Genomic DNA, 44,002 nt, shown 5'->3' with positions numbered 1-44,002 from the left:
CTGGTACAACCACCAGCGCCTGTTGAGCTCAATCGGCTATATCCCGCCTGCGGAGGCTGAGGCAAACTTCCACCAGCAACAAGCAGGTCAGGCCATGGCGGCCTGACTTAAACGAAACGGCCTCCACAAAAGCCGGGGCGATTCATTGCTTCAATGCGGGCGTCTTCGGGGTCGATCTTCGCTGCGCTGCGAGCTTTGGCAATCATTGATTGCCATTCCTGTAGGTAGGGGATTTTTAGCCGCTGGGCTTCGGTCTTGGAGCCTGTCTTGAGCGAAGCGGTGAACTCTCGTCGGTTGAGTGCAGGTCTGGCGTCCTGTGGAATCGCTAGGCGGGCGTGCCAAGTGCCCGAACGTAAGACGAGGTTGTCGCTAGCCATTTTGGTTCACCCATAAAGAACATGTTCTTTAGGGTGACAGGCTAGTCGTTTTTTCTATGGATTTGTAGCAAAAATTTGTAGCAAAACGGTCTGTAAGTGCCTGTAATGCTTGATTTTACTGGGCTGTAGCCTGTTTTTCGGAAAGTCCCTATCTTCCCGCCATATAAACAAAAAGCCCCGGTGAAAAAACACCGGGGCTTTTTGTTTATATGGCACTTGCGAAAGACTCTGCGTTAAGCGTGCCGTGCTACACACTTACTTTTTCAGCTCATAGGCACACAGGCTTACCGTTGTCGCCAGATTGAGTGATTCGATCGCGCCGCAACCAGCGATGGTGAAGGGGCGGGCGTGGAGGGATGTCAGCTGTTCGCGGGGAACGCCGCGCGCCTCGTTGCCGAACAGATAGCAGTCGAAGCGGGCAAAGGCTGGCGACTGCACCGGCTCGCCTTGCATGTCCAGGCAGGCAATGCGTGGGAATCGACTGGCCAGAGATTCCAAGTTTACCTCCAGCTCCAGGGGAACATGAAAAATAGCCCCCATGCTGGCGCGAACCACCTTGGGGTTGTAGGGGTCGACGCTGCCGGGGCTGAGCAGGCAGCGGAAACCGCCGAACCAGGCCAACGTGCGCAAGATGGTGCCAAGGTTGCCCGGATCCTGGATTTCGTGCAGATAGACGGCCCGTGTAGGCGTAGTCGCCGCCGTTGTTGTCAGTGCTGCCATGGGCACCACGGCGAGAATGCCTTGTGGTGTATGGGTGTCGGCGATCTGCGCCATCTGTCGTTCGCTGATCAGTTGGGTCTTGAACGGGCTTTCCCAGTGCTGATAGGCGGCGGTGACATAGAGCTGGCTGGCGAGCAACGCAGGGTTGCGCGCTGCGGCCTTGTCTAGCTCCAGCAGCAGGTGCTCGCCCTCTACCAGGAAGTGGCCGAATTCGGCGCGGTACTTCTTCTGCTGCAGCTTCTTGATGTCGTCGAGTTTCATTGCGGGCTGTGCTCGGCCAGCATCGAACGAGCTATCGCTTCGGCCACCTTGATGCCATCTACCCCCGCCGAGAGGATGCCGCCGGCGTAGCCGGCACCCTCGCCGGCCGGGTACAGGCCCTTGAGGTTGAGGCTTTGCAGGGTCTCGTTGTCACGGGTGATGCGCACCGGCGACGAGGTGCGGGTTTCGATGCCGGTGAGTACCGCGTCGTCCCGGTCGAAGCCACGGATCTGTTTGCCGAAGGCCGGCAGTGCCTCGCGAATGGCCTCGATGGCGTAGTCAGGCAGCGACGCTGCCAGGTCGCCCAGGCGTACGCCGGGTTTGTAGGAAGGTTCCACCTCGCCCAGTTCGCTCGATGGCACACCGCGAATGAAATCGCCGACCAGTTGCGCCGGTGCGCAGTAGTCACGCCCACCCAGTTCATAGGCGCGCGACTCCAGGCGCTCCTGGAACTCCACGCCGGCCAGCGGGCCGCCGGGGAAGTCCTGTTCCGGGTTGATGCCGACGACGATGCCGGCGTTGGCGTTGCGCTCGTTGCGTGAGTACTGGCTCATGCCGTTGGTTACCACGCGTTCCGGCTCGGAGGTGGCGGCCACCACGGTGCCGCCCGGGCACATGCAGAAGCTGTATACGGCACGACCGTTCTTGGCGTGGTAGACCAGCTTGTAGTCGGCGGCGCCGAGCTCCGGATGGCCGGCGTACTTGCCCAGGCGCGCCTGGTCGATCAGCGATTGCGGGTGCTCGATACGGAAGCCGATGGCGAAGGGCTTGGCCTCGATGAATACGCCCTGGCGGTGCAGCATGCGGAAGGTGTCGCGCGAGCTGTGCCCCAGCGCCAGCACCACATGGCGGCTGCGCAGGGTTTCGCCGTTGGCCAGCACTACGCCTTCGAGTTGACCGTCGTTGATCAGCAGATCAGTCACCTTGCTCTCGAAACGTACTTCGCCGCCGAGGGCAATGATCTCTTCGCGCATGGCCGCCACCACGCCGGTCAGGCGGAAGGTGCCGATATGTGGCTTGCTGACGTACATGATCTCTTCCGGCGCGCCGGCACGGACGAACTCGTGCATCACCTTGCGGCCGTAGAACTTCGGGTCCTTGATCTGGCTGTACAGCTTGCCGTCGGAGAACAGGCCAGCACCACCCTCGCCAAACTGCACGTTGGACTCGGCAGTCAGGGTTTTCTTGCGCCACAGTGCCCAGGTGTCCTTGGTGCGCCGGCGCACATCCTTGCCGCGCTCCAAGACGATCGGCTTGAAACCCATCTGCGCCAGCAGCAGCGCGGCGAACAACCCGCTGGGGCCGAAACCCACCACGATAGGGCGCTCGCTCAGGCCGGCCGGCGCCTGGCCGACCGGGTAGTAATTCGTGTCCGGTGCCGGGCGAACGTGCGGGTCGTCGGCGAAGCGCGCCAGCACACTCGCCTCGTCGCGCACTTCCAGGTCGATGATGTAGATGAACAGGATCACGCTGTTCTTCTTGCGCGCGTCGTAGCTGCGCTTGAATACACTGAAGTTCAGCAGCTCGGCGGCGGAGATGCCCAGGCGGCGGGCAATGGCCTGGGGCAATTCATCAGCAGCATGATCGAGGGGCAGGGACAGCTCGGTGAGGCGAATCATGGGGAAATCCTGGCCGGTGACTCCGGCAAAGGAGAATAGAAAGGGTGGGAGGTCGCGATTGTACCTGTGCTCCGGCAGGCTGTCAGGCGGGCTCAGCGCCGGGCATTTAGCCCATGGGCGATTATCCGCTTATAATTGCCGCCAATTTGCCTGCAACACGAACCTGTTCTGAATTTCTCAGGGCATGTGTTGCCCATTTCCGCATTGTCCGGTCGTCCCCATGAAACGCTCCAAAAGCAGTAGCCGCTGGCTGAATGAACACGTCAACGATCCTTATGTGAAACGCGCACAGAAGGACGGTTATCGCTCGCGCGCCAGTTACAAACTGATCGAGCTGAACGACAAGGACAAGCTGATCCGCCCGGGCATGCTGGTCATGGATCTGGGATCGGCGCCAGGAGGTTGGTCACAGGTGGCTGGCAAGATCGTCGGTGATCATGGTCGGGTCATCGCCAGCGATATCCTGCCAATGGACCCGCTGGACAACGTCGACTTCATCCAGGGCGACTTCACCGATGAAGCTGTGTTTCAGCAGATCCTCGCCAAGCTCAATGGTCGCCAGCCGGACCTGATCATTTCCGATATCGCGCCCAACATCAGTGGCGTGGCAGCGGCCGACCAGGCCGCTTCGATGTACCTGGTCGAACTGACCCTGGACATGGTACGTCAGGTACTCAAGCCGGGTGGCAACTACGCGGTCAAGGTCTTCCAGGGCGAGGGTTCTGACGAATTTCTGCGCGATGTGCGCAGCTCTTTCGAGAAGGTGATGATTCGCAAGCCAGAGGCTTCACGCCCACGTTCGCGTGAGGTGTATCTGGTCGCGAAAGGCTTCAAAGGCTGACGCGCGGTAGTCGCTGAAAACTGCTGCTGTTGCGCTGCGCCCGGCTCAGAGACGTTCCTGCAGGGCCAGCAGGAGTTCCTGGATTTTCGCTTCGTCGCGCTTGTAGTAGGTCCAAGGGCCGATGCGCTGTGAGCTGACCAGTTGCGCGCGTTGCAGGATGGTCAGGTAGTTGGAGGTGGTGGACTGCGAGAGTCCGATCTTCTCCTGAATGATGCTCACGCAAACACCTATCTGTTGCGGATCGACTTCCTGTTCAGGGAAGTTCTTGCGCGGCTCCTTGAGCAGGCTGAGGATGGCCAGGCGGGTAGGGTTGTCTAGCGCCTTCAGCGCTTCGCTAACATCGATAGTCATGGGGGCAGGGGCCGCTGCGGGTCTGTTCGGTGGATGAAATACTCCGGCAGGTTGCCTGATCGCAGGAGGCTTGCCGGCAATCCGCCGGACGCATTCTGCGCAGGGCGGGTTGCCGGCGATCTTACGATATTTTTCCGCTCGTTCGCTGGCTGTCCTGCTGAGCAGAACGCCATGTCCTTTGCTTAAGCGGGGTGGCGGGGGTAGTCGGTGTAGCCCTGCGCAGTGCCTCCGTACATGCTGGTGCTGTCCAGCGCATTGAGCGGCCAGCCATTGGCGATGCGCGTTGGCAGGTCGGGATTGGCGATGAAAGAACGACCGAAGCCGATCAGGTCGGCCCAGCCGGCTTCAATGGCCGCTGCTGCACGTGGTGCATCGTAGCGCCCGGCATACAGGATGCGCCCGCTGAACGCCCGCCGTACTGCCCAGCGGAAGCTCTCCGGCAGTTCCTCGGCGCCTTCCCAGTCCGCTTCGGCCAGCGACAGGTAGGCGATACCCAGCTCCTCCAGATGCCGAATGGCGGCCAGGTAAGTGGCCTGCGGATCATCCTCTACCAGCCCCAGATAGACGCGTTCCTCGTCGGTGCTGCTAAACAGCGGCGCGAAACGCACACCGAGGCGTTGTGGGCCGACGACCTCGGCGACTGCCTGGGTGATCTCGCGGAGAAAGCGCAGGCGATTGTCCAGTGATCCGCCGTACTCATCGCTGCGCTGGTTGCTGTGGGCGGAGATGAACTGGTTGACCAGATAGCCATTGGCACAGTGCAGCTCTACACCGTCGAAGCCAGCCTGCAGGGCATTGCGCGCCGCTTGTGCATAGTACTGGACCAGTTCGCGTACCTCGGCGGTAGTCAGTTCGCGGGGCATCGAGGGTTCACTGAGCATGCCGCTATCCGGCGCGGTCTCAATGAACACCTTGACCTGACTGGCGGGAATCGCCGAAGGCGCTACCGGTGCCTGACCCTCGGGTTGCAAGGCTGTGTGGGAAACCCGACCAACATGCCAGAGTTGGGCAAAGATCACGCCGCCGGCGTCATGCACGGCACGGGTAACCTTTTGCCAGCCGGCAATCTGTTCGGTGCTGTGGATGCCGGGTGTCCAGGCGTAGCCCTGGCCGCGTGGCTCGATCTGTGTACCTTCGCTGACCATGAAACCCGCACTGCTACGTTGCTGGTAATACTCGGCCATCAATTCGTTGGCGATATTGCCGGGCTGTGTGCTGCGCGAGCGGGTCAGCGGAGGCAGGACGATGCGATTACGCAGGGTGTAGGGGCCCAACTGCAGAGGCGTGAAGAGTGCAGGAAACTGGCTCATATTAATCTTGATATCTCGAAAAATAGATTTAATGGCGTGGAAAGCGGCTGGTCAGCCCAGCCGGCCTATCCAGGCTGATGCAACCGTCAAGGCGTCGGCATAATAATCGTCAAATCGAGAAATGCAAATATACAGAATTGTCAGCAACAATGCTGTCGGTAGGCACCCAGACGTCGCTTGGCATGACGGCGGCTGGCTATACCTGGCTGGTTGCTGGCGAATGATCTTGTGCGGTGGCCCGTGCTGTGGCCTCTGGGCAACCAGGAGGGTGAGCCGGCAGGTTACACAACGAAAACCCCGCCACACGGCTGTGGCGGGGGCGCGGCATGGACGCTGATCAGTCGTCCATCTGGTCCTTGAGAATGGCACCGGTGCTGGCGTCCAGCTCCATGTCCCACTGCACGCCTTTCTCGTCGCGCAGCTCTACCTGGTAGATATAGCGGCCGTACTCTTCTTCCAGTTCGGTCTCTTCGACGTTGGCGCCCGGGTGCTTGGCCAGTGCCGCCGCATTGAGTTTTTCAAAGGACTGGATGGTGCCGGCATCGCGCAGACGCAGCGCTTCGTCCGGACCGAGGTCGCGGGCCTGGGCCAGACCGGCGGTGGCGATCAGCAGGGTGGTGGTAAACAGGGTAGTCAGCTTGTTCATGACAGGTTCCTCATTGGCTGGATGTTGCGTTTCAGTGAGGACAGCTTAGCCATACTGGCTGAATTCAAGCTGAATATACGGCCCAGTGCTTGGCGTAATGCTGTGCTAGCGTTGCTGTAGCGGCCAGGGTGGCCGTCATCACGAAGCAGGAGGTGCAGGATGCACAAGATCATGCAGGGGCTGATGCTGTTATGGCTGGGCGGCCAGGCGCTGGCCGGAGAGGAGCCGGCGTTGCAGTGGCAGCGCGATGTGCAGGCGCAAGAGCAGGCCGTATCACGGCAAACCGATTTCAATACGTATAACTACCAGCCGCGACCGGCTGTTAATCGCATGCTGCCGCCAACGCGCCTGCCGGTCGCGGCCAAACCGGCACCGCCACGCTGGGTCAAGCAGCAGGCCAAGGTCTACTGGCAGCAGCATGATCGCAGTCGCCAGGTCTTTACCGCGCATTGGCGCAGTCAGGATGGCTGGATCGACTACGCCTCGGTGTGTGCCAACTACCGTGCCGGATCCTTGAATTATCGTGACTGCCGCAAGGCAGCCAAACGTTATTTCGTCGAGCGTTGCAAGGCGGGGAAGGGGGCCGGCTACTGTCATGCCGAGAATAACTTTTTCCTCTGACCCGACCTTGGTCGAGGGCGACGGGCAGCCTGCGCAACAGGCATGATGTCCAAGACTTTCTTTTTGGATGGCCGCATGACCGCCCACCTAGCCTGGCAAATATTTACCTCGCGCGAAGCCTGTCTGACACAGTTGGCCGACGATCTCGGGCGTCTGCTGCGTGCAGCGCAGCAGGAACAGGATATGGTCAGTCTGTTGCTGCCCGGGGGCAGTTCGCCAGCCGCATTGTTGCCATTGCTGGCCGAGCAGGAACTGGACTGGCGTGCGCTGCGTATCAGTCCGACCGACGAGCGCTGGGTGGCGGCGGATGCGCCGCAGAGCAACTGGCGGCTACTGTATAGCGGCTTGCCAAAGGCCTTTGTGCTGGATCCTCGACAGGCCGAGCATATCGAACAGGCAGCACAGAACTGGGGAGAGCAGGTGGCTAGTTGGGCGCCCTTCAGTGCGGTGTTGCTGGGCATGGGTGAAGACGGTCATGTGGCCTCGCTGTTTCCTCCGTTGGATGATCAGGCCGCCTGCGGCGAGGCGGCCTGCATGAGCCTCGCCGCGCAGCCGCCTGTGCAGCGCATAAGCCTGCAGTTGGGCTTGCTGTTACGCAGCCAGTGGCTGGGCCTGCTGGCGTTCGGCACGGCCAAGCAACGCTTGTTGCAGCAGATTCAGGCCCGGCCGCAGTGTTATGCCGAGTTGCCGATTACCCGGCTGTTGGCGGCCAGTGATCGTCCACTGACAGTCTACTGGGCACCCTGACGGGTTACACTGCGCCTCTCGCCAGCCTTGGGAAAGAGCATGTTGAATCCCCACGTCGAGCAGATCACTGCGGCCATTGAGCTGCGCTCCCAGGCGCGGCGCAGTGCTTACCTGCAGCGCATGCAGGGGGCCCGCGAGCGACCCAGGCCGCAGGCGCTGGGCTGCTCCAACCTGGCCCATGCCCTGGCTGCGCAGAATGAACCGGCCCGGTTGATCATGCGCCAGGGGCGCTCCGCGCATATCGGCATAGTGTCCAGCTACAACGACCTGCTGTCGGCGCATGCCCCGTTGCGCGAGTATCCCGAGCAACTCAAGGCGACCCTGCTCGGCCTGGGGGCCAGCGCCCAGTTTGCCGCCGGTGTGCCAGCGATGTGTGATGGCATTACCCAGGGTGAGGCGGGCATGCAGCTATCACTGTTCTCCCGCGACCTGATCGCCCAGGCAACCGCCATTGGCTTGAGCCACGGCATCTTTGATGGCGCGCTGTACCTCGGAGTCTGCGACAAGATTGTTCCTGGCCTGCTGATTGGCGCACTGCACTTCGGGCACCTGCCGGCACTGTTCGTGCCAGCGGGTCCTATGGCGTCCGGCTTGCCGAACAAGGCCAAGGCCGACGTGCGTCAGCGTTATGCGCGTGGCGAAGCCTCCCGCGAAGAACTGCTTGAAGCGGAGCTGGCGGCTTACCATGGCGCAGGCACCTGCACCTTTTACGGTACGGCCAACAGTAATCAGTTGCTGATGGAGGCTATGGGGCTGCATGTGCCGGGCAGTGCCTTTGTGCCGCCAGACTCGCCGTTGCGTGGGGCGCTGACCGACGAGGCGGCACGCCTGATCGTGCACAACAGCCGCCATGGCGCGCGCCCCTTGCCGTTGGCTGAAATGCTTGATGCGCGGGTGCTGGTCAATGGCGTGGTGGCCTGGCTGGCCAGTGGCGGATCGACCAACCACTGCCTGCACTTGCCGGCGATTGCCCGAGCTGCCGGTTATGAGCTGCGCTGGGAAGATATTGCCGCCCTGTCCAAGGTGGTGCCATTGCTGGCGCGCATTTACCCCAATGGCGCTGCTGATGTGAACCAGTTTCAGGCCGCCGGTGGCCCGGCCTGGCTGCTCGGCGAGCTGCTCGATGGGGGCCTGCTGCACGGCGACGTCGCCACCGTCGCCGGGCACGGCTTGCAGGACTATTGTCGTGAACCCTGGCTGGCGGCAGGGCGTCTGGCCTGGCGTGAATTACCCGACACGCCGCCGCCTGCGGATATCCTGCGTCCGTGCACGAGCCCTTTTGCTGACGAAGCAGGCATGCTGCTGCTGCAGGGTAACCTGGGGCGGGCCATGCTCAAGACCAGTGCAGTTGATCCGGCCTACTGGCAAATCTGTGCACCAGCCCGCGTCTTTGCCAGCGAGGCCGCGGTGCTGGAGGCTTATGCCAACGGTGCACTACAAGGTGACCTGGTGCTGGTGGTGCGCTTCCAGGGACCGCGTGCCAATGGCATGCCCGAACTGCACAAGCTGATGCCGCTGCTGGCCAACCTGCAGGCGGCCGGGCAGCGCGTTGCCCTGCTTACCGACGGGCGTCTGTCGGGGGCCTCCGGTCAGGTGCTGGCGGCTTTGCACCTGACTCCGGAAGCGGCAGCCGGTGGCGCATTGGCCCAGGTCGTCGACGGTGACCTGATCAGCCTGGATGCGCACAGCGCTTGCCTGCACCTGCATGTGCCGGATGAGCAACTGGCCGAGCGTTTGCCAGCGCGTGCTGCGGCTGCGTTGGCGAGTGGCTATGGTCTGGAACTGTTTGCCGCCCAGCGACGCCTGGTAGGCCCGGCCGACCAGGGCGCCTGTTGCCCGAACGAGGATGACTGAGATGAGCTTGACGATGGAGCAGGTATTGCAGCGCGCCCGCCCGGTGTTGCCGGTGCTGGTGATCGAGGAAGTTGACCTGGCGCTTGACCTGGCCGCCGCCTTGCAGGCCGGAGGTATAGAGGTGCTTGAAGTCACCCTGCGCACGCCGCGCGCCCTTGAGGCGCTGCAGGCCATTCGCCGGCAGTTTCCCGAGCTGCTGGTGGGCGCGGGGACGCTGATCCATACCGAACAATTTGCCGAGGCCCGTGATGCCGGTGCACAGTTCTGTGTCAGTCCTGGCTGTACCGAGCGCCTGGCCGCGGCGGCGGAAGACTGCGGGTTGCCCTATCTGCCTGGGGTGATGACGCCTTCCGAGGTGCTCCTGGCCCTGGAATACGGCTACCGCTCGCTGAAGCTGTTTCCGGCCAACGGCACCACCAGTGTGAAAATGCTCAAGAGCTTCAAGGGGCCGTTTACCGGCATTCGTTTCTGCCCTACCGGGGGCGTGACAGCCGATAACCTGCTGACCTTCCTGCGCTTGCCGAATGTTGCCTGTGTCGGCGGGACCTGGATTGCCCCGCACAGCCTGGTGCGCGCGCGCGCCTGGGATCAGATCAGCCAGTTGGCCGTGGAGGCCCGGCAACTGGCGGGCAGCCTGGAGGTGCCGGCATGAGTAACTGGGACTGGGTGGATGCGCCCTTTGTGATCGACCTGCAGGTGCAGGCCGAGGATATCGATGGCCTCGGGCATGCCAACAATGCGGTGTATGTCAGTTGGCTGGAGCGTTGTGCCTGGCGTCATTCGCAAAGCCTGGGGCTGGATCTGGCGGAATACCGACGCCTCGATCGCGCCATGGCGGTGTTGCGCCACGAAATCGATTACCTGGCGAGTGCCTACCAGGGGGACGAACTGCAGCTGGCGACCTGGATCATCGAGTCTGACCAGCGTTTGAAAATGACCCGGCACTTCCAGCTGCGGCGCAGTCGTGATGCCGCCACCCTGTTGCGCGCACGCACCACCTTCGTGTGTATCGAGCTGTCCAGCGGCAGGCCCAAACGCATGCCGCCGGAGTTTGTCGAGGGCTATGGGCGAGCCCTGCTGCCGGCCTAGCCAGGCAAGCCCTGGCTCCTTAGCTGAGCGCAAAAGAACCCGCGCATCGCGGCTAGCCGTTTTGTGCCCAGTTCTGCGGCAGGTTGATGAAGTCGACCAGTTCGCGCAGTCGGCCATGGTCACGGGCGTTGAAGCGAAACGCCAGGCGAATCAGCTCGCAAAACTCCGGCTCATCGCTCTCGCTTTCGCAATAGGCGCGCTGCTGGTAACCGCCCTCGACACACAGGTCGGCAAACTCCTTGTGCAGGGTGGCCAGTGCCGTCTCGCTTAGCGGGTGGTTCATGCGGATCACGAACAGCTCGCGCAGCCAGCGGCTGGAGTGGAAGTTGCGATAGAAACGGGCGATTTCCTGGGTGGCTTCCTCGGCACTGTGTGCCAGGCGCATCAGCTGCAGGTCGCTGGGCAGAATGTAGTGATTGGCCTCCAGTTGCTCGCGCATGAATTGCAGTGCGCCATGCCAGTACTGCCCGCCTGGTTGGTCGAGCAGCACGATGGGCACCAGCGGGCTTTTGCCGGTCTGCACCAGTGTCAGTACTTCCAGGGCCTCGTCGAGGGTGCCGAAGCCGCCCGGGCAGAGCACCATGGCATCGGCCTCCTTGACGAAGAACAGCTTGCGCAGGAAGAAGAAGTGGAATTCCAGCAGGTTGCCGGTGCCGTCCACCACCGCATTGGCGCCCTGTTCAAAGGGCAGGGTGATATTGAATCCCAGGCTGTTTTCGCGTCCGGCACCTTCGTGGGCCGCGGCCATGATGCCGCCGCCCGCGCCGGTAATCACCATCAGGTCCAGCTCGGCCAGATGCCGTCCCAGCTCGCGGGCCAGTTGGTAGAGGGGATGGCTGCCTGGCGTACGGGCTGAGCCGAACACCGTGACCTTACGGCGACGTTTGAACTGTTCCAGGCGGCTGAAGGCCGACTCCATCTCGCGCAGGGTCTGCAACATGATCTTGGCGTCCCAGCGGTTGCGGTCAGCCTGCGCCATGCGCGTCACGCTCAGCAGCATTTCCCGGTATAGCGCCTGGTTGGGGCTGCCCGGCGGGACGGCCAGACTGATCAGCTCATCCAGCTTGCGGTTGAGGTCGACGCCACTGGTCTGGAAGTGGCGCGACAGGTAGTCGTCAGCTTCAAAGGGCATGCCTTTCCTCCTGCGTTATTCCTGGCTTCAGATAGCGATTTGCTCGCCAGGTTCCGGGATGCTCGCGTCCCAGTTCAACTGCTCCTTGAGGGTCTTTTGCAGGGCCTGCATTTTCTCCAGCTCGCCATGTACCAGGTACAGTTCGGGGTGGTGGTCAAAATGGCTGACCCAGTCGATCAGTTGCGCGCGGCCTGCATGCGCGGAAAAACCGCCCAGCGTGTGCACCTTGGCACGCACGGCAAAGCGCTGGTGCAGCACCTTGATGAACTCGGCGCCGTCGACAATGCTGCGGCCCAGCGTGCCGCGGGCCTGGAAACCAGGAAATACCACATGACATTCCTGGCGCCAGATGTTGTGCTTGAAGTGGTGGACGATCCTTCCGCCGGTGCACATGCCGCTGCCGGCGATGATGATCGCGCCGCTCTTGATGCGGTTGATGGCCATCGACTCTTCCGGGGTTGGCGTGCAGCGCAGGATGGGCAGCCAGTCCTCCACGCGCTTGACGTTCTTGGCGCGCAGCATGGCCAGGTCGGCCTCGGCAAACTGGTCATAGTTGCGCGAGTAGATGGCGTTGGCACGAATCGCCATGGGGCTGTCGAGGAATACGGCCTGCTGCGGCAAACGGCCTTCCTGGTAGAAACGCCCAAGGTGGTAGATCAGGTCCTGGGTACGGCCAACCGCGAAGGACGGAATCAGCACATTGCCACCATCGCGATGGGCTTGCTGGAGGATTTCAGCCAGTTCGTCGAGGGTGGCCTCGCTGCAGCGATGGTCACGGTCGCCGTAGGTTGATTCCATCAGTACCAGGTCGGCACGCTTGAGTGTCTTGGGGTTACGCATCAGCGGCGAACAGGTGTTGCCCAGGTCGCCGGAGAACACCACGTGACGCGTCAGGTGGTGGTCGTGGATCTCTACTTCGACGATGGCCGAACCGAGGATGTGCCCGGCATCGTGGTAGGTGATGCTGACCCCGGGGGCGACTTCGGTGGTCTGTTCGTAGGGAAGGGGGCGGCGAGCCTTGAGGGCCTTCTCGGCATCCAGCGTGGTGTACAGCGGCACCACCGGGGGCTTGCCACTGCGTGCGCGCCACTTGTTTTCCCACTCGGCGTCATGCTCCTGGATATGCGCCGAGTCGAGCAGCATCAGTTCGAGCAGTTCGCAGGTGGCTTCGGTGGCATAGATGGGGCCGTTGTAGCCGCTGGCTACCAGGCGCGGCAGCAGCCCGCTGTGGTCGAGGTGAGCGTGCGAAATCACCACCGCCTGCAGGCTGGCAGGGTCGAAGGGGAAGGGCGCACGGTTGCCTTCCACGTCTTCGCGGCGCCCCTGGCGCATGCCGCATTCCAGCAGCACCTTGGCGCCGTCGCGGCTTTCGATCAGGTAGCAGGAGCCGGTTACCTGTTGGATGGCTCCGAGAAAGGTCAGCAAGGCCATGCGTGTTCTCCGTCATGTGTTTCTGCGGCAGCTTGCCAGAGTGTGGCAGGCCGGCCCTTGATGCAGGTCAGCGCCACCCTGGGCGTATCGGTCTAGACTGCTGCCAGTTCTGCAATGGAGACCCATCATGTCACAGTTGCTCCCCAGTCAAAGCGAACTGGATGCGCACGCCGCCACAGAAGCCACCTTTGCCCGCTGGCGCCAGGGGTACGGGGTGATCCAGCATAGCCTGCCGACCCAGGCAGCGGTTTATCGCCTGGCTCACCAACTGGTACAGGCTGGCCAGCAGCCTGACCTGGCTACGGTATACGAATTGCTGACTGCGCTGGACCGGGTCAGTGCTGCGGGGCTCTGGCTGGTCGTCCATATGACCTATGCGCGCCGCCTGCATTGGGATGGCGCACCGTTGGCCGCCGAAGATTTCAAGCCCCAGCCGGAAGGACACACCGGCGGCGCCTTGAACATGGTGCCGGCCTATGCAGGTTACCTGACCCTCAATGCCCTGACCGGCGAGACGCGCGCCTGGCTGATGGGGCAGGGGCACTGCGTGGCGGCCATCGAGGCCATCAACCTGTTGTTGCAGAACCAGCATGCCGAACAGCAAGCCCGCTACCAGGGCAGCGAGGACGCTGCCGAACGCTTGCTGACGGATTTCTATGGCTATGCGCAGGCCGCGGATGGCAGCCCTGCGGCGCCACTGGGTAGTCACGTCAATCCGCATACGGCGGGTGGTGTCATCGAAGGTGGCTACCTGGGCTTCGCCGAGTTGCAATACGCGCATATGCCCTTGCCTGGGGAAAAACTGGTGGCCTTCCTGTCCGATGGGGCGGCCGAGGAGCAGCGCGGCAGTGACTGGATTCCGCGCTGGTGGCGTGCCGAGGATTGCGGGCAGACCTTCCCGGTGATGATCGCCAATGGGCGGCGCATCGAACAGCGTACGGAAATGGGTACCCATGAAGGGTTGTTGGGCTTCAGCCAGCATCTGGCGCGCTGTGGCTTCGACCCCATCCACTTCGATGGTCGCGATCCGGCTGCTTTTGTGTGCGCCTTGTGGGAAATGGAGCAGCGTCTGACTCGGCGCGTCGAGGAGCTGCGCAGTGGCATTCTGCATTACCCGCTGCCGATCCCTTACGGGATTGCCGAAACCCTCAAGGGCTTTGGCTTTTATGGTGCCGGCAGCAACGCCGCGCATAACCTGCCGTTGCCGGGTAATCCGCATGTCGATGTACAGGCGCGCGCGTTGTTCAACGAACATGCCGCACCGCTCTGGGTGCCTCCACAGGAGTTGCAGCAGGCCTGCCAGCGACTGATCGGCGCGCGTCAGGGACGGGTCAGCGAGCGGGATACCGCGCTGGCCAATCGCCGTCCCGAGGCACCACAGCTGCCCTCTCTGCACTACCGGGAAGAAGCCTGCTCGCCGATGGCGGCGCTGGATCGTTTCTTTGTTGACCTGGTAGCCCTCAACCCGCAGTTGCGCCCGCGTGTTGGCAATCCCGACGAGCTGGCCAGCAATCGCCTGGGCGGCGTGCTGGCAGCCTTGCGTCATCGGGTATGCCAACCGGAGAGCGAGCTGGAAGCACTGGATGGCAAGGTCATCACCGCGCTCAATGAAGAAGCGGTGGTCTCGGCCTGCCTGGCCAATCAGGGCGGTCTGAACCTGGTTGCCAGTTATGAGGCGTTCTGTCCGAAGATGCTGGGTGCGGTGCGGCAAAGCATCATCTATGCCCGTCAGCAGAAGGAAGTGGGCCGTCCGGCCGGCTGGCTGGGCTGGCCGCTGGTGGCTACCTCGCACACCTGGGAGAACGGCAAGAACCAGCAATCCCACCAGGACACTACCTTTTGTGAAGCCCTGCTCGGCGAGATGAGCGACATGCTGCGGGTGCTCTTTCCGGCAGACCACAACAGCCTGTTGGCACTCTTGCCGGGGATCTACCAGGCGCGCGGGCAACTGGCCTGCGTGGTGGCGCCCAAGCGTGAGCAACCCTGTCATTTCACCCCGCTACAGGCCGAGCAACTGGCCCGCGATGGTGCCCTGCTGGTGGAGGAGGTGGCGGGCAACGAACCTCTGCTGCTGATTGCCAATGGCAGTTACCAGCTGGCGCAGATGCGTCGGGCTGCCACTCGTCTGGGTGAGGCAGGTTTTGCCTATCGTCTGGTATATCTGCAGGAGCCCGGACGTTTTCGTGCGCCGCGTGATACCTGGGAGCAGGCCGCGCTGGCGCCTGCAGAACTGGTTGAACAGTTGTTCCCGGCGGCTTGCGAGAAGCGCATTCTGCTGACGCATATGCGCCCCGAGGTGGCGCGTGGCCACCTCTGGCCGTTGTTGCCCAATGCAGCCAGCAGCGCCGTGTTGGGCTATCGCAATCGCGGCGGCACGCTGGATGAGGCGGGTATGCAGTTTGCCAATCGTGCCAGCTGGGCTAATGTTCTGGCAGCCAGTGCCCGTTTGCTGGACTTGCCGCGCACGGCGTTGCTGACCCAGGAGGAGGCTGCTGCCGTGGCTGGCAAGGGAGACCCTCGGGTAGTGCGTTAAGCGGGTACACCCTGTGGCATTTTAAGGACGAAAAACATGCCCAAGCTGACGTTGGAAGTGGATCTGGACCTGTACCGCCTGCTGTTGCAGGCGGCGCGGGAAAACCACAGTGAGCTGGAAGACGAGTGCATCCGACGCCTGGAGGGCGGCTTGCGACGCTCCCGTTTCCTGCACTCGCTGCTCAGTGAGTTGCAACAGGAACAGCAGGCGCAGCCCCTGGTGCAGAAGAAAGCGGACTGAGACAGTGCCTGATTACGGGCAGTCTGCTGCGTTGAATTGCTCGCGGATCACCGGGCGATTGCTGCGGTATTCGCTGAATTCATAGCGCAACTGCGCGCCCTGGCGCAGCAGGCGTACGAAGCCGGGATTGGCACAGACACTGGCCTGTAGCTGACGACGTACTGCATCGGGATTGGCCTGCATCTGTCGGGCATGCTCGGCACGCACGCTCAGGTAGTTGATCAGGGTGCGACCTTCGGCCTGGAAGCCTTGGTCGAGGATGTCTTCATTGATCGCGCGCGGGGTTCCCTGGCTGCTGGCTCGGGCTACCTGTGCCAGTAGTTGCTCGAGTTCGTGGGTCTTCAGCGACGCAGCCTGGCTGGTGAGTGGCAACAGGCTGCACAGCAGTACGAGCATCGGTCGAAGCATGGTGGTTTTCCGGGTTCGCTGACTGGTTGTAAGTACTCATTGTCACTAAACTGGCGCGCCTTGTCTGCCTGCCCGACCTGGGCGGCAGGTTTTTGCCGAGTATTTGCATGACCGAGCATGCTGTATCCCGACTGCGTGCCGCTCGCCTGGCACGCAGCAGTCGACCCTTCCTGGCACGTGGTTCACGTTGTGAGCGCTGTGCCGGCTGTCGTTTGTTGCCCAGCTATTGCATGTGTGAGTTGCGCCCGCGCGTGCAGGCCGATGCGGGTGTGTGCCTGCTGATGCATGATGTGGAGCCGCTCAAGCCGAGCAATACCGGTTGGTTGATTGCCGACCTGTTGCCCGACACCTTTGCCTTTGGCTGGTCGCGTACCGAGGTTGACCCGGCGCTCCTGCAGTTGCTGGCTGATCCACAGTGGCAACCCTATGTGGTGTTCCCCGGTGAATATGTCGAGCCGCAGCGGGTGCTGCACAGCTTGCCTACGGAGCAAACCGCGGGCAAACCGCTGTTCATCCTGCTCGATGCAACCTGGAGCGAGGCGCGCAAGATGTTCCGCAAGAGCCCTTATCTGGAGGGCTTCCCGGTGCTCAGCCTGCAGCCTGAGCAACTGTCGCGTTACCGACTGCGTCGTTCCAAGTATGCCGAGCACCTGTGTACGGCGGAGGTGGCCGGGTTATGCCTGGAACTGGCCGGCGCGCCTCGCGCCGCTGCCGTAGTGGAGGCTTACCTGGAAGTGTTCACCGAGCGCTATATCGCCGCTAAGCGTGCCTGGCCGCTGAATCTGCGCAGTGCCGCCCACGAAGCCTTGGCAGCCTGCATCGAGCCAGCAGCCGGCTGATCAGTTGGCTAGCCGGCGTGGCCACAGTTGTGCAACCAGCATGCCGATGAACATCAGCGCGGCGCCGAAATAACCGCGCAAGGCCAGCGACTCATCGAGAAAGAACGCGCCGGCCAGTGCCGCAAACACGGCTTCCAGTGAGAAGAGGATGGCCGCATGCGAGGCAATCGCGTGTTGCTGGGCAACCACCTGCAGGGTGTAGCCGATGCCTACCGCGATGATGCCGCCATAGAGGATGGCCGGTGCGGCCTGGACGATGGCCGACCAGACAATCGGTTCCAGTAGTACAGCCAGGAGCAGGCTGATCAGGCCGCAGGTGGCGAACTGGATGACTGCCAGGCGAATCGGGTCGTGGCGCTGCGCGAACACCCCGACCAGCAGTACATGCAGCCCCCAGACAAAGGCACCGGCCAGTTGCAGCCAGTCGCCAGAAGCTACCTGGAAGTTTTCGCCGACGCTGAGAAAGAACATGCCAACCACCGCCAGGCTGGCACCCAGCCAGGTGCCCAGGCCGGCGCGTTGACCAATCAGTAGGCCCAGCAAGGGCACGACGATGACATACAGCCCGGTAATGAAGCCCGAGTTGGTGACCGTAGTGAACAGCAGGCCGACCTGTTGCAGGTTGATACCTACCGTCAGGGCCAGGCCCATGACGATGCCGCCCAGTAACAGTCCCCGGTTGAGCGGTTCGGCCGGCCGATGGCGCGGTTTGCGCAGGAACAGCGGCAACAGAATCAGTGCGCCCAGACAGAAGCGCAGAGCGGTAAACAGGAAGGGGCCAATGAAGTCCATGCCCAGGCGCTGGGCGACAAAGGCCGAGCCCCAGATCATCGCGGTCAGCAGCATCAGTAGATCGGCACGCAGGGCTTGGCGGTTCATGTGTTGTGCTCGTGCGAAAAAGGCGCAGACTTTGCCGCAAAGGCGCAAACTTGACCACCCCGTCATCGCTCGGCATGCTGTGCCGGTTTTTCGGCCGCACAACAAAAACACAGGGAATTGCCCATGGCTGCTTTCGATATCCTCATCGCCGATGACCACCCGTTGTTTCGCAGCGCCCTGCATCAGGCGCTGAGCCAAGGCTTGGCCGGCGAGGTCAATCTGGTCGAAGCGGCCAGCATTGCCGAACTGGAAGCCTGCCTGGCACAGAAGAGCGACTGGGATCTGGTGTTGCTTGACCTCAACATGCCAGGCGCCTATGGCTTCTCCGGCCTGGTGTTGTTGCGTGGACAATATCCGCAGATCCCGGTGGTGATGATTTCCGCTCAGGAAGAGGCGGCCGTGGTGGCGCGAGCTCATGAGTTCGGGGCCAGCGGTTTCATCCCCAAATCCAGTGCCTTGCCGGTGCTGCAGGAAGCGGTGCGTGCGGTGCTGGATGGTGATGTCTGGTGGCCGCCGCAGTTGCAGGAAGGGGCTGCGCTGAGCGCCGAAGCACGTGCCGCCAGTGAAGGCCTGGCCAGTCTCACGCCGCAGCAGTTTCGTGTGTTGGCGATGGTCTGTGACGGCCTGCTCAACAAACAGATTGCCTACGAGCTGAATGTCTCGGAAGCAACCATCAAGGCGCATGTCACGGCCATCTTCCGCAAGCTCAACGTGCGTACCCGAACCCAGGCCGCGTTGCTGTTGCAGCAGATGGAATCCGTGCCGGCCAGTTGACCGGGGTGTCGAGTATGTCGCCCTTCAAGGGTCAGGTTGGCGTGCGGCGCGTTCTCAATGCGGCCGGGTATTCATTGGCTGGCTTGCGTGCGGCCTACACGGGCGAAGCCGCGTTTCGCCAGTTGCTTTGGCTCAACCTGCTGCTGGTGCCGCTGGCACTGTACTTGCCAGTCAGTCGTGGTGAACGTGCCCTGCTGGTAGCGGTGTGCCTGCTGGCGCTGATCGTCGAGTTGCTCAACTCGGCGCTTGAAGCGGCTGTTGATCGTATCTCCCTGGAGCGGCATCCCCTGTCGAAAAATGCCAAGGACATGGGGAGTGCCGCGCAGTTCTGTGCCCTCACTTTGATTGCGGCTGTATGGGCTATTGTCCTGCTCGGTTGATCAGGCAATCTCCGGGAGTACGATCTGATCGCTGCGGCTGACGCCAGCGGTGAGCGCCCGGCACAGTTCGAGGAACTCGCGCATCGCCGCGCTCTGGTACTTGTGGCGGTGCCAGATGAAGCAGAACGCCCGGCGCAGGTCGAGCTCAGGGGTTTCCAGGATCACCAGGCTGCCACGGCGTACCGCGTCGCGTAACGCCAGGCGGGATATGCAGCCCACGCCCAGCCCAGACTCCACGGCGCGCTTGATGGCCTCGGTATGCTCCAACTCCAGACGGATATTCAAGGGGCGATTGTGGTGGCGCACGGCGCGGTCGAAGGTCAGGCGGGTGCCGGAGCCTTGCTCGCGGAGGATCCAGCTCTGTGCGAACAGTCTGTCCAGACTGATCCTGGGCTGTTGTGCCAGGGGGTGGTGAGGCGCGCAGAATACGGCCAGTTCATCCTCTACCCAGGGCTCGACGATGATGTCCGGATGCTGGCAGTCCCCTTCGATCAGTCCCAGATCCAGCTCGAAGTTGGCGACCTGCTGCACCACGCTGGCGGTGTTATGCACATGCAGTGCGGCACGGCAGTCGCCATGGCGTTGCATGAAGTGCGCGAGCAGCAGGGTCGCCAGGTAGTTGCCAACCGTCAGGGTGGCTCCTACCGATAGGGAGCCGTAGCCGCTATGACCATGCAGCAGCTGTTCGATTTCCCGAGCCCTGTCGAGCAAGGCCACCGCCTGGGGGAGCAGTTGTCGACCCAGTGCATTGAGCAGCAGGCGCTTGCCCAGGCGGTCGAACAGCTGGCAATCGAACTGTCGCTCCAGTTCCGCCAGTGAGGTGCTGGTGGCAGACTGCGAGAGCGAGAGCTGTTCGGCTGCGCGCGAGACATTTTCGTGGCTGGCCACGGCGGTGAAGACTTCAAGCTGGCGCAGGGTGAACTTCATATCTGTATTCTCGATAAGCCTTATCTTTACTATCTGATTAACGGATAGAGTGCCGCTCCCTAGAATGCTGCGCAACCCCTCGATCTATCGCTGTGCGGAGCCCTGGCAATGAGTAACCTGAACATCGAGCGCGTGCTGAGCGTGCATCACTGGAACGACACCCTGTTCAGCTTCAAATGCACCCGTGACCCAGGGCTGCGTTTCGAGAACGGCCAGTTTGTAATGATCGGTTTGCAGCAGGAGACTGGCCGTCCGTTGTTGCGTGCCTACTCGATTGCCAGCCCGAACTATGAGGAAACCCTGGAGTTCTTCAGCATCAAGGTGCCGGATGGTCCGCTGACCTCGCAGTTACAGCACCTCAAGGAAGGTGATCCGATCCTGATCAGCAAGAAACCCACCGGCACCCTGTTGCTCGACGACCTGCTGCCGGGCAAGCACCTCTACCTGCTGTCCACCGGCACTGGGCTGGCTCCCTTTATCAGTGTCATCCAGGACCCGGCGGTATACGAGCGCTTCGACAAGGTGATCCTGGTGCATGGGGTGCGTTATGTGAACGAGGTGGCCTACCGCCAGTTCATTACCGAGCATTTGCCCAACAACGAATACTTTGGCGAGGCGGTGCGCGAGAAGCTGATCTACTACCCGACCGTCACCCGCGAGCCCTTTGAGAACCAGGGGCGTCTGACCGACCTGATGCGCAGTGGCAAGTTGTTCGCAGACATCGGCCTGCCGCCGATCAATCCGCAGGATGACCGCGCGATGATCTGTGGCAGCCCGAGCATGCTGGATGAAACCAGTGCGGTGCTGGATGAGTTCGGGCTGAAGATTTCCCCGCGCCTGGGCGAGCCCGGGGACTATCTGATCGAACGAGCGTTCGTCGAGAAGTGAGCTGCACAACCTGCCGCGAGCGCGGCAGGCCTCTGCAAAACTGCTGTTAGGCGTTGAGGCTGTCGGCCAGTGCTTTGGCCGGCACGTACTTGACGACCTTCTTGGCGGCAATCTGGATGCTTGCACCGGTTTGCGGGTTGCGGCCGGTGCGTGCCGGGCGTTCGCCAACCTTCAGCTTGCCGAGGCCGGGCAGGGTGATTTCGCCGCTGTGTTCCAGTTCGTCCGCGGCAATCTGAGCCAGCTGGTCGAGCACCGCGCGTACGCTGGTCTTGCTCAGGTCGGTGGCTTCGGCAATGTCGGTAATCAGTTGGTCTTTATTCAGGGCCATGCTCTGCTCCATCCATAAGTCGGTGCTCGTGCCTGTCGGCGGCACGGGCCAAGCCCGCACTCTAACCCAGCTTGCGTACCCTGGGCAGTACAAAATACCTCGGCCTAATTGTCGCACCCCAGGCTTCTGGCCAAGCATGTCACGCAACGGTTGTAACTTGCCGGTAAGCCGGTACAATGGCGCCGCTCGCCGCCAGGCGGGTGTCGTTATGGCGGTCCTGTCGGTCCCCTCGCAACGATCAGCCGTGAACCCGGTCAGGCCCGGAAGGGAGCAGCCGCAGCGGTGACATCGTGTGCCGGGGTGTGGCTGGCGGGGCCGCCTCCATCTTCTGCAGCTATTCTGCCTGCGCTTTTCGCTTCATTGCTCACCTTTGCCTTTCGCCGCTGCGGCTTGGGTGCAATTTGCCCGTCGCTCCGCTAGCATGGCGCCTTCAGCGATTTTGCCGGTGATGGTTTTCCATGAGTTATCAGGTTCTTGCACGCAAATGGCGTCCGCGTTCGTTCGGCGAGATGGTCGGCCAGGCGCACGTGCTCAAAGCCCTGGTCAACGCTCTGGACAGTCAGCGTCTGCACCATGCCTACCTGTTCACCGGTACCCGTGGCGTGGGCAAGACCACCATTGCGCGGATCATCGCCAAGTGCCTGAACTGCGAAACGGGTATCAGCGCCACGCCCTGCGGGCAATGCTCGATCTGTCGGGAAATCGATGAAGGCCGTTTTGTCGACCTCATCGAGGTGGACGCGGCCAGTCGTACCAAGGTCGAAGATACTCGTGAGTTGCTGGAAAACGTGCAGTACGCACCCAGCCGTGGGCGTTTCAAGGTCTACCTGATCGACGAAGTGCACATGCTCTCCGGGCATTCCTTCAATGCGCTGCTCAAGACCCTTGAAGAGCCGCCGCCTTACGTCAAGTTCCTGCTGGCAACCACCGACCCGCAAAAGCTGCCGGTGACCATTCTGTCGCGTTGCTTGCAGTTTTCTCTGAAGAGCATGCCGCCCGAGCGTGTCGTGGAACACCTGGCTCATGTGCTCAAAGCCGAGCAGATTCCCTTTGAGGAAGATGCGCTGTGGTTGCTGGGGCGTGCGGCCGATGGTTCGATGCGCGACGCCATGAGCCTGACCGACCAGGCGATTGCCTTTGGCGAAGGCAAGGTGCTGGCGGCCGATGTGCGGGCCATGCTTGGCAGCCTCGATCACGGACAGGTCTACGGGGTGCTGGAAGCCTTGCTGGCCGGTGATGCCCGGGCCTTGCTGGAGGCTGTTCGCCAGCTGGCTGAACAGGGCCCGGATTGGCACGGGGTATTGGCCGAGCTGCTTAATGTGCTGCATCGCCTGGCGATTGCCCAGGTGCTGCCGGATGCGGTGGATAACGGCCAGGGCGATCGCGAACGTGTGCTGGCACTGGCCCAGGCGCTGCCGGCCGAGGATGTGCAGTTTTATTACCAGATGGGCTTGATCGGCCGTCGCGATTTGCCTCTCGCGCCCGACCCGCGTAGCGGCTTTGAAATGGCCCTGCTGCGCATGCTGGCCTTTCGGCCGGCCGGCACCAGCCTGATACCGCCGAGTACACCGTTAAAGTCTGAGGCGGAGCGTGCGACCACCACGTCTTCGCCGGCCCGGACGGTGGTCGAGGCGACTGCCGTGGTGGCCGAAGTACCGGCAGCGCTGCCCGCTGAGCAAGCACCAGCCGCTGTAGCCAGTGCTACTTCCGGTGGACTTGACCTGCCCTGGCAGGCCGCCAATCCTGAGCCTGAGCCTGAGCCTGAGCCTGAAGCAGCCGTAGTGCTTGAGCCGGCTGCGCTGCCGCTTTCGCAGCCAGTGGCTGAGACGGTTAAGCCGCGCGTGGAGGAGGCTGTGCCGCTGCTGCCTGTCCCGGCCGTCGAGGAGACGGTGGATGACGATGAGCCGCCGCCGGGTGATTACGACTATTACGAAGCGGATGGCGAAAGCCTCGACTATCACTTTGCCGAGGAAGAAGAAGTGCTGCCGCAGGCCTGTGAGTTGCTGGCCGTGGCACCTGCCAGCGGCCTGGCGGCGGAGTGGCTGGCACTTTATCCGCGTCTGGGGCTGAGCGGGCTGACGGGCAGCATTGCCGCCAATTGCAGCCTGGTGAGTGCCGAAGGTGATGACTGGCTGCTGCATCTGGACCCGGCGCACAGTGCGCTGTTCAACAATACCCAGTTGCAGCGCCTGGGCGATGCGATTCGCCAGCAGCTGGGTCGCCCACTGCAGGTGCGTGTTGAAGTGGCTGCACCGCAGCAACAGACGCCAGCGCAAGCGGCTGCCGCGGCGCGCGCCCAGCGCCAGCGTGCCGCCGAGGCGTCGATCCACGCCGACCCGCTGGTCCAGCAAATGATTCAACAGTTCGGTGCCACATTGCGCGCCGACTCCATCGAACCCCTGAACAGCTGAGGACAACGACATGATGAAAGGTGGCATGGCCGGGTTGATGAAACAGGCCCAGCAGATGCAGGAAAGAATGCAGAAAATGCAGGAAGAGCTGGCCAACGCCGAGGTCACCGGGCAAGCCGGTGGCGGGCTGGTGAGCGTGGTCATGACCGGGCGTCACGACGTCAAGCGCGTCAGCCTGGATGACAGCCTGCTGCAGGAAGACAAGGAGGTTCTCGAAGACCTGATTGCCGCCGCGCTCAATGACGCGGTACGCAAGGTCGAGCAGAACAGCCAGGAGAAAATGTCCGGCATGACGGCCGGCATGCAGTTGCCCCCAGGCTTCAAGATGCCCTTCTGAGGCCGTTGCAAGCGCCCGTCAGGCACGTCGAACAGCGTTTGTGGCGGGCGTCCTTCCTCCTTCTTTGCCTTTTTAACCTGAGGTGTCATGAGCTTTAGCCCGCTGATTCGCCAGTTGATCGATGCCTTGCGCATCCTGCCCGGAGTCGGGCAGAAGACCGCGCAACGCATGGCCTTGCAGTTGCTTGAGCGCGATCGCAGTGGTGGCCTGCGCCTGTCGCAGGCGTTGGCGACAGCCATGCAGGGGGTTGGTTATTGTCAGCAATGCCGCACCCTCAGCGAGGAGGCGCTGTGCAACCTGTGCAGTGATACGCGGCGTGACGACAACCTGCTGTGCGTGGTGGAAGGGCCGCTGGATGTCTATGCGGTGGAGCAAACCGGCTATCGCGGCCGCTACTTTGTGCTCAAAGGTCACCTCTCGCCCCTGGATGGCCTGGGTCCGGAGGCCATTGGTATTCCCGAGCTGCTGCAGCGTATCGAAGCCGGGCAGTTTGCCGAGATCATCCTCGCCACTAATCCCACGGTGGAAGGCGAGGCGACTGCGCACTACATCGCCCAGTCGCTGCAAGGTAAAGGGATGGCACTGACGCGTATTGCCCACGGTGTGCCGCTGGGCGGCGAGCTTGAGCTGGTGGATGGCGGTACCCTGGCGCATGCCCTGGCCGGCCGGCGGCCCATGCTTGGCTGAGTGCAGGCAGTGCGCAGCAGCTCATACGCAGCATGACAGTGGTTGTAGTCTGCAACCTGCGTAGCTTCTGGCAGTTATGACGGCTTAACTGGCGAGAATGCCTTCTTGTTAACCAAGCAAGCGCTTGGTTATAGTCCTGGCACTTACTCTTTTATGTGCCCAGGAGCCGTCATGTCCGCCTTTCAGGAATATTTCACCACCGAGCACCAGCAGGTACGTGACAGCGTGCGCCGATTCGTCGAGCGCGAAATTCTTCCGCATATTGCCGACTGGGAAGAGGCCGAGAGCTTCCCGCGCGAGCTGTATCAGAAAGCCGGTGCTGCTGGGATTCTGGGTATTGGCTATCCGGAGCGCTTTGGTGGCAGTTACGAGGGCGATCTGTTTGCCAAGGTGGCCGCCAGTGAAGAGCTGATGCGTTGCGGTTCGGGTGGCCTGGTGGCCGGGCTCGGCTCACTGGATATCGGCCTGCCGCCAGTGCTCAAGTGGGCCAAGCCGGCCCTGCGTGACCGGGTGGTGGCCGAGGTGCTGGCCGGTGAGAAGATCATGGCCCTGGCGGTTACCGAACCGTCAGGCGGTTCTGACGTGGCCAGCCTGAAGACCCGTGCGCTGCGTGAGGGAGACTACTACCGGGTAAGCGGCAGCAAGACCTTTATTACCAGCGGTGTGCGTGCCGACTACTACACGGTAGCCGTGCGTACCGGCGGCGACGGTTTTGGCGGCGTCAGTCTGTTGCTGATCGAAAAGGGCACGCCAGGCTTCAGCGTTGGGCGTTCGCTGAAAAAGATGGGCTGGTGGTGCTCGGATACCGCCGAACTGTTCTTCGATGACTGCAAGGTGCCGGTGGATAACCTGATCGGCGTGGAAAACATGGGTTTTGCCGGGATCATGGCGAACTTCCAGAGCGAACGGCTGAGCCTGGCGATCATGGCCAACATGACTGCGCAGCTGGCACTGGAAGAGGCCACGCGCTGGGCGCATGAGCGGCAGGCCTTCGGCAAGCCGATCGGCAAGTTCCAGGTACTCAAGCACCGCCTGGCCGAAATGGCCACGCAGCTGGAGGTGTCGCGCGAGTTCACCTACCGGCAGGCGGCCAAGATGGCGGCCGGCAAGAGCGTGATCAAGGAAATCTCCATGGCCAAGAACTTTGCCACCGATGTGTCCGATCGCATCACCTACGACGCCACGCAGATACTCGGTGGCATGGGCTTCATGCGTGAGTCGCTGGTCGAGCGGCTGTACCGGGATAACCGCATCCTGTCGATTGGCGGAGGCACCCGGGAAGTGATGAACGAGATCATCAGTAAGCAGATGGGTTTGTAGTGTGCAGACAGGCCATGCCGAAACGGCATTGGCTTTTGTGAAAAAATAAGCCTAGATTTTCATGAAATTGCAGTTTGCCAATTTCATGAGGCGCGGGTGTGGCGCGCCATAGGCTTTTCGCCATGGACAAGCAGGAAGAGATGGCCGCACTGGCCATCCTGATTCACGATCTACGCAAGCATAAAAAGCTTACGCTCAGCCAGCTGGCCGAACGCATCGGCCGCTCGGTGGGCTTTCTCTCCCAGGTCGAACGCGGCCTGTCCCAGCCCAGCGTGGCCGACCTGACGGCCATCAGTGAAGCACTGGATGTGCCGACCAGCTATTTCTACAGCCTCAGCCAGCCACGTGCCGTAGCCTGGGTGACGCGGGCCCATGAGCGGCGCACCCTGTACCTGGCTCACGGGATTACCGACATCATGGCCTCGCCGACCCTGCAGGGTGCCTTTACCTTGCTCGACAGCCTGCTCGAGCCGGGCGCGCTGAGTGGTGAGCGGCAGATGCAGGACCGTTCCGAACAGGGCGGCTTCGTGCTGTCCGGGCAGCTCACCCTGTGGCTCGGTGAGCCGGAACAGTGCGTGACCCTTGGCCCGGGCGATGCCTTCCAGATCCCCAGTTATGCCCGCTTGCGCTATGCCAACCTCGGCGACAGTCCGGCGCGCGTGTTGTGGGTATACACCTGACGTTTTCTTCGCTACCTGCAGGACACAATAACAATGACAGCCTGTTTTCCCGATCTGCTCAGTGAAGTCCGGCAATTTCGCCAGCAGTACCCGCAAGTTCGCTTTGTCGACCTGATCTGCCTGGACATTCCCGGGCATTTCTATGGCAAGCGCTATCCCATCGAACTGCTGGAGAAGGTGGCCGCCGGCAGCCCGCTCAAGCTGCCGCAGAATTGCGTGCTGCTGGGCGCGCAGGGCGGTCTCTATGAAATTGGCGACTATTGCTTTCATGATGGCGACCCGGATGCGCTGCGCCGTCTGGTGCCTGGCACCTTGCGCCCGGTGACCTGGGAAAGCCAGCCGCTGGGGCAGATGCTGATCACCTCCGATGGCACCGCCGCGCCTATCGAGTTCGAGCCTCGTGAGGTGCTGGCACGAGTGGTACAGCGTCTTGCTGCACGCGGCATTCATCCGGTGGTGGCCTTCGAGTTGGAGTTCTACCTGTTCGACAAGGCACTCAAGGAGGGGCTGCCGCAGTACCCGCACGACCCCTATGGCGGTGATGCCGATGACCAGCCGAGCATGCACATCGAGCGGCTGTCACGTTTTGCCGATGTACTCGATGACATGACCGCCACGGCGCGCCTGCAGGGTATCGATGCCACGGTGATCACCGCGGAAATCGGCCCGGGACAGTTCGAGATCAATTTCAACCATTGCCAGGATCCCATGCAGGCGGCAGACAGTTCGGCGTTGTTCTGTCGCAGCACGCGTGGCGTGGCACGTCAGCATGGCTATCGGGCCAGCTTCATGGCCAAGCCCTACCTGCAGTACCCCGGCAGCGGCATGCATGTGCATGTCAGCCTGTACGATGCGGCCGGTGCCAATCTGCTGGCAGTCGATGAGCAACGCCCGCTGCGCCACGCGGTGGCCGGCTGCCTGGCGCTGCTGCCGCAGCTGATGCCGATCTACGCGCCCAATCACAACAGTTACCGGCGCCTGGGGGCGGCGGTCAATGCGGCCAGCAAGGCCAGTTGGGGCTACGAAGATCGCGATGCCTGTATCCGCATTCCCGATGCGGATCCGCATAACCTGCGCCTGGAGTTCCGTTTGCCGGGAGCCGACGCCAATCCTTATCTGGTGCTGGCGGCGCTGTTGGCCAGCATCGAACATGGCTTGCAGGCCGGCTGTGAACCCATTGCCCCGCTCAATGAGGACCGTCACAGCGGCATCGACTTCCCTCTTGATCTGCTGCAGGCCGTACGCAACATGCAGCACAGCGCTGCCGTGCAGGCGGCGTTGGGGCGTGAGTTCGTGATGGTTTATTGCGAGAACAAGCGCCAGGATCACCTGGCCTTTCTCCATGCAATCAGCCCACGCGAATACCAGTGGTATCTGTAGCCTGCTCGGCCTGTCAGTGGCCCAGGCCGAGCAGGCCGCCGCACAGCGCGCAGCCCAGCACCACCAGCCAGGCCGGCAGGCGCCAGTACTGCAGAGCCAGCCAGGCGAGCAAGGCCAGCGCCAGCTCGCGCGGGCCGGCAATCGCGCTATACCAGATCGGCTGGTAGAGCGCCGCCAGCAGCAGGCCGACCACCCCCGCACCCACCCCGGCCATGGCGGCCTGCATGCGGGCCAGGTGACGCAGGCGATCCCAGAAGGGCAGGGCGGCGGCGACCAGCAGGAAGGACGGCAGGAACACTGCCAGCAGGCACAGCAGGCCGCCACTCCAGCCATTCAACGGGCCGTGCTGGACGGCACCGAGAAAGGCGGCAAAGGTAAACAGTGGACCGGGTACCGCCTGCGCAGCGCCGTAGCCGGCAAGAAAATCACTGTTGCTGACCCAGCCGTTGGGTACCACTTCGGCCTGCAGTAGCGGCAGCACTACGTGGCCGCCACCAAACACCAGGGAGCCGGCACGGTAAAAGGCATCCACCAGTTGCAACGGTTGCCACTGACTGGAGTCGGCCGCTAGTGGCAGACCGAACAGCAGTACGATGAACAGCAGCAGGCAGAGCCATGCCGGACCTGCGCCGGCGGCGCGCGAGCCAGGCGCCGCAGCAGCTTCGACAGGCGCCTGCAGCCACAGCATGCCGGCCAGGGCCGCCAGACCAATGACCACCAGCTGATTCCACGCTGAAGGCCAGAGCAAGATCAGCAGACAGGCCAACACCATCAGGCTGGCCCGCCGCGCGCCCTGGCACAGGCTACGCCCCATGCCCCATACAGTCTGGGCGACTACCGCCACGGTGACGATCTTCAGGCCCTGCAGTACGCCGCTTGGTAGGCTGTCTGACCAGTTTTGCAGACCCAGGGCAAAGCCGATGAGTAGCGCCGCCGAGGGCAAGGTGAAGCCGCACCAGGCGGCCAGGGCCCCGGCATAGCCGGCACGTTGCAGGCCCAGGGCCATGCCTACCTGGCTGCTCGCGGGGCCGGGGAGGAACTGGCAGAGCGCGACCAGTTCGGCATAGCGTGCCTCGTCGAGCCAGCGGCGTTCCACCACCAGGGCCTGGCGGAAGTAGCCCAGATGGGCCAAGGGGCCGCCGAAGGAGGTTAGCCCCAGGCGCAGGAAAATCAGGAAAACCTGCCAGGGTGAGTCTGGCGCAGCTAGGGGTTTGCACATAGGGGAAATGATCAGGCAGAAAACTGCTGGCAGCTTAACGTGGCGGGTCGAGTCTGCCGAGCCGCGATGACGGTTTTGTGACTGTGCATCATGCCGCCTGCCTATGCTGGCTGCATCCGTTGCTGAATGAGTGTTGTCAGCCGGCATACTGTCTGGTTAACGTGGCGCACCTTGGTTGCTCTGGATAACTGCCCCATGTTGACCCTGCATCATCTCGAATTCTCGCGCTCGCAGCGCATCCTCTGGTTGTTGGAAGAGCTGGGGGTGCCCTATGAGCTGAAGGTTTACCGCCGTGATCCGCTGACGCGCCTGGCACCGGCAGAACTGAAGGCTGTCCACCCGCTGGGTAAGTCGCCGGTGATCACGGATGGCGATGAAGTCATCGCCGAGTCCGGAGCAATCATCGAGTATCTGGTGGAACGCTACGCCAGCCAGGCCAGTGGCGAGTTGGCTGGTCTACAGCCTGCGCCTGGTACACCGGCACATCGTCAGTGTCGCTTCTGGATGCATTACGCCGAAGGGTCGTTGATGAACTGGCTGGTGATGAAGCTGGTGTTCACGGTGATTCCCAACAAGCCCATGCCGTTTTTTGTGCGTCCCATCGCGCGAGGCCTGTGCAGCAAGGTGCAAGCCAGCCTGATCGATCCGAACCTTCGCAGCGCGCAGGCATTTATCGAAGCACATCTGGCCACGCACCGCTGGTTTGCCGGTGAGCAACTGAGCATGGCCGATTTCCAGATGAGTTTTGCCATCGAAGCCTTGCTGGCGCGTGGCCAGGCCAGCGAGTCGCCCTGCCTGGGCGCCTACCATGCGCGCCTGCAGGCACGTCCGGCTTATCAGCGCGCCCTGGCTAAGGGTGGTCCGGTGCTGGGGCTGTAACGGCTAGGTGGTTTGCGCCTGCCAGAGCAGCGCATAGCCCAAGAGCAGTAGTGGCCAGGCGCTGAGTGGGCCGAACAGCAGGCGCCAGTGCAGCGGGCGTGGGTCGAAACCCACGCCATGCACGAAACCGCCGGAAATGCCCAGCATGACCAGCATCAGCAAGCCATGGCTGTAGCGTCCCTGGCTATCCAGCATGGCGGCTGGATGGATCAGCAGCAGCAGGGCCAGCGGGCTGGCCAGCAGCAGCGATACAGCGCGCGCCAGCGCATGCTGTAGCCAGTGTCTGTTACGGCTCATGGCTGTCGAGATCCTGGGTGCTTTCCAGCCACAGGACATTGATAATGGCCAGGCTGCAGGCCAGTAATACGCCAAGAATCCAGGTGAAATACCACATCTGTCAGGCTCCTCGTCAGCGGGCGATGCGTAGCATCGCCCGTTTAGCTTCAATAAAGACCGTGGGGGTTGTTGCGGATTTGTGCCGTAGTCACCGTGCCCCACATCTTGGCGTAGCTCCACAGGGTGTAGAGCAGGATCAGTGGGACGAACAGACAGGCCACTACGAACATGATGCCAAGCGTCTTGTGGCTGGATACGGCATCCCATAGGGTCAGGCTCGATTGCGGATCAATGCTGGACGGCATGACGAAGGGGAACAAGGCAAAGCCTGCGGTGCACAGCGTGCCGATGATGGCCAGGCTGGAGCCCAGGAATGCCCAGCCAAACAGGCGGCCACTGGCGCCGAGCCAGGCCAGTGCGGCCCCGGCCAGGCCAAGCAATGGCGCGATCAGACTGAGTGGTTGGCGGCTGTAGTTGTCCAGCCAACCCGGATTGCCCACGGCCACCTGCTTGGCTAGTGGGTTGCTGGCAGCGTTACCGTCAACTGCGCTGACCAGTTGCAGGCCCTGAATGTCACCCAGCCATAGCCACAGGCCTGCAGCCGAAAAACTGGCCAGGTAAAGCACCGCGCAGTACCGTGCGGCACGGCGACTGCGCAGGGCGATGGCGCCCTCACTGCGCATGCCCAGCCAGGTGGCACCGTGCAGGCAGAGCATGCTCAGGCTGACGAGTCCTGCCAACAGGCCGAAGGGATTGAGCAGCTGCCAGAAGTTGCCGTGGTAGCTGACGCGCAGGTCGGCATCGAACTGAATCGGCACGCCCAGCAGCAGGTTGCCGAAGGCCACGCCGAACACCAGCGCCGGTACCAGCCCGCCGATGCACAGCCCCCAGTCCCAGCTCTGTCGCCAGCGGGTATTCTCCAGCTTGCTGCGGTAATCGAAGCCGACCGGGCGCACGAAAAGGGCGAACAGCACGACCAGCATTGCCCAGTAGAAGCCGGAGAACGAGGCGGCATAGACCAACGGCCAGGCGGCGAATAAGGCGCCGCCCGCGGTGATCAGCCAGACCTGGTTGCCGTCCCAGTGCGGGGCGATGGTGTTGATGATGACTCGGCGCTCTTCATCGTCGCGGCCGAGCAGCGGCAACAGTGCGGCGGCTCCCAGATCGAAGCCATCGGTCAGGGCAAAGCCGATCAACAGGACACCGACCAGTATCCACCAGACCAGCTTGAGGCTTTCATAATCGAGCATGGCATTCTCCTCAGGCGATGGCCGGCTGTGTGCGTTCGAAGTGGTAGCGGCCGGTATGCAGGCTGCTTGGGCCAAGGCGCGCGAAGCGGATCATCAGGTACATCTCGATGACCAGCAGCACGCTGTAGAAAGCCACCAGCGCGATCAGCGACCCCCAGACGTCCGTGGTGGACACACTGGATACCGACAGGTGGGTGGGGAGTACTTCGCCAATCGACCAGGGCTGACGGCCGTGCTCCGCGACATACCAGCCGGTTTGCGCGGCAATCCATGGCAAGGGCAGGCTGAGCAGCGCCCATTTGAGCAGCCAGGGCTTGTGCTCCTCATTGCGTTTGGCGGATGCCCAGAAGGCGCAGATAAACAGCGCGAGCATCAGCACACCGCAGCCGACCATGATGCGGAAGGTCCAGAACAGGCTGGCAACATCCGGGATGGTGTCGAGGCTGGCCTGGGCGATTTGCTCAGGCGTGGCATCGACCATCTGCTCGGTGTATTTCTTCAGGAGCAGGCCATAGCCGAGGTCGGCCTTCACGGCGTCGAAGGCCTGCAGCGTGGCCGGGCTACGATCACCGCTGCGTAGTTGCTGCAACAGCGCGTAGGCTTGCATGCCGTTGCGGATACGCGCCTCGTGCTGTATCAGCAGGTCCTTGATGCCGGTCACTTCGCCGTCCAGCGAACGGGTGGCGATCAAGCCGAGTGCATAGGGGATACGGATGGCATAGTCGGTGCGCATGGCTTGCTGGTCAGGCAGACCGAACAATGTGAACGCGGCCGGCGCTTCATGGGTATCCCACTCGGCCTCGATAGCGGCCAGCTTGGTCTTCTGCACATCGCCAATCTCGTAGCCGGATTCGTCGCCCAGCACGATGACCGAGAGAATCGACGCCAGGCCGAAGGCCGAGGCGATGGCGAAGGAACGCCGGGCAAAGCCGAGGTCGCGGCGCTTGAGCAGGTAGTAACTGGAAATCGCCAGCACGAAAACGGCACCTGTCACATAGCCGGCGGCTACGGTATGCACGAACTTGACCTGCGCCACCGGGTTGAACAGCAGCGCCGAGAAGTCGGTCAGCTCCATGCGCATGGTGTCGATGTTGAATTCGGCGCCTACCGGGTTCTGCATCCAGCCATTGGCGATGAGAATCCATAGAGCCGAAAGATTCGAACCCAGGGCAACCAGCCAGGTAACGGCCAGGTGCTGAAGCTTGGACAGACGTTCCCAGCCGAAGAAGAACAGGCCGATGAAGGTTGATTCGAGGAAGAACGCCATCAGCCCTTCGATAGCCAGCGGCGCGCCGAAGATGTCGCCGACGTAGTGGCTGTAGTAGGCCCAGTTGGTGCCGAACTGGAACTCCATGGTCAGCCCGGTGGTGACGCCGAGGGCGAAGTTGATGCCGAACAGCTTGCCCCAGAACTTCACCATGTCCTGATAGACCTGCTTGCCGGTCATCACATAGACCGACTCCATGATGGCCAACAGGAAGGCCAGGCCGAGTGTGAGGGGGACGAAGAGAAAGTGGTACATGGCAGTCATGGCGAACTGCAAACGCGATAGGTCAACGAGTTGTTCCGAGATCATCCCGGTACTCCTTGGATACGGCAGGGCGAGAAGAAACAGGCGGCTGCGGGGTATCGGTCAACAGGTGTTGGCTGACGCGCTCGCTACCGTCCACCGGCAGGGTCGGGGAGGGGAACCACAGTGCCTTGATGGCCAGCAGTACAGCCAGCTTGATCAGGGCGATCACCGCTATTTCACGAACCAAAGGGATTCGCCAGGGTGAGGATGAAGGGCCTGCGTGCGCCGACGTGGCCGCCTGGGTAGTGCATGGCTTGGGCGACGGAGAGGCTGTCATCTTTATACTCTGTGGGGTATTGCGCGGTACTACTTTAGTCGTAGCAAAGCCACCGGCTCAATCAATAATCGCCAATGGGGTGTGCGGTGTGTTGTCGCAGGCGTTTTTGTCGCGCACAGCTCGGCCTGCCTTGGCGAGCGGGCGTTTGCAGGGTGCTGGTAAGGGCGAGCTGACTGGGGACTGGACGTGGCGGGCTGTCAGAAGGCTGTCCGGGTAGGCCGTACGCATTGCCGCGTAGTGCAAAGGCCTACCTGGAGCAGCGAGTTGTGCTGTCTTGCCGCGCTCTGTCAGCGATCGTCGAGGGCGAAGGCGGTGAGAGTGAAGGTAGGGATGTGCATATCCTGCAGCTTTTGCGAGCCACCCAGTTCCGGTAGGTCAATGATGGCGGCTGCCTCGAACAGCTCGGCGCCCATACGTCGAATCAGCCGTGCAGCGGCCAGCAGCGTGCCACCGGTGGCGATCAGGTCATCGAGCAGCAGTACCTTGTCGCCGTCACACAGGCTATCGGCATGTACCTCCAGCAAGGCTTCGCCGTATTCGGTCTGGTAGCTTTCGCTTAGCACGTCGGCGGGCAGCTTGCCGGCTTTGCGGAACAGTACCAGTGGCTTGTTCAGTTGATAGGCCAGCACGCTGCCGAGCAGGAAGCCGCGGGCATCCATGGCGCCGATGTGGCTGAAGTCAGCTTCCACATAACGCTGGGCAAAGCTGTCCACCACCATGCGCAGGGCGCGCGGTGACTGGAAAACCGGGGTAATGTCGCGGAAGACGACCCCCGGTTTGGGAAAGTCGGGCACCGGACGGATCAGGGATTTGACGGTAAATTCGTCGAAGATCATGAAGACAAACCTGTTAACGCGTGTTGACGGCGAAGTATAGGCGTGTACGCCTGTACACTGCATGTTGAAAATCAAGTCCGTCGTGCCCGGATGGCAAAACGGCCTGCACAGGTGGACTGTGCAGGCCGTTGTTGTTGCTTGCCAGCGGCTTAGCGGTCGGCGCTGCCACCGGCCAGGGCGCACAGCCCGATGGGGTCGAGAATGCGTACTTCCTTGCCTTCGCTTTCCAGTAGGCCATTCTGCTGGAAGCGGGTGAACACCCGGGAAACGGTCTCCACGGCGAGGCCCAGATAGGTGCCAATTTCGTTGCGCGACATGGCCAGACGGAATTGGTTGGCGGAGAAGCCGCGTGCCTGGAAGCGTGCCGACAGGTTGACCAGGAAGGTGGCAATACGCTCGTCGGCAGTCTTCTTCGACAACAGCAGCATCATCTGCTGGTCGTCGCGGATTTCCCGGCTCATCACGCGCATCAGCTGGCGACGCAGCTGTGGCAGCTGGATGGCAATTTCGTCGAGACGGTCGAAGGGAATCTCACAGACCGAGGTGGTTTCCAGTGCCTGTGCGGACACCGGGTAGGCTTCTGTGTCCATGCCAGCCAGGCCAACCAGTTCGCTGGGCAGGTGAAAGCCGGTGATCTGTTCTTCACCGATATCGGTAACGCTGAAGGTTTTCAGGCTGCCCGAGCGTACGGCAAAGATGGCATTGAAGTGGTCACCCTGGCGAAACAGGAATTCGCCTTTTTTCAGCGGGCGTCCGCGCTTGACGATCGCGTCGAGCGTGGCGACATCTTCCATGTTCAGCGACAGCGGCAGACAGAGCGGTGCAAGGCTGCAGTCGTTGCAGTGAGCTTGATGGGTTGTGCGAACCCTGATCGGCTCTTTCATCGCAAGTTCCTTGGGGCTGGGCTAACGTGCGAGCAAGGTTAACCCACTGCGGCTTACACCGCTAGACATACTCCCCCCCGCAAGATTATCGATAGCTTGGCCGCAGCGCATAGTGATCTGGATCAGTTGCGGCGTGGGTGTCTGTCACAACCGGCCTGCTAGCCGCGCCAGACGGCGCTTGTGCGGGCGTGCGTGGTCTGCTGTCAGGCAGCTCCTGCAGTTGTCGCGGGGTGTGAAGTGGCGCACGTCAGCGACGACGTGTCGCAGGATTCAGGCGCAGGTCAGGGGTTTGCGGTAACGATCGAAGAGCATGCAGACCGAGCGCACCAGGAGGCGTCCGGAAGCCGTGATATCGAGGCGCCGGTCGCACAGCTCGATCAGGCCGTCGTTGGCCATTTGCTGGAGGTCGTTCCAGATGTCGGCGAAGTAGCTGCGGAAGTCGATGCCAAAAGGCTTTTCGATATCGCTGAACTCCAGCTCGAACTCGCACAGCAGGCGCTGGATGATGTGGCGTCGCAGGCGGTCATCCAGGCTGCAGGTATGTCCGCGGCAGGTACTCAGTTGGGCGTTGTGCAACTGTGTCAGGTACTGCTCGAGATCGCAGGTGTTCTGGCAGTACAGGTCACCCACCTGGCTGATGGCCGAGACGCCCAGGCCGATCAGGTCACAGTGCCCGTGACTGGTATAGCCATGCACGTTGCGTTGCAGGAGGCCATCTTCCTGGGCAATCGCCAGCTCGTCATCGTTGAGGGCGAACTGTTCAAGGCCTATGTAGCGATAACCGGCGCGGGTCAGCTGCTCGATGCTATTTTCCAGCATGGCCAGGTTGCCTGCGTCGCCCGGCAGCTCCAGCGCATTGATGCGTTGCTGCAGCGGGAAACGTTCTGGACGATGCTGATAGTGGCGTAGCGACAAGCGCTCGGGTTGCAGGGCCATGATGGTCTGCAGGGTATGGGCGAAGCTTTCCGGGGTTTGCTGTGGCAGGCCATAGGTCAGCTCGATGTTGATCGAGCGGTATTGCAGGGTGCGCGCGGCCTCTACCAGATTGCAGGTCTGCTCCAGGCTCTGTTGGCGATTGACGGCGCTTTGCACCTGCGGGGCCAGGTCTTCCACGCCCAGGTTGACGCGGTTGAAGCCCAGCTCGCGGAGCAGGCCCATGGTCGACCAGGAGGCAGAGCGCGGATCGACGTCGATGCTGTAGTCGGTGCTGCTGTCATTGAGCAGGGTAAAACGCTGCCGCAGATGAGCCATCAGCTGACGCAATTCTTCCTGGTTGAAGAACGTCGGCGTACCGCCGCCCAGATGCAGTTGCTCGACCTGCTGCTGACGGTCGAGGTGGCAACTGATCAGGTCGATTTCCCGCTGCAGGTAGTGCAGGTAGCGTGCGGCGAGTTCGCGATCCTGGGTAACGATGCGCAGACGGTCGCAATGAAAGCAGGCGCTGTTGCAGAAGGGCAGGTGGACATACAGGGACAGCGGGCGACGTGCCTTGCGGCTTTCGCGCAGGGCATGCAGTAGCTCGAAGGAGCTGACATCTTCATGGAACTGTCGCTGCAACGGGTAGGAGCAATAGCCTGGTCCGGCCCGGTTGTAGCGGCGGATGAGATTTGCATCCCAGCGGATGGCGTCAAGCATGCAAAGTCGACCCAGGACAAAGTCATTCGATGGCGCCCAGTCTAGGGGGTAGTTGCCAGGGAATACTTGACTTGTGTCAAGGGACAAAAAGTCGCAAGTTTTGTCCGCTGCAATCTCTGCTCAGTGGCCCATCAGCCAGTGCTGGTGTGGGCCGGGTAGGCTCCACAGACCGAACAGTATGACCAGCAGGCCGGCAGCCGCGCGTATACCCCGTTGCCGGAGCAAGCCCAGCAGGCGCTCGGCGGCCAGGCCGCTGGCAAGCAGAACCGGCCAGGTGCCGAGGCCGAAGGCCAGCATCAGCAGCGCGCTGTCCAGCGCACTGCCCTGGCTGGCAGCCCACAGCAGGGTACTGTAGACCAGCCCGCAGGGCAGCCAGCCCCATAGTGCGCCGAGTAGCAAGGCTTGCGGCAGCCTGCTGACGGGCAGCAGTCGGCTGGCCAGGGGTTGCAGGTGCCGCCAGAGTCCGCGACCGATCGCCTCGATGCGCGTCAGGCCATGCCACCAGCCGGCCAGGTACAGGCCCATGGCGATCAGCAGGAGGGCTGCCAGTACGCGCAACAGCATGGCCAGTGGGCTGTTCTCCAAGGCCCAGCCGGCCAGGCCGAGTAGGTAGCCGGCAGTTGCATAGCTGAGGATGCGGCCCAGGTTGTAAGCCAGCAGCAGGCGCAGGCGACGACTGCGCTGCTGCGCCGGAATGGCCAGGGTCAGGGCGCCCATCAGGCCGCCGCACATGCCCAGGCAATGCCCGCCACCCAGTAGCCCGAGTACCAGTGCGGGGATGACCAGCTCAAGCGTCATGCGAGGATTTTTCCTCTGTCTGCCCCTTGGCCTCGGCCTGTCCAGCCTGGTGAGCTGGATCTTCGTCATCGAAGAGGATGCTGTGTGCGGGGCCTTCGAGGTCGTCATACTGGCCGCTATCTACGGCCCAGAAGAACAGCCAGATAGCCAGAGCGACCACGATCACGGCAATCGGGATCATGACATAGAGAGCGGTCATACGGACTCCGGGACGGGGGCCTGAGGGTGCGACGTTGCACTAGGCGCCTTGTCAGGTGCTTGCAGGCGCAGGGCGTTGACAACCACCAGCAACGAACTCAGCGACATGCCCAGGGCTGCCCAGGCCGGGGTCACCCAGCCCAGTGCGGCGAAGGGCAGGATCAGGCCGTTGTACAGGGTGGCCCAGGACAGGTTCTCGATAATGATCCGCCGGGTGCGACGGGCCATGACGAAGGCGCTGATCAGGCTGTCCAGGCGATTACTGAGCAGTACCGCGTCGGCACTGGTCTTGGCCAGGTCGGTCGCGCTGCCCATGGCAACACTGATATCGGCGGCAGCCAGCACCGGCACGTCGTTGACGCCGTCACCGAGCATCAGTACGCGGCGACCCTCGGCATGCAGCTGGCGAAGTACGGCGAGCTTGTCATCGGGGGTAAGGCCGCCGCGTGCGTCATCTATACCCAGTTGTGCGGCGACACTGGCCACCATCGGCGAGCTGTCACCGGACAGCAGGAGTGTTTGCCAGCCGCGTTCCCGGCAGGCTGCCAGCAGTGCCGGGGCATCCTGGCGCAGGCGATCATCCAGGCCAAACCAGGCCAGCGGCCCTTGCTGGTCACCCAGCAGCAGCCATTGGCCGCTATCGCTGGGTATGGCGGGCACGATCTGGCCGCTCAGGGCACAGACGAAATCGGCCTGGCCGATACGCAGCGTGCGGGCCTCCACTTGCCCCTGCAGTCCCTTGCCTGGCTCGCTGCGTACCTCTTCGGCCGCTTGCGGTGCACGACCGAATGCCCGGGCGATGGGGTGTTCCGAGCGATTTTCCAGTGCCGCAGCCAGCGCCAGGCACTGTGTACTGTCCAGTGCTCCGAGTGGCACGACCTGACGCAGGGTCAGGCGGCCCTCGGTGAGGGTGCCGGTCTTGTCGAAAATCACCGTATCGATATGGTTCAAGCCTTCCAGCACGTGGCCACGGGTCAGCAGCAGGCCGGCACGGTGCAGGGCACCGGTAGCGGTGGTCAGAGCGGTTGGGGTGGCCAGCGACAAGGCACAGGGACAGGTGGCTACCAGCAGGGCGAGAACGATCCAGAAAGCGCGGTCACTGTCGATCTGCCACCACACCAGGCCAACCAACGCGGCGACGATCAGCACTGTAATGAGGAACCACTGTGCGACGCGATCGGCCAGTTCGGCCAGGCGCGGTTTCTCGCTTTGCGCGCGCTCCAGCAGGCGGACGATGGCGGATAGTCGGGTGTCCTGGCCCAGTGCCTCTACCTGTACGGTCAGCGGGCCTTCGACATTCAGTGTGCCGGCGGTCACGCGATCACCCGGCTGGCGAGGCAGGGGCAAGTACTCACCGCTGAGCAGCGATTCATCGATGCTCGATTGTCCGCTGAGAATGATGCCGTCGGCCGGCAGCAAGGTACCGGGCGGCACCAGCACCTGTTCGCCACGGCGCAGTTCGCTGAGCAGGATGCGCTGACTATGACCTTCGGCATCCAGGCGCAGACAGGAGGCCGGCAGCAGGTTGACCAGCTGCGCGGTCGCTGCGGCGGTGCGTTCACGGGCACGACGCTCCAGGTAGCGTCCGGCCAGCAGGAACAGGGCGAACATACCCACGGCATCGAAATACAGTTCGCCACGCCCGCTGACCGTTGACCAGATACCGGCCAGGTAGGCGCCGCCAATGGCCAGGGAAACCGACACGTCCATGGTCAGGTGGTGGGTGCGCAGGTCGCGCAGCGCACCCTTGAAAAAGCCGGTGCAGCAATAGAAAACGATGGGCGTGGTGAGGAACAGGCTGACCCAGCGCAGGATGCGGTCCATATCGCTGGACAGGTCGAGGTTGAACTCAGGCCAGGTGGCCATGCTGGCCATCATTACCTGCATCCACAGCAGCCCGGCGACACCCAGCTGGCGAAGCGCACGGCGATTTTCCTGGTGCAGTTGCTCGGCCGCCTGGTCAGGCTGATAGGGATGCCCGGCATAGCCGATGCGCCGCAGGCTCTTGAGGATGCCGCTTAGGGCTAGCTGGCTGGACTGCCAACGCACCTGCAGGCGCTGGTTGGATAGGTTGAGGTGGGCCTCGGCGATGCCTGGGAGGGTACGCAGGTGGCGTTCGATCAACCAGCCGCAGGCGGCACAGCTGATCCCTTCGATCAGCAGGCAGGTTTCGGCCAGCTCACCCTCATGGCGTACAAATGGTTGCTGTACTTCAGCGCGATCGTAGAGTGCCAGTTCGTCAGCCAGTTCGCGCGGCAGGGCTTCGGGGTTGCTGGCGGTTTCGCTACGATGCTGGTAGTAGCTTTCAAGGCCACCCTGGACGATGGCTTCGGCAACGGCCTGGCAGCCCGGACAGCAAAAGTCTCGCGTCTGCTGCAGTACGCTGGCCTGGAAGCGACTGCCGGGCGGAACCGGCAAGCCGCAGTGGTAGCAGGGTAGGGGGGCACTCATGGAGCGTTCAGTGACCGAGGAGGATCACCTGGCCATCGACCAGCTCTTCCTCTTCGAACAGTCGCCACTGACGCCCACCTTCTTCGCCGAGGATTTCCACGAAGCGACGACCCTGTACCTCATCTTGCAGCAAGCCGCGATAGCGCTTGCCTTCGACAGGCTGCAGGATGACCCGGCGATCCTTGCTTTCCTGGGTCGGCGAGATCAGGTTGAGCACCAGTTGCTGCGGATTGCTGTAGCCCTCCAGCTGCAACTCGGCGGTCCCGGTGGCGTTGTCCAGGCTCAGCTGTCCACGAATGGACAGCTGTTCGGCAAACTTCTCCCGGTCCAGCGACTGGTTGATGCCCTTGCCGGCATCGTAGTAGTTGCTGACGACCAGTGTGTCGGCACCGCGCGTGGCGATGGTCAGCAGCGACAGGCCGAGGATGACCGAGGAGAGCAGTATGCCGATGATGAACCACGGCCAGAACTGCTTGTACCAGGGCTGCAGAGAAAGATCGTCAGCGTGCGACATGGGGCTCCTTGATTAGCGCAGGGTGGGACCGATGAAGCGGCTTTCGGATTCGTCGCTGATGCTCGGGTCTTCAACCGCCTGGATTGTGAAGGCGATGGTGTTGGTGCTCGAGGGCAGCTTCTCCGGATCCAGCGACAGCTCGACAGGCAGCGAGAGAATTTCGCCCGCCTTGGCGGCGACCTGTTGCTTGCCTTCATAGACCAAGCCATCCAGACCGCTGGCAGTGATGCTGAAGGTAAGATCGCGCTGGGCCTTGTTCATGATCTTCAGGGTGTAGACGTTTTCGATGCGCCCTTCTTCGTTCTCGCGATACAGCACGCGATCCTTGAGTACGTCGAGCTCCGTCAGCGAACGGTTGAACACTGCATAGCCGAACAGGCTGCTCATTACGCACAGGGCGATGGCATAGCCTATCAGGCGCGGGCGCAGCAGGTGGGTCTTCTGTCCGGAAAGATTGTGTTCGGTTGTGTAGCTGACCAGGCCACGCGGGTAGCCCATTTTGTCCATGATGCTGTCGCAGGCGTCGACACAGGCTGCGCAACCGATGCATTCAATTTGCAGACCATTGCGGATGTCGATGCCGGTGGGGCATACATGCACGCACATCTTGCAGTCGATACAGTCACCCAGGCCGTCAGCCTTGTAGTCGGCATCCTTCTTGCGCGGGCCGCGATTTTCGCCGCGCCCGGCATCGTAGGAGACGATTAGCGTGTCTTTGTCGAACATCACGCTCTGGAAGCGCGCATAAGGGCACATGTAGATGCAGACCTGCTCACGCAGCCAGCCGGCGTTACCGTAGGTGCCGAGTGTGAACATGCCAACCCAGAAATAGGCCCAGCCATTGGCCTGGCCATTAAGCAGTTCCGGGATCAGTTCACGGATGGGCGCAAAATAGCCCACGAAGGTCAGGCCGGTGACCAGGCCAATCAGCAACCACAGTGAATGCTTGGCTGTCTTGCGTGCCAGCTTCTCGGCGCTCATGGGCTGCTTGTCGAGTTTCATGCGCTGGTTGCGATCACCTTCGGTGACTTTCTCGCACCACATGAATACCCAGGTCCAGACACTTTGTGGGCAGGTATAACCGCACCACACGCGTCCGGCGAAGACGGTAATGAAGAACAGGCCGAAGGCGCAGATAATCAGCAGCCAGGACAGCAACATGAAGTCCTGCGGCCAGAAGGTTGCGCCAAAGACATGGAACTTGCGGCCGGGCAGATCCCACCAGACGGCCTGGCGGTCGCCCCAGTTGAGCCAGACAGTGCCGAAGTAGAGGATGAACAGAAGTGCGCCACCACCCATGCGGATAGTGCGGAACAGGCCGGTAAAGGCCTTGGTGTAGATGGCCGGCCGTTTGGCATAGAGATCAACGCCAGCGTTGCCCTTGCCATTCGGGGTTATGTTTTTTACAGGAATTTGTTCAGTCATCACGGCTTACCACGGCGGTTTATGAGACTCCTGCTTATAACTTGCAGGAATAATCTTATAACTGCATTAATGGTACGCCTGTCTGTCTGAGAAGAGGTGCGACAGGCTGTCGCACCTCTGGACAGGATCATTGATCTTTATTGTTCTGCGACAGGCTATACACGTACGCAGCCAGCAGGTGCACCTTGTCATTGCCAAGGAAGTCCTTCTGGGCGGGCATCTGGCCATTACGGCCATAGCGCAGGGTTTGCTGCACCTGGGCAAAACTGGAGCCATACAACCAGACTTTGTCGGTCAGGTTCGGCGCCCCCATGGCTTGCATACCTTTGCCTTCAGCACCATGGCAGACTACACAATTGGTCTGGTAGATCTGTTGACCTGCGGCAATGTCGATGCCGAGGTCTTCAGGATTCTTCAGGCCAGAGAGGCTGCGCACATAGCCGGCAACATTGCGGATGCCTGGCTCGCCAAGGATTTCTCCCCAGGCCGGCATGACAGCCTGGCGACCATTGAGGATGGTGGTTTTGATGGCCTCTGGCTCACCGCCCCACAACCAGTCGTGGTCGGTCAGGTTGGGGAAGCCATAAGCGCCCTTGGCATCGGAGCCGTGGCATACCGAGCAGTTGGAAGCAAACAGGCGACCGCCCATTTTCAATGCCTGCTCGTCCTTGGCGACTTCCTCGATGGGCATCGCGGCATATTTGGCGAAGATCGGCCCGTACTTCTCGTCGGCCTTGTCCATCTCCTTTTCCCACTGCTTGACCTGTGTCCAGCCGCCCTCGTAGCCTGGGAAAATACCTTTCCAGGTACCCATGCCCGGGTAAAGGATCAGATAGCCCACGGCGAATACCAGGGTGGCCACGAACAGCATGAACCACCAGCGCGGCAGCGGGTTGTCGTATTCCTCGATGCCATCGAAGGCGTGGCCAAGGGTTTCTTCGGTTGTGTCTTTGCGCTGGCCTTTGCGGGTGGCAAAGATCAGCCAGGTCAGCGCCACCAGGGTGCCGCCTGTCAGGAGGATGATGTACCAGCTCCAGAATGAGGTCATTCGTTGTTGCTCCTGGAAGAGTGCTCGTCACGCGAAGGGGTGCGGGTCTCTTCGTCGGCGAAGGGCAGATTGGCTGCTTCGTCGAAGCTCGATTTGCGCTTGTTGCTGTAGGCCCACAGCACGACGCCGATAAAGGCTACGAACACCAGCAGGGTGCCGAGGCCACGAAGCGTCCCGATGTCCATCATGCGTTACCGTTTGTTCTTGATAGAGGTGCCCAGAACCTGCAAGTAGGCAACCAGGGCGTCCATTTCACTCTTGCCTTTGACCGCGTCACGGGCTCCGGCGATATCTTCATCGCTGTAAGGAACGCCGAGGGTGCGCAGTGCCTGCATCTTGGCAGCAGTGTGTTTGCCATCCAGGGTGTTCTCGACCAGCCAGGGGTAGGCGGGCATCTTCGACTCGGGCACGACGTTGCGCGGGTTGTACAGGTGCGCACGGTGCCAGTCGTCGGAGTAGCGGCCGCCGACGCGGGCCAGGTCCGGACCGGTCCGCTTGGAACCCCACAGGAAGGGGTGGTCCCAGACGCTCTCACCGGCGACCGAGTAGTGGCCGTAGCGTTCGGTTTCCGCGCGGAACGGACGAATCATCTGCGAATGGCAGCCCACGCAGCCTTCCTTGATGTAGATGTCACGGCCTTCCAGTTGCAGGGCGGTGTAGGGCTTCATG

Annotated in this window: 48 protein-coding genes and 1 other RNA gene; 20 read left to right on the top strand and 29 right to left on the bottom strand. The window is 62.1% G+C overall.

The window, feature by feature from the left end:
- Nucleotides 1-107: 107 nt before the first annotated feature.
- The 3 genes from CFY91_RS15880 to CFY91_RS05505 all read right to left on the bottom strand — a co-directional run bounded on the left by CFY91_RS15880 (nucleotide 108) and on the right by CFY91_RS05505 (nucleotide 2,977).
- Nucleotides 108-377: a DUF6538 domain-containing protein gene (locus tag CFY91_RS15880; RefSeq protein ID WP_133063671.1), complete on the bottom strand. Its 270-nt coding sequence runs from the start codon at nucleotides 375-377 to the stop codon at nucleotides 108-110.
- A gap of 255 nt (nucleotides 378-632) precedes the next feature.
- Nucleotides 633-1,358 carry a TrmH family RNA methyltransferase gene (locus CFY91_RS05510; protein ID WP_093985351.1) on the bottom strand — a complete coding sequence of 242 codons (726 nt, stop codon included), beginning with the start codon at nucleotides 1,356-1,358 and terminating at the stop codon, nucleotides 633-635.
- The gene (locus CFY91_RS05505) at nucleotides 1,355-2,977 is read right to left on the bottom strand and encodes an NAD(P)/FAD-dependent oxidoreductase (RefSeq protein WP_093985350.1); all 1,623 of its coding nucleotides are present in this window, start codon (nucleotides 2,975-2,977) and stop codon (nucleotides 1,355-1,357) included. Before CFY91_RS05505 ends, CFY91_RS05510 begins: the two co-directional genes overlap by 4 nt.
- 220 nt (nucleotides 2,978-3,197) lie before the next feature.
- Here CFY91_RS05505 and rlmE point away from each other — a divergent pair, with 220 nt between their 5' ends.
- A complete protein-coding gene (gene rlmE, locus CFY91_RS05500; protein ID WP_093985349.1) occupies nucleotides 3,198-3,818 on the top strand; it encodes a 23S rRNA (uridine(2552)-2'-O)-methyltransferase RlmE in 621 nt (206 codons plus the stop codon).
- 45 nt (nucleotides 3,819-3,863) lie between these two features.
- Here rlmE and CFY91_RS05495 read toward each other — a convergent pair whose 3' ends face one another.
- From CFY91_RS05495 to CFY91_RS05485, 3 genes are all read right to left on the bottom strand, one after another.
- Nucleotides 3,864-4,169, bottom strand: a complete 306-nt coding sequence (locus CFY91_RS05495; RefSeq protein WP_093985348.1) for an ArsR/SmtB family transcription factor — start codon at nucleotides 4,167-4,169, stop codon at nucleotides 3,864-3,866.
- A 182-nt stretch (nucleotides 4,170-4,351) separates the two neighbouring features.
- Nucleotides 4,352-5,479 (bottom strand): alkene reductase, encoded by a 1,128-nt coding sequence (locus CFY91_RS05490; protein WP_093985347.1) that lies wholly within the window; start codon nucleotides 5,477-5,479, stop codon nucleotides 4,352-4,354.
- A gap of 337 nt (nucleotides 5,480-5,816) precedes the next feature.
- Nucleotides 5,817-6,125, bottom strand: coding sequence for a PepSY domain-containing protein (locus tag CFY91_RS05485; protein ID WP_093985346.1), 309 nt, complete (start codon nucleotides 6,123-6,125; stop codon nucleotides 5,817-5,819).
- 159 nt (nucleotides 6,126-6,284) lie between these two features.
- On the opposite strand from CFY91_RS05485, the gene CFY91_RS05480 reads away from it, so the two are divergent.
- From CFY91_RS05480 to CFY91_RS05460, 5 genes are all read left to right on the top strand, one after another.
- The gene (locus tag CFY91_RS05480; protein WP_093985345.1) at nucleotides 6,285-6,746 is read left to right on the top strand and encodes a hypothetical protein; all 462 of its coding nucleotides are present in this window, start codon (nucleotides 6,285-6,287) and stop codon (nucleotides 6,744-6,746) included.
- A gap of 75 nt (nucleotides 6,747-6,821) precedes the next feature.
- A complete protein-coding gene (locus CFY91_RS05475) occupies nucleotides 6,822-7,493 on the top strand; it encodes a 6-phosphogluconolactonase (protein WP_165765302.1) in 672 nt (223 codons plus the stop codon).
- Between the two features lie 42 nt (nucleotides 7,494-7,535).
- Nucleotides 7,536-9,347 carry a phosphogluconate dehydratase gene (gene edd, locus CFY91_RS05470; RefSeq protein WP_371870526.1) on the top strand — a complete coding sequence of 604 codons (1,812 nt, stop codon included), beginning with the start codon at nucleotides 7,536-7,538 and terminating at the stop codon, nucleotides 9,345-9,347.
- Nucleotide 9,348: 1 nt separating this feature from the next.
- Nucleotides 9,349-9,999 carry a bifunctional 4-hydroxy-2-oxoglutarate aldolase/2-dehydro-3-deoxy-phosphogluconate aldolase gene (locus CFY91_RS05465; protein ID WP_093985342.1) on the top strand — a complete coding sequence of 217 codons (651 nt, stop codon included), beginning with the start codon at nucleotides 9,349-9,351 and terminating at the stop codon, nucleotides 9,997-9,999.
- Entirely contained in the window at nucleotides 9,996-10,436 is a 441-nt protein-coding gene (locus CFY91_RS05460; protein ID WP_093985341.1) for an acyl-CoA thioesterase, read from the top strand. Before CFY91_RS05465 ends, CFY91_RS05460 begins: the two co-directional genes overlap by 4 nt.
- Nucleotides 10,437-10,488: 52 nt before the next feature.
- Here CFY91_RS05460 and CFY91_RS05455 read toward each other — a convergent pair whose 3' ends face one another.
- Together CFY91_RS05455 and CFY91_RS05450 are read right to left on the bottom strand one after the other, a co-directional pair.
- Nucleotides 10,489-11,568 (bottom strand): LOG family protein, encoded by a 1,080-nt coding sequence (locus tag CFY91_RS05455; protein ID WP_093985340.1) that lies wholly within the window; start codon nucleotides 11,566-11,568, stop codon nucleotides 10,489-10,491.
- A 27-nt stretch (nucleotides 11,569-11,595) separates the two neighbouring features.
- Nucleotides 11,596-12,999, bottom strand: a complete 1,404-nt coding sequence (locus tag CFY91_RS05450) for an MBL fold metallo-hydrolase RNA specificity domain-containing protein (RefSeq protein ID WP_093985339.1) — start codon at nucleotides 12,997-12,999, stop codon at nucleotides 11,596-11,598.
- Nucleotides 13,000-13,126: 127 nt separating this feature from the next.
- Here CFY91_RS05450 and CFY91_RS05445 point away from each other — a divergent pair, with 127 nt between their 5' ends.
- Together CFY91_RS05445 and CFY91_RS05440 are read left to right on the top strand one after the other, a co-directional pair.
- Nucleotides 13,127-15,532, top strand: coding sequence for a phosphoketolase family protein (locus CFY91_RS05445; protein ID WP_093985338.1), 2,406 nt, complete (start codon nucleotides 13,127-13,129; stop codon nucleotides 15,530-15,532).
- Between the two features lie 36 nt (nucleotides 15,533-15,568).
- Nucleotides 15,569-15,772: a hypothetical protein gene (locus CFY91_RS05440; RefSeq protein ID WP_093985337.1), complete on the top strand. Its 204-nt coding sequence runs from the start codon at nucleotides 15,569-15,571 to the stop codon at nucleotides 15,770-15,772.
- Nucleotides 15,773-15,784: 12 nt separating this feature from the next.
- Here the strand turns inward: CFY91_RS05440 and CFY91_RS05435 are convergent, their stop codons facing one another.
- Nucleotides 15,785-16,180, bottom strand: coding sequence for a PA3611 family quorum-sensing-regulated virulence factor (locus CFY91_RS05435; protein ID WP_093985336.1), 396 nt, complete (start codon nucleotides 16,178-16,180; stop codon nucleotides 15,785-15,787).
- Between the two features lie 107 nt (nucleotides 16,181-16,287).
- Between CFY91_RS05435 and CFY91_RS05430 the strand changes: the two genes are divergently transcribed.
- A complete protein-coding gene (locus CFY91_RS05430) occupies nucleotides 16,288-17,019 on the top strand; it encodes a tRNA-uridine aminocarboxypropyltransferase (protein ID WP_093985335.1) in 732 nt (243 codons plus the stop codon).
- On the opposite strand, the gene CFY91_RS05425 is transcribed toward CFY91_RS05430, so the two are convergent.
- The gene (locus CFY91_RS05425; protein WP_093985334.1) at nucleotides 17,020-17,898 is read right to left on the bottom strand and encodes a DMT family transporter; all 879 of its coding nucleotides are present in this window, start codon (nucleotides 17,896-17,898) and stop codon (nucleotides 17,020-17,022) included.
- 123 nt (nucleotides 17,899-18,021) lie between these two features.
- Between CFY91_RS05425 and erdR the strand changes: the two genes are divergently transcribed.
- Both erdR and CFY91_RS05415 read left to right on the top strand, forming a co-directional pair.
- Complete coding sequence (gene erdR / locus CFY91_RS05420; protein ID WP_093985333.1) at nucleotides 18,022-18,672, top strand: response regulator transcription factor ErdR; 651 nt, start codon at nucleotides 18,022-18,024, stop codon at nucleotides 18,670-18,672.
- A 14-nt stretch (nucleotides 18,673-18,686) separates the two neighbouring features.
- The gene (locus CFY91_RS05415) at nucleotides 18,687-19,052 is read left to right on the top strand and encodes a diacylglycerol kinase (protein WP_093985332.1); all 366 of its coding nucleotides are present in this window, start codon (nucleotides 18,687-18,689) and stop codon (nucleotides 19,050-19,052) included.
- Here the strand turns inward: CFY91_RS05415 and CFY91_RS05410 are convergent, their stop codons facing one another.
- Nucleotides 19,053-19,979 carry a LysR family transcriptional regulator gene (locus CFY91_RS05410; RefSeq protein ID WP_093985331.1) on the bottom strand — a complete coding sequence of 309 codons (927 nt, stop codon included), beginning with the start codon at nucleotides 19,977-19,979 and terminating at the stop codon, nucleotides 19,053-19,055.
- A 108-nt stretch (nucleotides 19,980-20,087) separates the two neighbouring features.
- Here CFY91_RS05410 and fpr point away from each other — a divergent pair, with 108 nt between their 5' ends.
- Nucleotides 20,088-20,867: a ferredoxin-NADP reductase gene (gene fpr, locus CFY91_RS05405; protein ID WP_093985330.1), complete on the top strand. Its 780-nt coding sequence runs from the start codon at nucleotides 20,088-20,090 to the stop codon at nucleotides 20,865-20,867.
- A gap of 46 nt (nucleotides 20,868-20,913) precedes the next feature.
- On the opposite strand, the gene CFY91_RS05400 is transcribed toward fpr, so the two are convergent.
- Nucleotides 20,914-21,195 (bottom strand): HU family DNA-binding protein, encoded by a 282-nt coding sequence (locus CFY91_RS05400; RefSeq protein ID WP_093985329.1) that lies wholly within the window; start codon nucleotides 21,193-21,195, stop codon nucleotides 20,914-20,916.
- A 218-nt stretch (nucleotides 21,196-21,413) separates the two neighbouring features.
- On the opposite strand from CFY91_RS05400, the gene ffs reads away from it, so the two are divergent.
- From ffs to CFY91_RS05365, 7 genes are all read left to right on the top strand, one after another.
- An RNA gene (gene ffs, locus CFY91_RS05395) (signal recognition particle sRNA small type) lies at nucleotides 21,414-21,510 on the top strand.
- A gap of 143 nt (nucleotides 21,511-21,653) precedes the next feature.
- On the top strand, nucleotides 21,654-23,606 hold the full coding sequence (gene dnaX, locus CFY91_RS05390) for a DNA polymerase III subunit gamma/tau (protein WP_093985328.1): 1,953 nt from the start codon (nucleotides 21,654-21,656) through the stop codon (nucleotides 23,604-23,606).
- A 10-nt stretch (nucleotides 23,607-23,616) separates the two neighbouring features.
- The gene (locus CFY91_RS05385) at nucleotides 23,617-23,943 is read left to right on the top strand and encodes a YbaB/EbfC family nucleoid-associated protein (protein ID WP_093985327.1); all 327 of its coding nucleotides are present in this window, start codon (nucleotides 23,617-23,619) and stop codon (nucleotides 23,941-23,943) included.
- 87 nt (nucleotides 23,944-24,030) lie between these two features.
- Nucleotides 24,031-24,630, top strand: a complete 600-nt coding sequence (gene recR, locus CFY91_RS05380; protein ID WP_093985326.1) for a recombination mediator RecR — start codon at nucleotides 24,031-24,033, stop codon at nucleotides 24,628-24,630.
- 171 nt (nucleotides 24,631-24,801) lie between these two features.
- Nucleotides 24,802-25,950 (top strand): acyl-CoA dehydrogenase family protein, encoded by a 1,149-nt coding sequence (locus CFY91_RS05375; RefSeq protein WP_093985325.1) that lies wholly within the window; start codon nucleotides 24,802-24,804, stop codon nucleotides 25,948-25,950.
- Nucleotides 25,951-26,072: 122 nt separating this feature from the next.
- Nucleotides 26,073-26,630: an XRE family transcriptional regulator gene (locus tag CFY91_RS05370; protein ID WP_093985324.1), complete on the top strand. Its 558-nt coding sequence runs from the start codon at nucleotides 26,073-26,075 to the stop codon at nucleotides 26,628-26,630.
- A 33-nt stretch (nucleotides 26,631-26,663) separates the two neighbouring features.
- On the top strand, nucleotides 26,664-28,010 hold the full coding sequence (locus CFY91_RS05365) for a glutamine synthetase family protein (RefSeq protein WP_093985323.1): 1,347 nt from the start codon (nucleotides 26,664-26,666) through the stop codon (nucleotides 28,008-28,010).
- Between the two features lie 13 nt (nucleotides 28,011-28,023).
- On the opposite strand, the gene chrA is transcribed toward CFY91_RS05365, so the two are convergent.
- On the bottom strand, nucleotides 28,024-29,229 hold the full coding sequence (chrA, locus tag CFY91_RS05360) for a chromate efflux transporter (RefSeq protein ID WP_093985322.1): 1,206 nt from the start codon (nucleotides 29,227-29,229) through the stop codon (nucleotides 28,024-28,026).
- 195 nt (nucleotides 29,230-29,424) lie between these two features.
- On the opposite strand from chrA, the gene CFY91_RS05355 reads away from it, so the two are divergent.
- A complete protein-coding gene (locus tag CFY91_RS05355; RefSeq protein ID WP_093985321.1) occupies nucleotides 29,425-30,108 on the top strand; it encodes a glutathione S-transferase family protein in 684 nt (227 codons plus the stop codon).
- 3 nt (nucleotides 30,109-30,111) lie between these two features.
- On the opposite strand, the gene CFY91_RS05350 is transcribed toward CFY91_RS05355, so the two are convergent.
- The 16 genes from CFY91_RS05350 to ccoO form a co-directional block, all read right to left on the bottom strand.
- Nucleotides 30,112-30,405, bottom strand: a complete 294-nt coding sequence (locus CFY91_RS05350) for a cyd operon YbgE family protein (protein ID WP_093985320.1) — start codon at nucleotides 30,403-30,405, stop codon at nucleotides 30,112-30,114.
- Nucleotides 30,395-30,502 (bottom strand): cytochrome bd-I oxidase subunit CydX, encoded by a 108-nt coding sequence (gene cydX / locus CFY91_RS05345; RefSeq protein WP_093985319.1) that lies wholly within the window; start codon nucleotides 30,500-30,502, stop codon nucleotides 30,395-30,397. Before cydX ends, CFY91_RS05350 begins: the two co-directional genes overlap by 11 nt.
- A gap of 49 nt (nucleotides 30,503-30,551) precedes the next feature.
- Entirely contained in the window at nucleotides 30,552-31,694 is a 1,143-nt protein-coding gene (cydB, locus tag CFY91_RS05340; RefSeq protein WP_093985318.1) for a cytochrome d ubiquinol oxidase subunit II, read from the bottom strand.
- A 10-nt stretch (nucleotides 31,695-31,704) separates the two neighbouring features.
- On the bottom strand, nucleotides 31,705-33,270 hold the full coding sequence (locus tag CFY91_RS05335) for a cytochrome ubiquinol oxidase subunit I (RefSeq protein WP_093985317.1): 1,566 nt from the start codon (nucleotides 33,268-33,270) through the stop codon (nucleotides 31,705-31,707).
- Entirely contained in the window at nucleotides 33,248-33,454 is a 207-nt protein-coding gene (gene cydP / locus CFY91_RS05330) for a cytochrome oxidase putative small subunit CydP (protein WP_165765301.1), read from the bottom strand. Before cydP ends, CFY91_RS05335 begins: the two co-directional genes overlap by 23 nt.
- A 377-nt stretch (nucleotides 33,455-33,831) precedes the next feature.
- Complete coding sequence (locus CFY91_RS05325) at nucleotides 33,832-34,380, bottom strand: adenine phosphoribosyltransferase (protein WP_093985315.1); 549 nt, start codon at nucleotides 34,378-34,380, stop codon at nucleotides 33,832-33,834.
- Nucleotides 34,381-34,529: 149 nt separating this feature from the next.
- Nucleotides 34,530-35,264: a fumarate/nitrate reduction transcriptional regulator Fnr gene (gene fnr / locus CFY91_RS05320; RefSeq protein ID WP_093985314.1), complete on the bottom strand. Its 735-nt coding sequence runs from the start codon at nucleotides 35,262-35,264 to the stop codon at nucleotides 34,530-34,532.
- 270 nt (nucleotides 35,265-35,534) lie between these two features.
- Entirely contained in the window at nucleotides 35,535-36,899 is a 1,365-nt protein-coding gene (hemN, locus tag CFY91_RS05315; protein ID WP_093985313.1) for an oxygen-independent coproporphyrinogen III oxidase, read from the bottom strand.
- Nucleotides 36,900-37,019: 120 nt separating this feature from the next.
- Complete coding sequence (locus tag CFY91_RS05310) at nucleotides 37,020-37,697, bottom strand: sulfite exporter TauE/SafE family protein (RefSeq protein ID WP_093985312.1); 678 nt, start codon at nucleotides 37,695-37,697, stop codon at nucleotides 37,020-37,022.
- Complete coding sequence (gene ccoS / locus CFY91_RS05305; protein WP_093985311.1) at nucleotides 37,687-37,896, bottom strand: cbb3-type cytochrome oxidase assembly protein CcoS; 210 nt, start codon at nucleotides 37,894-37,896, stop codon at nucleotides 37,687-37,689. Before ccoS ends, CFY91_RS05310 begins: the two co-directional genes overlap by 11 nt.
- Nucleotides 37,893-40,346, bottom strand: a complete 2,454-nt coding sequence (locus CFY91_RS05300) for a heavy metal translocating P-type ATPase (protein ID WP_093985310.1) — start codon at nucleotides 40,344-40,346, stop codon at nucleotides 37,893-37,895. The genes ccoS and CFY91_RS05300 overlap by 4 nt, the downstream gene beginning before the upstream one ends.
- A 7-nt stretch (nucleotides 40,347-40,353) precedes the next feature.
- Nucleotides 40,354-40,860, bottom strand: a complete 507-nt coding sequence (locus CFY91_RS05295; protein WP_093985309.1) for a FixH family protein — start codon at nucleotides 40,858-40,860, stop codon at nucleotides 40,354-40,356.
- Between the two features lie 12 nt (nucleotides 40,861-40,872).
- Nucleotides 40,873-42,285 (bottom strand): cytochrome c oxidase accessory protein CcoG, encoded by a 1,413-nt coding sequence (gene ccoG, locus CFY91_RS05290; protein ID WP_093985308.1) that lies wholly within the window; start codon nucleotides 42,283-42,285, stop codon nucleotides 40,873-40,875.
- Between the two features lie 127 nt (nucleotides 42,286-42,412).
- A complete protein-coding gene (gene ccoP, locus CFY91_RS05285; protein ID WP_093985307.1) occupies nucleotides 42,413-43,333 on the bottom strand; it encodes a cytochrome-c oxidase, cbb3-type subunit III in 921 nt (306 codons plus the stop codon).
- Nucleotides 43,330-43,518, bottom strand: coding sequence for a cbb3-type cytochrome oxidase subunit 3 (locus tag CFY91_RS05280; RefSeq protein ID WP_093985352.1), 189 nt, complete (start codon nucleotides 43,516-43,518; stop codon nucleotides 43,330-43,332). The genes ccoP and CFY91_RS05280 overlap by 4 nt, the downstream gene beginning before the upstream one ends.
- A gap of 6 nt (nucleotides 43,519-43,524) precedes the next feature.
- On the bottom strand, nucleotides 43,525-44,002 hold a 478-nt coding region (ccoO, locus tag CFY91_RS05275), incomplete at its 5' end, for a cytochrome-c oxidase, cbb3-type subunit II (protein ID WP_106408245.1).

The organism is Pseudomonas fluvialis (genome assembly GCF_002234375.1).
Lineage (GTDB): Bacteria > Pseudomonadota > Gammaproteobacteria > Pseudomonadales > Pseudomonadaceae > Aquipseudomonas > Aquipseudomonas fluvialis.
Note: the sequence above shows the minus strand (reverse complement) of the source record. Positions and strands in the feature narration are given on the sequence as shown.

Excerpts from the sequence above, each read along its gene's own strand:
- CFY91_RS05485 (WP_093985346.1), bottom strand. The coding sequence starts at position 6,125 with ATGAACAAGCTGACTACCCTGTTTACCACCACCCTGCTGATCGCCACC.
- CFY91_RS05435 (WP_093985336.1), bottom strand. The coding sequence starts at position 16,180 with ATGCTTCGACCGATGCTCGTACTGCTGTGCAGCCTGTTGCCACTCACC.
- CFY91_RS05385 (WP_093985327.1), top strand. The coding sequence starts at position 23,617 with ATGATGAAAGGTGGCATGGCCGGGTTGATGAAACAGGCCCAGCAGATG.
- CFY91_RS05415 (WP_093985332.1), top strand. The coding sequence starts at position 18,687 with ATGTCGCCCTTCAAGGGTCAGGTTGGCGTGCGGCGCGTTCTCAATGCG.
- rlmE (WP_093985349.1), top strand. The coding sequence starts at position 3,198 with ATGAAACGCTCCAAAAGCAGTAGCCGCTGGCTGAATGAACACGTCAAC.
- CFY91_RS05450 (WP_093985339.1), bottom strand. The coding sequence starts at position 12,999 with ATGGCCTTGCTGACCTTTCTCGGAGCCATCCAACAGGTAACCGGCTCC.
- fnr (WP_093985314.1), bottom strand. The coding sequence starts at position 35,264 with ATGAAAGAGCCGATCAGGGTTCGCACAACCCATCAAGCTCACTGCAAC.
- CFY91_RS05475 (WP_165765302.1), top strand. The coding sequence starts at position 6,822 with ATGACCGCCCACCTAGCCTGGCAAATATTTACCTCGCGCGAAGCCTGT.
- hemN (WP_093985313.1), bottom strand. The coding sequence starts at position 36,899 with ATGCTTGACGCCATCCGCTGGGATGCAAATCTCATCCGCCGCTACAAC.
- CFY91_RS05325 (WP_093985315.1), bottom strand. The coding sequence starts at position 34,380 with ATGATCTTCGACGAATTTACCGTCAAATCCCTGATCCGTCCGGTGCCC.
- ccoS (WP_093985311.1), bottom strand. The coding sequence starts at position 37,896 with ATGACCGCTCTCTATGTCATGATCCCGATTGCCGTGATCGTGGTCGCT.
- CFY91_RS05400 (WP_093985329.1), bottom strand. The coding sequence starts at position 21,195 with ATGGCCCTGAATAAAGACCAACTGATTACCGACATTGCCGAAGCCACC.
- CFY91_RS05445 (WP_093985338.1), top strand. The coding sequence starts at position 13,127 with ATGTCACAGTTGCTCCCCAGTCAAAGCGAACTGGATGCGCACGCCGCC.
- ccoG (WP_093985308.1), bottom strand. The coding sequence starts at position 42,285 with ATGACTGAACAAATTCCTGTAAAAAACATAACCCCGAATGGCAAGGGC.
- dnaX (WP_093985328.1), top strand. The coding sequence starts at position 21,654 with ATGAGTTATCAGGTTCTTGCACGCAAATGGCGTCCGCGTTCGTTCGGC.
- CFY91_RS05310 (WP_093985312.1), bottom strand. The coding sequence starts at position 37,697 with ATGACGCTTGAGCTGGTCATCCCCGCACTGGTACTCGGGCTACTGGGT.
- cydX (WP_093985319.1), bottom strand. The coding sequence starts at position 30,502 with ATGTGGTATTTCACCTGGATTCTTGGCGTATTACTGGCCTGCAGCCTG.
- CFY91_RS05480 (WP_093985345.1), top strand. The coding sequence starts at position 6,285 with ATGCACAAGATCATGCAGGGGCTGATGCTGTTATGGCTGGGCGGCCAG.
- CFY91_RS15880 (WP_133063671.1), bottom strand. The coding sequence starts at position 377 with ATGGCTAGCGACAACCTCGTCTTACGTTCGGGCACTTGGCACGCCCGC.
- CFY91_RS05350 (WP_093985320.1), bottom strand. The coding sequence starts at position 30,405 with ATGAGCCGTAACAGACACTGGCTACAGCATGCGCTGGCGCGCGCTGTA.
- CFY91_RS05410 (WP_093985331.1), bottom strand. The coding sequence starts at position 19,979 with ATGAAGTTCACCCTGCGCCAGCTTGAAGTCTTCACCGCCGTGGCCAGC.
- recR (WP_093985326.1), top strand. The coding sequence starts at position 24,031 with ATGAGCTTTAGCCCGCTGATTCGCCAGTTGATCGATGCCTTGCGCATC.
- CFY91_RS05370 (WP_093985324.1), top strand. The coding sequence starts at position 26,073 with ATGGACAAGCAGGAAGAGATGGCCGCACTGGCCATCCTGATTCACGAT.
- chrA (WP_093985322.1), bottom strand. The coding sequence starts at position 29,229 with ATGTGCAAACCCCTAGCTGCGCCAGACTCACCCTGGCAGGTTTTCCTG.
- CFY91_RS05465 (WP_093985342.1), top strand. The coding sequence starts at position 9,349 with ATGAGCTTGACGATGGAGCAGGTATTGCAGCGCGCCCGCCCGGTGTTG.
- CFY91_RS05375 (WP_093985325.1), top strand. The coding sequence starts at position 24,802 with ATGTCCGCCTTTCAGGAATATTTCACCACCGAGCACCAGCAGGTACGT.
- fpr (WP_093985330.1), top strand. The coding sequence starts at position 20,088 with ATGAGTAACCTGAACATCGAGCGCGTGCTGAGCGTGCATCACTGGAAC.
- CFY91_RS05460 (WP_093985341.1), top strand. The coding sequence starts at position 9,996 with ATGAGTAACTGGGACTGGGTGGATGCGCCCTTTGTGATCGACCTGCAG.
- ccoP (WP_093985307.1), bottom strand. The coding sequence starts at position 43,333 with ATGACCTCATTCTGGAGCTGGTACATCATCCTCCTGACAGGCGGCACC.
- CFY91_RS05425 (WP_093985334.1), bottom strand. The coding sequence starts at position 17,898 with ATGAACCGCCAAGCCCTGCGTGCCGATCTACTGATGCTGCTGACCGCG.
- CFY91_RS05300 (WP_093985310.1), bottom strand. The coding sequence starts at position 40,346 with ATGAGTGCCCCCCTACCCTGCTACCACTGCGGCTTGCCGGTTCCGCCC.
- CFY91_RS05280 (WP_093985352.1), bottom strand. The coding sequence starts at position 43,518 with ATGGACATCGGGACGCTTCGTGGCCTCGGCACCCTGCTGGTGTTCGTA.
- CFY91_RS05495 (WP_093985348.1), bottom strand. The coding sequence starts at position 4,169 with ATGACTATCGATGTTAGCGAAGCGCTGAAGGCGCTAGACAACCCTACC.
- CFY91_RS05335 (WP_093985317.1), bottom strand. The coding sequence starts at position 33,270 with ATGATCTCGGAACAACTCGTTGACCTATCGCGTTTGCAGTTCGCCATG.
- CFY91_RS05510 (WP_093985351.1), bottom strand. The coding sequence starts at position 1,358 with ATGAAACTCGACGACATCAAGAAGCTGCAGCAGAAGAAGTACCGCGCC.
- CFY91_RS05490 (WP_093985347.1), bottom strand. The coding sequence starts at position 5,479 with ATGAGCCAGTTTCCTGCACTCTTCACGCCTCTGCAGTTGGGCCCCTAC.
- CFY91_RS05365 (WP_093985323.1), top strand. The coding sequence starts at position 26,664 with ATGACAGCCTGTTTTCCCGATCTGCTCAGTGAAGTCCGGCAATTTCGC.
- CFY91_RS05355 (WP_093985321.1), top strand. The coding sequence starts at position 29,425 with ATGTTGACCCTGCATCATCTCGAATTCTCGCGCTCGCAGCGCATCCTC.
- CFY91_RS05455 (WP_093985340.1), bottom strand. The coding sequence starts at position 11,568 with ATGCCCTTTGAAGCTGACGACTACCTGTCGCGCCACTTCCAGACCAGT.
- erdR (WP_093985333.1), top strand. The coding sequence starts at position 18,022 with ATGGCTGCTTTCGATATCCTCATCGCCGATGACCACCCGTTGTTTCGC.
- CFY91_RS05505 (WP_093985350.1), bottom strand. The coding sequence starts at position 2,977 with ATGATTCGCCTCACCGAGCTGTCCCTGCCCCTCGATCATGCTGCTGAT.
- CFY91_RS05440 (WP_093985337.1), top strand. The coding sequence starts at position 15,569 with ATGCCCAAGCTGACGTTGGAAGTGGATCTGGACCTGTACCGCCTGCTG.
- CFY91_RS05430 (WP_093985335.1), top strand. The coding sequence starts at position 16,288 with ATGACCGAGCATGCTGTATCCCGACTGCGTGCCGCTCGCCTGGCACGC.
- CFY91_RS05295 (WP_093985309.1), bottom strand. The coding sequence starts at position 40,860 with ATGTCGCACGCTGACGATCTTTCTCTGCAGCCCTGGTACAAGCAGTTC.
- cydB (WP_093985318.1), bottom strand. The coding sequence starts at position 31,694 with ATGCTCGATTATGAAAGCCTCAAGCTGGTCTGGTGGATACTGGTCGGT.